Here is a 43,029-nt window from a genome sequence, read left to right as displayed (position 1 = left end):
CGTCCTCGATCCCCTTCAGCATGCCGATGAAGCGGCGCCGGTCATCCACCGGCTGCGACGTCTCCACCCGCACCTCGAAGCCCGCGAAGCGCTCGAAATCCTTGGGCCGGGTCAGCGGCCGGTCGATGCCCGGGCTGCTGACCTCCAGCGTGTAGGCGACATCGATGGGGTCCTCGACGTCCAGCAGGGCCGACACCGCGCGGCTGATCTCCGCGCAATCGTCCACCGTCATGGCGGCGCCGTCCACGCGCTCGGCCATGATCTGCAGCGTCGGACGGGCGTTGCCCGTCAGCGACACGCGCACCAGGTCATAGCCCATGGCCTCGACCGAGGGGGCGATGATACCGGCGATGCGTTCCTGTACGTCCATCGATCTCTATCCAGGGAACGGCCGACCGGGCCGCCCCCATCCTTCGTTTGGGGACGGATATGGGGCGAAAACCTGCCCGCCTGACATCGCCGACCCCAGATAATAAAAAAAGTGGGCCAATGGCCCACCCGCAAAGCGTTCCAGCCAGCCACCACATTGTCGATGGCCGGATCGTTATGAGGATTGCTGCGGCGGATCATAGTCGCCACGGCGTTTTGCGCAAAGGGTTTTAATGCGCCATCCGCCATGTGCCGGAGGGGATGCAGGCCAGCGTCGCCGCCGGTTGTCCCGTTCCCCACCAGCAATGGTGGCATCAACCCGCCATCAACCGCAAGATGGTGTGCAAAACAACCCAGGTCAAGAGGGGTGGGCGGCCCAGTCGAACCGCCCCACCCCTTTTTCCGCAGGCTCAGAACATGGATTCGATGACCCGGTCGGGGGGTTTGTGCCCGTCGACGAAGGTCTTGATGTTGACGATGACCTTCTCGCCCATGTCCTGCCGGCCCTCGATGGTGGCGGAGCCCATGTGGGGCAGCAGCACGACGTTGCTGAGCGCCAGCAGTTTGGGATTGATGGCTGGTTCCTGTTCGAACACGTCCAGGCCGGCGGCGCCGATCTCGCCCTTGGCCAGCTTGCGCGTCAGCTCGTTCTCGTCGATCACCTCGCCGCGGGCGGTGTTGACGATGATGCTGTTGGCGCGCAGCAGGTTCAGCCGGCGGGCGGACAACAGGTGGTACGTCGCCGGGGTGTGCGGGCAGTTGATGGAGATGATGTCCATCCGCGCCAGCATCTGGTCCAGGCTTTCCCAGTAGGTCGCCTCCAGCTCCTGCTCGATCTCGGGGTGGACGCGGTGCCGGTTGTGGTAGTGCACCGACAGGCCGAAGCCCCGGGCGCGGCGGGCCAGCGCCTGGCCGATGCGGCCCATGCCGACGATGCCCAGGCGCTTGCCCCAGATGCGGGTGCCCAGCATCAGGGTGGGGCCCCAGCCCGTCCACTGGCCGGCGCGGATCAGCCGCTCCCCCTCGCCCACGCGGCGCGCGGTGGCCAGGATCAGGGCCATGGTCATGTCCGCCGTGTCCTCGGTCAGGACGCCCGGCGTGTTGGTGACCATGATGCCGCGCTCCCGCGCCGCCTTCAGGTCGATATGGTCGACGCCGTTGCCGAAGTTGGCGATCAGCTTCAGCTGTGGCCCGGCATGGGCCAGGACGCTGGCGTCCAGGCGATCGGTCACGGTGGGGACGACGACGGTGGCGACCTTGACCGCCTCCGCCAGTTCGGCGGATGTCATGGCATGGTCGTCGGTGGAGAGCCGTGTATCGAACAGCTCCATCATCCGCGTCTCGATAACATCGGGCAGCTTGCGCGTCACGATGACGAGGGGCTTTTTCCGCTCGGACATGGTTCCTCCCGAGATAGCGTTCTTGCCATAGCAGCGGGGGCGCCCCCTGTCCAGCGGCCCCGCGACACTGTCCGGCTGGCAGCCGGTGATCGGGCGGCGGCGGGGGCAATGCTTGACCCCGGCGGACGACCGATTTCTATTGGGGACCGAAACATCGGGGCCGTCCCTGACAGGACCACCCCACCCGCCTTCCTCCCCTTAACGGGGACAGCCTTTGGAACGGTCGCCCATGGTCAGGTTTTTCCGGCAGGTGCTGCCGTTCGCCGCGATCCTCCTGGCTTTCGCCACCCTCGCGGCGCATGCGGGCACCGACGGCGCCGTCGACCCCCAGGACAAGCAGGACAGCGAAAGCCAAGGCGACCCCGCCCATCCCGACGCGGTGGTGCGCAGCGGCCTGCCGGTGCCCCGCTTCGTCACCCTGCGCTCCAACGAGGTCAACGTGCGGACCGGCCCCGGCGTGCGCTACCCTGTGGAATGGGTGTTCGTGAAGGCCGGCATGCCGGTGGAGATCACGGCGGAGTTCGACACCTGGCGCCGCATCCGCGACGTGCAGGGCACGCAGGGTTGGGTCCACCAGAGCACCCTGTCCGGCCGGCGCGGCATCGTCGTCACCGGCCAGCAGCTGCGCACCCTGCGGCGCGACGCCGCGTCCACCTCGGAAGCGGTGGCCCAGTTGGACCCCGGCGTCATCGCCAAGCTGCGCAAGTGCAAGGGCCCGTGGTGCCAGGTGGATGTGGGCGGCTTCCGCGGCTGGCTGCAGCGCGACGAGGTCTGGGGCGTCTACGCCAAGGAAGAGGTGGGTGAATGACGACGGCCGCCTTGCCCCCCCATGATGACGTGAACCTGCGCCAGGCGGTGATCGATACCGCAGCGGCCATGAACGCCCTGGGCATCAACCAGGGCAAGGCCGGCAACGTTAGCGCCCGCTGCGACGGCGGCTTCCTGGTCACTCCGTCGGGCGTGCCCTACGCCGACCTGGAGCCCGGCGACATTGTCTTCATGGATCTGGAAGGGCGCTATCGCGGTATCATGGTACCGTCAAGCGAATGGCGCATGCACCTGTCGATCTATCAGGGCCGGCCGGCCGCCGGCGCAGTGGTGCATACCCATTCGACCTTCTGCACCACGCTGGCCTGCCTGCGGGAGCCCATCCCGGCCTTCCACTACATGGTGGCCGTGGCCGGCGGCACCCGCATCGAGGTGGCGGATTACGCCACCTTCGGCACCCAGGCCCTGTCGGACGCCATGATGACGGCGCTGGGCCCGCGCCGCGCCTGTCTGCTGGCCAACCACGGCATGATCGCCTTCGGCGCCGACCTGCGCCGCGCCCTGGACCTGGCGGTGGAGGTGGAGACCCTGGCCCGCCAGTACTGGCACGCCCGCATGATGGGCACCCCCGTCATTCTGGGAGAGGAGGAGATGGCGGAGGTGCTGCGCCGCTTCGCCACCTATGGCCGCCAGCCCAAGGATTTGCCGCCAGGCACGCCGCAAGCGTTGGAATTCCCCACCAAGCTCGACTGATGCGCGGCTAGACGCCTACGGCCATCAGGCTCACAGTGGTCGTCAGCGCCGTCCGGTGAGGCGGCGACGAAACAGCTGGGAGTGCGCCACCCATGACCCTGGAGACGCCGCCGGGCTATGCCCCGTTGAGCGATACGACCCTGCCCGATTTCCTGGCCGCCGTGCCGGCCCTGGCCACCCGCCTGGGCGGGACCCCCGCCGACTGGCGGGTGACCGAGGTGGGCGACGGCAACCTGAACCTGGTCTTCCTGGTGGAAGGTCCCGGCCAGGACGGCAGGCCCGCCGGCCTATGCGTCAAGCAGTCCCTGCCCTATCTGCGCCTGGTGGGCGAAGGCTGGCCGCTGGACCTCAACCGTGCCTGGTTCGAGCAGCGGGCCATGGCCCTGCACGCCGCCGGCGCCGCCGGCCGGGCGCCCGCCCTGCTGCACTACGACCCCACGCTGTACGCCATCGTGATGGAGCGCTTAAGCCCCCACATCATCCTGCGCCGGGGCCTGGTGCAGGGCGTGCGCTATCCCAAGCTGGCGGAGCATGTCAGCGACTATCTGGCGGGCACCCTCTACGCCACCAGCGACCTGGCCCTGCCGGCCTCGAAGAAGCGTCCCCTGGTGGCGGCCTTCACCGCCAACGATGCCCTGTGCCGCCTGACGGAGGACGTGATCTTCACCCAGCCCTACATGACGCACCCGCACAACCGCTGGACCAGCCCGCAGCTGGACACCACGGCCCAGGCGGTGCGGGCGGACGCGGCGTGGAAGCTGGCGGCCAGCCGGCTGAAGCTGAAGTTCATGGCCAGCCCGGAGGCGCTGATCCACGGCGACCTGCACACCGGCTCCATCATGGTGACGGAGACGGACACCCGCGTCATTGATCCGGAGTTCGCCTTCTTCGGACCCATGGGCTTCGACGTCGGCGCCATCATCGGCAACCTGCTGCTGAACTACCTGTCCCAGGATGGGCACAGCACCGAGGACCACCCGCGCGACGCCTACCAGGACTGGGTGCTGCAGACGGTGGAGGAGCTGTGGACCCTGTTCCGCGCCAAGTTCCTGCACCTGTGGCGCACCAGTGGCGAGGGCGACGCCTATCCCGCCGCCCTGTTCTCCGGCCCCGAGGGCACCGCCTGCCTGGAAACGGAGCGCCGCGCCTACCTGGACCGGTTGTTCGTGGACGCCCTGGGCTATGCCGGCGCCAAGATCACCCGCCGCATCCTGGGCCTGGCCCACAACATCGACCTGGAGAAGATCGCCGACCCCGACCTGCGGGCGCTGTGCGAGACCCGATGCCTGGCGCTGGCCCGGTCGCTGATGGTGGAAACCAGCCGCTATCCCACCATCAAGGCGGTGACCGAAGCCGCCCGCCACGTGCGCCGGACCATCACGGCAGTGGGGCCGGTTGATAAGCGGGGGCTGAGTTAAGCAGGATCTAAAAATAAAAGCTGGCGTTGAATTGATTCGGCGCCAGCTTACAAATAGATGAGAAAATAAAGCGCCGTTTGAGGTTTATTTTATCTTTTTTGCAGATCTCTCGATAAAAGCGCCAGCTCCACCACTCAGCAATAGTTCCTGAATTTTGACAATTTGATCTTCTTTCAGAAAATGCCACGTTTCTGGCGTCAAGAAGTGAAAAAATAAAATAGCAAGACATAAAAGACCAAGACCGCCTACGGCGTACAGGTATACGACAGTAATAATATGGACGTGTCCATCTGATTTTTCTTCCCTTAGCACCTTTCTTACAGCACTCATTTCTCTGGCACTGGATAGATTCCTTCCAGTCGCCATAGCAAAGACTTCCATCATTGCGTCAGTACCCACCGACAGATCACCTATATCTGGTTCCTTAACGGCACCAGTGTGATCTGCCGGAGGGACATTATCTTGCAGCGAGTCGCCCGTAGTGCTGCTTGATGAGGTCATTCGAGATTTCGCTATTCTTACCGTTCTCGTTCCAGGTTACATCCCAAGGTGTACCTGACTTATGCGTAAGATTAGAGAGTTGGCCGCCTGAAAATTTTCCGTATACAGAATAAACTTCCCGAAGAAGGTCGTCATCTTCCTTAGATATTCGGCTGCTATCCCGATCACCTTCAATTTTCTCGGTAACTGGATCAGCACGATACTTTTTTATCGCATGATAAAGCTTAGGGATAACAGGTCCATACTGCCAAGCCTCAATTCTGTCATTGATAAGAGCCCGCCCGAGCACAGGGAAGCTCCATCCATGCGAAATATAAACCAACTTAATAAGCTTCAGAGGATCGATCTCGCCGTTCGACTCCTCGGCGATCTCCAGAAGTCTGTTCGCTATTTTGATGGCACTGTATGTCATTTGCTTTCTCCGAGTCGCTCATTAGGCAGTTTCCGATAACCCATTGAAACGGCTGGGAAGAAGTACCGATGTTCGACTTTCTCCATGCATCTATCAAGTAGGTCACCTACCGCTTACTGTCAACCACAGTTGACGGGCGAAGTCAGATTTGGTATGCGCGCAGCTGTGTTCCTTCTTTGTTCTTATAGTTGCTTATATCGCACTTTTCAAGATGCCTTTCACTCATCATTCACCGCCACCTGGCCCATGCGTTCCGGCGGCTGGTGGTCAGGGAACAGCTGGGCCAGGTCCTGGGGGCTGCATACGCCGCGCTCGGTGATGAGGCCGGTGACCAGGCGGGCGGGGGTGACGTCGAAGGCGTAGTTCACCACCGGGCTGTCCTGGGGCACCAGGCGCACGGTCTCCAGCCCGCCGTGCTCGGCCAGGCCGGTGATGCGCGCCACCTCATCGCCCGGCCGCTCCTCGATGGGGATGCCGGCCACGCCGTCCTCCAGCGTCCAGTCCACGGTGCTGGACGGCAGGGCGACGTAGAAGGGCACGTCGTTGTCCTTGGCGGCCAGCGCCTTCAGGTACGTCCCGATCTTGTTGGCGACGTCGCCCCGGGCCGTGGTGCGGTCGGTGCCGACGATGACCAGGTCGACCAGGCCGTGCTGCATCAGGTGGCCGCCGGTGTTGTCGGGGATGACGGCGTGGGGCACCCCGTGCTGGCCCAGTTCCCAGGCGGTGAGGAAGGCGCCCTGGTTACGGGGCCGCGTCTCATCCACCCAGACGTGCAGGGGAATGCCGGCCTCATGCGCCAGGTAGATGGGGGCGGTGGCCGTGCCCCAGTCCACCGTGGCCAGCCAACCGGCGTTGCAGTGGGTCAGGATGCGCACCGGCCGGTCGGGGTTGCGCTGATGGGCGGCGCGGATCAGGTGCAGGCCGTGGCGGCCGATGGCGCGGCAGATGTCCACATCCTCGTCCGCGATGGCGGCGGCCTCGGCATAGGCGCGATCCAGCCTGTCCGCCGGCGGGGTCAGCAGCAGCACCTCGCGCATGCGGTCCAGGGCCCAGCGCAGGTTGACCGCCGTTGGCCGCGTGGCCATCAGGCGCGCGTGGGCGCGCTCCACGTCGCCATCCTCCACGCCCGCGCCGATGGCCAGCGCCATGCCGTAGGCGGCGGCGGCACCGATCAGCGGGGCGCCCCGCACCTGCATGGTGGTGATGGCCGTGGCCATGGCCGCGACGTCGGACAGCATCACGGTTTCGAACCGGAAGGGCAGCCGCGTCTGGTCGATGATGCCCACGGTCCGGCCGTCGGGCTCCACCCAGATGGTCCGCATCGCCTCGCCCGCCACCTTCATGGGCCGTGTCTCCTTTCCCTCAAGCGCCGGGCGCCGCCATCCGGCGGCTTGGCTTATCCTCAGTTTCCAGTCCGCTTCGCTCCCCGGAAACTTCCGGCGGCCCCGGTCGGGGCCTACAGCGGCATGACCTTTGTTCACGCCGCTGGATATTGTCCAAAAACAATCCTGGTTCCAAAAACAATCCTGGTGGGACAAGTCGCAAACAACAAGGCCCCCGGAACTAGGGGTTCCGAGGGCCTTTGGCATTCGTTGCGGTCAACGCGGTCAGAAGACCGACCCCGCGTTCACTTCGGAGCCAGGATCATGATCATCTGCTTGCCTTCAAGCTTGGGCATCTGCTCGACCTTGGCCAAGTCTTCCAGGAGATCCTTGACGCGCACCAGCACGTTCATGCCCAGATCCTGGTGGGCCATTTCACGACCGCGAAAGCGCATGGTGACCTTCACCTTGTCGCCCTCTTCCAGGAAGCGGCGCGCGGCGCGCATCTTCACGTCGTAGTCGTTGTCGTCGATGTTGGGACGCAGCTTGATCTCTTTGACTTCGATGATCTTCTGCTTCTTGCGCGCCTCCGCGGCCTTCTTCTGCGCCTCGTACTTGAACTTGCCGTAGTCGAGGATTTTGCAGACGGGCGGCTCGGCGTTGGGCGAGACCTCGACCAGGTCGAGGCCGGCCTCTTCGGCGGCGATCAGTGCATCGCGCAGACTAACGACGCCAACCATCTCGCCAGCGGCGTCGATGAGGCGGACGGAACGAGCGTTGATCTCCCGGTTAACGCGCGGCCCCTCACGGGTGGGGGCCGACTCTTGGCTGGGCCTGGCTATGGAACCTTCTCCCTGGTTTACGGTGGCCGTCGGGTGGGTGGGGCCCCGGTATGGGGCGGACGGCGTCACCGGGTCGTAAAAAAAGTCGTAGATGTGTACTTGTAAGAAAAGCCAGCGCCGCGCAACTGCGGATTTCTCTCCGCAGCCCCGTCAGGCGCTGGTCAGACCATAATTATCCTCAGAACGCGGCGTCCGTCACTCCCTCCGAAGGGACAGGCGGCCGCGATTCACGCTGAAGGGCCGCAACCGCGTCGTCAAGCGACATCAGTTCCTGATCCTTGCCGCCCAGGCGGCGGAGCGCCACGGTGCGGTTCTCCGCCTCGCGCCCACCGACCACCACCAGGACCGGCACCTTGGCCAGCGAATGCTCGCGGACCTTGAAGTTGATCTTCTCGTTCCGCGTGTCGACCTCGACCCGCAAACCCGCCTTGGCCATGACCCTGGCCACCTCCTCGGCGTAGGCGTCGGCCTCCGACGTGATGGTGCAGACCGTGGCCTGGACCGGCGACAGCCACAGCGGGAACTTCCCGGCGTAGTGCTCGATCATCATGCCGATGAAGCGTTCGAACGAGCCCAGGATGGCCCGGTGCAGCATCACCGGCCGGTGGCGGGCGCCGTCGGCGCCGATATAGCTGGCGTCCAGGCGTTCCGGCAGCACGAAGTCCAGCTGCAGGGTCCCGCACTGCCAGGTGCGGCCGATGGCGTCGGTCAGGTGGAATTCCACCTTGGGGCCGTAGAAGGCGCCCTCGCCCGGCAGTTCCTCGAACTCCAGCCCGTTGGCGGTCAGCGCGTCGCGCAGGCCCTGCTCGGCCTTGTCCCACACCTCGTCGCTGCCGGCGCGCACGTCGGGACGCAGCGCCAGCTTCACGGCGATCTTGTCGAAGCCCAGGTCCTTGTACACGCCCAGCTGCAGCTTGAAGTAATCCGCCGCTTCCGACGGCACCTGGTCCTCGGTGCAGAAGATATGGGCGTCGTCCTGGGTGAAGGCGCGGACGCGCAGGATGCCGTGCAGCGCGCCCGAGGGCTCGTTGCGGTGGCAGGCGCCGAACTCCGCCAGGCGCATGGGCAGGTCGCGATAGCTCTTCAGACCCTGGCGGAAAATCTGGACGTGGGCGGGGCAATTCATGGGCTTCACACCCAGGAACTTCTCACGGCCCTGGTCGTCCACCGACTCCCGGATCTTGAACATGTTGTCGCCATACATGTCCCAGTGGCCCGAGGCCTTGAACAGGCTGCTGTCATAGAGCTGCGGCGTGCGCACCTCCAGATAGCCGGCGTCCTTCAGCTTGGCGCGGATGTAGCGTTCCAGCGCCTGCCACAGGGTCCAGCCCTTGGGGTGCCAGAAGACGCTGCCCGCCGCCTCTTCCTGCAGATGGAACAGGTCCATCTCACGGCCCAGCTTGCGGTGATCGCGCTTCTCCGCCTCCTCGATCTGGTGCAGGTGCTCCGCCAGCTCCTTCTCCGTGCGCCAGGCGGTGCCGTAGATGCGCTGGAGCATGGGGTTGCGGCTGTCGCCGCGCCAGTAGGCCCCGGCCACCTTCATCAGCTTGAAGGCATGCCCGATCTTGGACGTGGACGGAAGGTGCGGGCCGCGGCACAGGTCGTACCAGCCACCCTGGCGATAGATGCTGATCTTCTCGCCCGCCGGGATGTCGCCGATGATCTCGGCCTTGTAAAGCTCGCCGATGGACTTGAAGTGGGCGATGGCCTCGTCCCGGTCCCAGACCTCCCGCGTGAAGGGGCTGTCCGCATCCACGATCTCGTGCATGCGCTTCTCGATCTTCACCAGGTCGTCGGGCGTGAACGGCTCATCCCGGGCGAAGTCGTAGTAGAAGCCCGTCGCGATGGCGGGGCCGATGGTGACCTGCGTGCCGGGGTACAGCTGCTGCACCGCCTCGGCCAGGATGTGGGCGCAGTCGTGGCGGATCAGTTCCAGCGCGTAGGGCGCGTCGCGCGTCAGGATGGCGACCTTGGCGTCATGCTCGATGGGGCGCGTCAGGTCGCGCTCCTCCCCATCCACCGTCACGGCCAGCGCCGCCTTGGCCAGGCTTTTGGAGATCGACTGCGCAACGTCCAGGCCGGTGACGCCCGCCGCGTAGGTTCGCACGTTGCCGTCGGGCAACGTGATCGCGATCTGGGGCTGGTCAAGGTTTTCGGCGGTCGTCATGGCGTTCAGGGTTTGTCCAGAGTGAGGAAGGGCGACTTTGGGTAGCGGGGGCGGAACTGTCAAGGGTGCGGCCCGGGGTCAAGCCGGCTGGCGGGGCGGGAAGGCCGCATGGCTGTGTCCCCCTGGGCACAGGCGCGCGCAACAAGTGGAAAAACTACACCGCGATGGGTCCGCCGTCAGGCGCGACATCCGGCGGGGGCCGCAGGCGCAGCGCGCTTTCCACCGCGTCCACGCCAAGGTCGCCCAGATCCAGCGCCTTGATCCAGGCGGCATCCGGCCCCCAGGGGGCGGAGCGGGCGGGATCGGTGTGGTGCGACATGATCATCAGCGTCGGGCAGCCCAGGGCCGCCGTCAGGAAGATGGGTCCGGTGTCGTTGCCCACCGCCCCTTCCGCCCGGCGCGCCAGGCTGGCCAATTGGCCCAGGCCGGTGCGGCCCACCAGGTTCACGGCCCAGGGGCAGTCGCGCACGATGGCCGCCGCCGCGTCGCTGTCGGCCCCTGTGCCCACCACCACCGGCGTCAGGCCCCGGTCCGCCAGGCGCCGGCCCAAGTCGGCATAGCGGTCGGCCGGCCAGCGCTTGTGCGGCAAGTGGGGCGAACAGCCCGGCACCAGCAGGACGAAACGCCCGTCCGGCACCAGCTCCGACACGTCGCCGGCCAACCAGTCCAGGTCGGCGGGCCCGGTGTCGGGCACGCCGGCGGCCTCCAGTTGGACACGGTAGCGGTCGTGGTTGTGCAGGCCCGTCAGGTCCGGCAGGGGGAAAGCGGCACCCTTGGCGGCGCCCGACCACAGCGGCCGGCGTCCCGGGCCCATAAGCCAGAAATACCGGGCTGTGCGCGGCTTGTTCTGCAGGTCATAGATGGTGTCGAAGCGGCCGGCGCGCAAGCGGGACCGCAGGCGCAGGTAGGCCAGCGGGCTGGCGCCGCGCGGATCGGCCCAGACATCGTCGAACCACGGCATGGCCTGGCCGAAGGGAACGAAGGCCGATCCCGTCAACAGGGTGACCTGCGCACTCGGATGATGCCGCCGGATGGCCTGGAAGGCGTCGAAGCACTGCACCAGGTCGCCCAGCGCGCCCAGGCGGATGACCAGGACGCGCGCCGCCGGGGCGGGGCCAACGCTCACGAAGCGGCCTTGCGGTAGGCCGCCATGCCGGTGGTCGCGCGCAGGTGCAACAGCTCGGCATAAACGCCCAGGGTGGCCCCGCACATCCGCTCACGCGTGTAGTTCTCCATCACGAAGCGGCGGGCGTCGACGGCCAGCGCGCGGCGCTGCAGGCTGTCCAGGGCCAGGGCCTCGCCAATGGCGGCGGCCATGGTGGCGGGATCCTCCGGCGGCACCACCAGCCCGGTCTCGCCGTCCACCACCGTCTCCGCCACGGCGCCGTGGTTGGTGACGATGACGGGCTTGCCCATGGCCTGGGCCTCCACGATCACGCGGCCGAACGCTTCCGGCCGGGCGGAGGCGCTGACCACCACGTCGGATAGCAGGTAGGCTGCGGCCATGTCGTTGCAGTGGTCGGCGATGGTGACTTGGCTCTCCAGCCCCAAGGCCTTGATGCGGGCCACCAGTTCCGCCCGGTACTCCGTCCGGCCCTGGTCGGAACCCACCAGCACGGCGCGCACGTCGGCACGGTGCAGCCGGCCGATGGCCTCGATCAGGTCCAACTGGCCCTTCCACCGGGTCAGCCGGCCGGGCATCAGGACGATGCGCTGGTCTTCCGGCAGGCGCCAGTCGCGCGCCAGCTTGATCAGCCGTTCCTGGCTGACCCGTTCGGGATCCAGGGTGAAGGTGTCGACGCCGCGCGGAATGGTGCGCAGCCGGTCCGGCCCCACGCCGTACTGCCCAGCCACATGGTCCGCCACGAAGCGGGAGACGGCGATGACCCGGTCACCCTTGGCCATGACGCTGTTGTAGCGGCGTTTCAGCTCACCCTTGAAATTGTAGGGGGCGTGGAAGGTGGTGACGAAGGGGATGCCTGTGCGGCGGGCGGCGATCCAGGCGCTCCACGCCGGGGCGCGGGACCGGGCGTGGATGATGTCCACCCCGCGCTCGCGGATCAGGGCTTCCAGCCTGGAGGCGTTGCGCCAGATGGTGAAGGGATTCTTGGAGGCCAGCGGCAGGGTGATGTGCTCGGCCTTGTAGCGTTCCAGTTCGCGGGCCATGGGTCCGCCGGCCGACGCCACCAAGGCGGTGCCACCAGCACGCATCAGGGCCGCCGCCATGTCGATGCAGCCGCGCTCCGCCCCGCCGGTGACCAGGTTGGGGATGACCTGCAGCACCACGGGGCGCCCGCCGCCGAACCAGCCGCTATCGGTGGCACCTTCGGAAATGGCCCCTTGCGGCGCGCCGCTGGCATTGCCGGGGTCGCTGTGGGCCGTTACGGTGCCGGGGGTTTGGGTCAGGGTCATCTGGGGCAGGCAAGCATGGGCGGGACGTCGATACATAGCGTACAGCGGGGGGCGGCCACCATAGCCTATCGACGGAGCCCCGGCCGCCAGCCCGGAATTGTCTTCCTGGGCGGCCTGAAATCCGACATGACCGGGTCCAAGGCCACCGCGCTGGAAGCCTACGCCCAGTCACGCGGCCACGCCTTCGTCCGTTTCGACTACCAGGGCCATGGCGCGTCCAGCGGCGCCTTTCGCGACGGCACCATCGGCACCTGGGCGGACGACGCGGTGGCCATCCTGGACCAGGTGACAGAAGGCCCGCAGATCCTGGTGGGATCCAGCATGGGCGGCTGGATCATGCTGCTGGCGGCGCTGGCCCGGCCCGACCGGGTGCGCGCCCTGGTGGGCATCGCCCCGGCACCGGACTTCACCGAACGGCTGATGTGGGCCGGCATGAACGGGGATGCCCGGGCCACCCTGATGCGCGACGGGGAATGGCGGCGCCCCTCCCTGTATGACGATGCCGGCTATCCCATCACCCGCGCGCTGATCGAGGACGGCCGGCGCCACCTGCTGCTCAACGGCCCCATCGCCCTGCCGCCCGTACCCGTCCGCCTGATCCACGGCCAACGCGACCCGGACGTGCCGTGGCGAACCAGCCTGGACCTGGCTGCGGCAGTGGCCCATGAAGACGTGCGCGTGACCCTGGTGAAGGACGGCGACCACCGCCTGTCCACACCGCAAAACCTGGACCTGATCACCCACACGGTGGGTGAGTTTCTGGACTGATGGGGACGAGAATGCTGAACCGCCGCATGCTGCTTCAGACGGGGGCCGCCCTGCCCTTGCTCACTTCCTTGCCTGCCCGCGGCGCGGAAAGCCCGGACACCGTGGTCGACGCCTTCGTCCGCGACGCGGGCTTCCAGGGCGTGGTCATGCTGGGCCGGATGGGAAAGCCGGATTACATCCGCACCGTGGGCTATGCCGACATCGAGACCAAGGTGCCGACCAAGGCCGACACCCCCTACGCCATCGCCTCCATCAGCAAGTGGTTGACCACGGTGACGGTACTGAAGCTGGTGGAGCGCGGCCTGCTGGACCTGGATGCGCCCATTACCCGGTTCCTGCCCGACTACCGCGCCGACACCGGCGCGAAGTTGAGCTTGCGCCGCTTGCTGTGCAACGCCAGCGGCCTGCCCAACCTGTTCATCATCGAGGCCAAGGCCGATCCCACCCTGCTTCAGACCGATCTGACCACGGCGGAGGCTTTGAGGCGCTTCGGCCAGGGCGACCTGGCGTTCGAGCCGGGGGCCAAGTTCGACTACCACCCGGTGAACTGGATCGTGGTGATCGCCATTGTGGAGCGGGTGACCGGCCTGCCCTTCCAGGCGGCGGTGCGGTCCATCACCCTGGACCCGCTGGGCCTGGCCCACACCGGCGCCACGGACGCCATGCTGGAGGCGGCCGCGCCTTCCTACCGGACGGTCGCCCCGCCGGAGCGCTGGCGCAGCGACCGCCGGCCTTACCTGGCGGCCTCCGGCGGCTATGCCAGCACGGCACCCGACCTGATGCGCGCCGCCCACCGGGTGTTCGACACGGGTTTCCTGTCGGCGGAGTCCCGCCGCCAGCTGACGCATGTGGAGGTGCCGGCGGAGGACTACGCCCTGGGCGGGCGGGTGCGCCGCCTGACCATCGACGGCAAGACCGTGCTGGCGGGGTGGGAAACCGGCCGGACGGCGGGCTATCGCCTGGTGCTGGGCCACCGGCTGGACGGGCGGCGAACGGTGGTGCTGATGAACAACACCGCCCTGTCGCAGAAGACCATGGACCAGTTCGCCGACGCGTTGTTGGGCGCGGAGCCGAGGCCCTGACCATTCCCACGACCAGCGGCGTGAAACTATTCACGCCGTAGGACGCGACCGCGTCCGCCGCAGGTTTTCGGGGAGCAAAGCGGACTGAAAACCGAGGATGAGCCAAGATTTGGAAGACACAAGTGGCGGATGGCCACGCCGGCGTTTGAGGAACGCGATCAACGACTCTTCCGGCGAAACCGCAAATAAACAGGCACCCGGCCAGCCTCCAGCGCCTTTTGCTCGTAGCGGGTCTGGACCCAGTCGGCCGGGGGCACGCGCCAGTCGGCGGCCTTGTCCGCCAGCCATTCGAAGTCAGGATGGCGCCAAGCGTGTTCCAGCATCCAGCGGCACAGTTGCGGATCATCGGTCGCCAGGCGCAGTTCCGCCCCGTCCTTCAGCACGCGGGCCAGGCGCGGCAGGTTGGCCGGGCCGATGAAGCGGCGCTCGGCATGGCGCAGCTTGGGCCAGGGGTCCGCGAACAGCACGAATACACGGCCCACGCTGGCCTCGGGCAGGGCGTCCAGGATGGGGCGGGCGTCATCCGGGCAGACACGGATGTTGCCGGAGAGATCCTGCGCCTCGATGTGCTGCAACAGGTTGGCGACGCCGTTGATGAAGGGCTCGCACCCGATGAAGCCGATATCCGGGTTGGCCGCCGCCTGCTGTGCCAGGTGCTCGCCGCCGCCGAAGCCGACCTCGAACCACAGGTCGCGCTTAGGCTGGGGGAATAGGGCTGCGGGGTCAATGGTGCCGCCTGTAGCCGGCGGATCCAGTTGCAGGTGGGGCAGCAGGCCCTCGATCAGGCTGGTGCGGTGCTGGCGCAACGGCCGGCCGCGACGACGCCCGTAAAGCAGGGGGCGGTGCTGGGCGGGGCTATCGTCGGTCATGGGCGGGATCGAAACGGCAAGGGTCAGAAAAGCCAAGGGCCCTGGCTGATCGGTCTGATCGGCCAAGGCCCCGGCGTCAGGACGTTGAGACTTTAGAACGCGCGCTTCAGCTCGTCCACCAGGTCCAGCTTCTCCCAGGAGAAGCCGCCGTCGGCGTCGGGCGTGCGGCCGAAGTGGCCATAAGCCGCCGTGCGGGCGTAGATGGGACGGTTCAGCTTCAGGTGCTCACGGATGCCGCGGGGGCTGAGGTTCATCAGCTGGCGCAGCACGTCGGACAGCTTCTCCTCATCCACCCGGCCGGTGCCGGCGGTGTCGATGTAGACCGACAGCGGGTGGGAGACGCCGATGGCGTAGCTGAGCTGGATGGTGCAGCGGTCGGCCAGGCCGGCGCCCACCACGTTCTTGGCCAGGTAGCGCGCGGCGTAGGCGGCCGACCGGTCCACCTTGGTCGGGTCCTTGCCGGAGAAGGCGCCGCCGCCGTGCGGGGCGGCACCGCCGTAGGTGTCGACGATGATCTTGCGGCCGGTCAGGCCGGCGTCGCCGTCCGGGCCGCCGATGACGAAGCGGCCGGTCGGGTTTACGTAGAAGTGGGCCTCGTCGCACATCCAGCCCTCGGGCAGGACCTTCAGCACGTGCGGACGCACGATCTCGCGCACGGCTTCCTGGTCCAGGCCGTCGGCATGCTGGGTGGAGACCACCACGGAGGTGGCGCGCACCGGCTTGCCGTCGACGTATTGCAGGCTGACCTGGCTCTTGGCGTCGGGGGCCAACTCCTTCACGCCGCCGTGGCGGGCGTCGGCCAGCGACTTCAGGATGCGGTGGGAATAGTGGATGGGCGCCGGCATCAAATCGTCGGTCTCGCGGCAGGCGTAACCGAACATGATGCCCTGGTCGCCAGCCCCCTCGTCCTTGTTGCCGGCGGCGTCGACGCCGACCGCGATGTCGGCGGACTGGGCATGCAGGTAGCACTGCACCTCGGCCGTCTTCCAGTGGAAGCCGTCTTGCTCGTACCCGATGGCCTTCACCGTGTCGCGGGCGACGCCCTCGATCTCCTTCAGCAGGCCCTCGGGGCCCCGCACCTCACCGGCGATGACGATACGGTTGGTCGTGGCCAGGGTCTCACACGCCACGCGGGCATATGGGTCTTGCGCCAGGAACAGATCGACCACGCCGTCGGAGATTTGATCGCAAACCTTGTCCGGATGACCCTCGGAAACGGATTCGCTGGTGAAGACGTAATTGGATAGTGCCACGGGGCGCCTCGGCTAATTAACGATGGCTATTTACGGCAGGGTATATGTGATATCGACAAAAAACGCCGCCCGGCCTATCACGGCCAAACGGCGTCTTTTCGCAGGCTTCTACAGATTGGTCAAGGGGCTGGCCCCATCAGGCCAGATCTGCCGCGGCGTCGGTACCGGAATTGGCGACGGCCTTGGTCAGCTCGAACAGGCGCTTGCGCACCGCCGGATCGGAAATGCGGTAGTAGGCGCGCACCAGTTCCAGCGTCTCGCGCTTGGCCATCGGGTCGGCGTCGAAGCCCATGTCCGGCGACAGCGCCTCATCCACCACATCGCCGGGCGTGTCGCCGGCCATGTCGTCGAAGAAGAAGGACACCGGGACATCCAGCACACGCGACAGGTCGAACAGACGCGACGCGCCGATGCGGTTGGCGCCGCGTTCGTACTTCTGCACCTGCTGGAAGGTCAGGCCGATGGCTTCACCCAGCTTTTCCTGGCTCATGCCCAGCAAAGTGCGGCGCAGGCGCACGCGGCTGCCGACATGAACGTCGATCGGGTTGGGCTTTCCGATCCGAGGCCGCCCACCGGTGGAACGGCGGGCCCCAATTGCACTCTCCATGATCCAAATCCTTACGTTACGGATCGATGACGACCCTAAGACAAGCGTTCCGGGGTGGTCAAGGGCGCGCCCGCATCCCACCGTCCCGCTCCCCGGCCCTTGTTCGGTCCGCCGCCCTGCTGGAGGAGGTTCCTCCCCCGCCTGGGCGCGTGATCCCAGATGACCACAATCCCGGGCCGGGGCCCGGTGACAATCATGGGATCATCGACCGCGGCGCCATCGCCCCCGGAATGGGGCATCCGATCATGGACATCTCAAGGGCACTGCCTACCCTGATACATCCGAAGCGTGAAAAAATAGATAACGCCCAATACAGCCAAGAGTAAAGCGGCCAAGGGGCCATCACCCCATCGGGCATAAGGCGTAGGCTGGGATGTGGACCGTGGTAACGGAAGGTCGAGGACTCCCCGCGAGCCCAGCGCCAAATGGCCCAGTTCCCGTCCATAGGGATCGACCACCGCCGAAATACCGGTATTGGCGGCCCGCACCAGGGGCAGCCCTTCCTCGATGGCGCGCATGATGGCGATGGCCAGATGCTGGTGCGGCCCCGCCGTGTGGCCGAACCAGGCGTCGTTGGTGACGTTCAGCAGCCACCGGGGGCGTTCCTGGGGGGGGCGACCCTTCGCCGCATCCGCCGTGCCCGCCTCCGCCGCCGTCACCATGCCGGGGAAGATGACCTCATAGCAGATCAGCGGGCTGGCCGGCGGCAGGCCGGGCAGGGTCAGCGTGCTGGGGCCCGGGCCGGCCCCCATGATGGAGCTGGAGGGCGACACCACCGCCACCGCCCGCAACGGCAGCCAACGGCGCAAGGGCGTGTATTCGCCGAAAGGCACCAGGTGGGCCTTGTCATAATGGGCCAGCGCCTGGCCCTGGTCGTTCACCGCCACCAGGCTGTTCCAGTAGGTGTCCGTACCATCCTGCGCGCCGGGGGTGCCGGCGGGCGTCAGGCGCAGGGTGCCGGTCAGGGTCAGGCCGCCCGGCGGCGTCACCTGGCCGATGGCCTTCAGCAGCTCCGGCTCATCCTCCAGCAGGTAGGGCACCGCCGTCTCCGGCCACACCAGGGTGGTGAGGGGGGCGGCACCCGGCGGCTGGGGCTGGCGCGACAGGGCCAGCATGAGGAGGACATGGTCCAGTCGGTCTCGGCGTTCCATTTGTCGGCCTGGTCGATGTTGGGCTGCACCAGGCGCAGCATGACACCCGCACCAGCGCAACTTGCCCGCCGGCACGCGCGNGACGCCATAGGCCGCCATGACCGCCACCAGGCCCAGTCCCGCCACCCCCGGCGCCCAGGGACGGCGGCCGCCATTCGCCAGCGCCGCCGCCAGGCTGGCCGGCAGCACGGTCAGCAGCGACAGGCCATAGACACCCACCAGCGAGGCGACCTGCGCCGGGCCGGGCAGGCCCACCCAGGCGTAGCCGATCAGGTTCCAGGGAAAGCCGGTGAAGGCGTGGCCGCGCGCATATTCCACCACCGTCCACACCACGGCGAACAGCAGGCACCGCGCGACGCCGCCCATGCGGAAACGCCGCACCAGGCCCCACCAGACCAAGGTGCCCGTACCGACGAACAAGCCCAGCAGCAGGGGCAGGCCCGCCACGGCGAAGGGCAGCAGGGGCCAGAAGCGCGGGAAGACCAGCAGGGCCGCCCCCACCCAGTACAGCCCCAGCACGAAATGGCCGAAGGCGAAGGCCAAGCCGGTCCAGAAGGCGGCGGCCGGGCGTTCCACCCCGTCCAGCAGCCAGATCAGCCCGGGGAAGGCCAGCCAAAGCACGGGCACGGCGTTGACGGGGGGCATGGCCAGGGTGGCCAGCCCACCCAGCAGGGCGGCCAGCCCCAGGCGGCGCCAGCGGCCGCCCCCCCGCATGCGGTTGGCGAGGCGGGCCAGACGATCAGGCAGGCTCACGATGGGGATGGTCTCCGGTCAGGGGCGGCGGCCGGTCAGGACCCGGCCACCAGCGGCGCGTCCTGGCCGGCGTCGTTCGGCAGGCTGCGCACGCGCAGGCGCTTGATGTGGCGGGGGTCGGCGTCGATCACCTCGAACTCGATGCCCGATGGATGGACCAGCACCTCGCCCCGGCGGGGGATGCGACCGGCCAGGGAGAAGACCAGACCGCCCAATGTGTCGACCTCCTCCCTCTCCTCCTCGTCCAGGACGGGGCCGACGCGGGCCTCGAAATCCTCCAGCGGCAGGCGGGCGTCGGCGATCAGCGTGCCGTCCGGACGCTCGATCAGGCGCGGCTGCACCGCGTCGTCATGCTCGTCCTCGATCTCGCCGACGATCTCCTCCACCAGATCCTCGATGGTGACCAGGCCGTCGATGCCGCCGAACTCGTCCACCACCAGGGCCATGTGCTGGTGCGCCTGGCGCATGTGCACCAGCAGGTCCAGCACCGGCATGCTGGGCGCCACGATCTGCACCTCGCGCACGATGGAGGGCAGGTCGAAGGGACGCTGGTCGGCCACCACCGCCAGCACGTCCTTGATGTGGACCATGCCCAGCACGTCGTCCAGGGTCTCGCGGTAGACCGGCATACGCGAATGCGCATCCTCGGAAAAGCGGCGGATCAGGTCGGGCAGGCTGATGGAAACCTCGATCCCCAGGATGTCAGCCCGGGGGACCATGATGTCCACCACCGTGCGGCCGCGCAGCTTCAGGATGTTGGCCAGCAGCGCCTTCTCGTTGCCACCGACCGAGCTCTCATCCCCGCCGCTGTCCTCGATCAATTCCTCGATCGTGTCACGCAACGTGGGATCCACGCGTCCGCCAAGGGCGGCGCGCAGCCAGCCCCGGAATTGCTGGGTCAGCGACCCATGATCTTCGGCCCCGTCGTCACGGGGCGTTCGACTGTCGGAAAGATCGGCCATCGTTTAGTGCGTGGTCTCTTCGCTCTGGAGGTCTTCACGGGTGGGGCCGGCACCGTCCCGATAGGGATCGGCTATGCCCATGTCCGCCAGGATCACCGTCTCCAGCCGTTCCATGGTCTCGGCCTCGGCGTCCTCAATATGATCATAGCCCAACAAGTGAAGCACGCCATGGATCACAAGGTGGGTCAAGTGGTTGGCGACGGGTTTGTTCTGTTCCGCCGCCTCGGTCATCAAGGTTTCATATGCCAGGATGATGTCGCCCAGCAGGTAGGGCGGGCGTTCCATGCCCTCCGGGAATTCGACATCGTCGTCCCCATCCTCCTCGCCATCCCCCTCTGGCAGCATGGGGAAGGACAGGACGTTGGTGGGCTTGTCCTTGCCGCGATACTGGTGGTTCAGCACCCGCACGGCGGCGTTGTCGGACAGCAGGATGGAGACCTCGCCGTCCCCCACCGGCAAAGCCTCCGCATCCACGGCCAGCGCCTGGCGCAGGGCGCGGCGCGCGGCGGCGGTCACCAGATCCTCCACACCGGGGATGGCGGCCTGCCAGTCGCCGGCCTCGACCTCGACGATGATCTCCAGGGCGTCGGCCCGGGCGGTGTCCACGGTCATTCCTCGATATCCGGCGAGGCGTCGGCCGATGACCGGCCCGTGCGGCCCATCGTCGCCACCTGCCGGCGGCGGGCGTCGGCGCGGTCGTAGGCCTCGACGATGCGGCCCACCAGGGGATGCCGAACCACGTCGGCGGCGGAGAAGTGGACGAAGGCCGCCCCGTGCACGCCCTCCAGCACCTCCACCGCCTCGCGCAGGCCGGACTTCACGCCGCCCGGCAGGTCCACCTGGCTGAGATCGCCGGTGATGGCCATGCGGCTACCCTCGCCCAGGCGGGTCAGGAACATCTTCATCTGCATGGGCGTGGTGTTCTGCGCCTCGTCCAGCACGACGAAGGCGTTCGCCAGGGTGCGGCCGCGCATGAACGCCAGGGGCGCCACCTCGATCTCGCCGGAGCCCAGGCGCTTGGCCACCTGCTCCGCCGGCAGCATGTCATAGAGGGCGTCGTACAGCGGGCGCAGGTAGGGGTCCACCTTCTCGCGCATGTCGCCAGGCAGGTAGCCCAGCTTCTCCCCCGCCTCCACCGCCGGGCGGGACAGGACGATGCGGTCCACCCGGCCGGTGATCAGCAGCGACACCGCCTGGGCCATGGCCAGATAGGTCTTGCCCGTGCCGGCGGGGCCCAGGCCGAACACCAGCTCGTTCTCCGCCAGCGCCTTCAGATAGGCGGCCTGGGTGGGCGACCGGGGGGTGATGTCGCGGCGGCGGGTCTTCAGCACCGCCTCGGGCCGGGTGATGGAGGCCAGGGCCCGGGTGCGGCTGTCGGCGTCCACGCCGGTGGCGATGCGCATGGCGGCGTCGACCTCCGCCGGGCCCACGGGCATGCCGCGCTTCAGCCGTTCCCACAGGGCGTCCAGGGCGGCGCGGGCGGCACCCGAGGCATCCTCGGGGCCGGATATGGTCAGGCAGTTGCCGCGGCTGATGAGGCTGACGCCCAACTGCCGCTCGATGCGGCTCAGATACTGTTCATGTTCTCCGAACAGCAGGGGCAGCAGGCGGTTGTCGTCGAACTGCAGGTCGATACGCTGGTCCGTTCCGGACGCTGTGGTCACGCCGTCATCTCCTGATGATTGGCCTTGATGTCGGGGGCGATGACGGCCAGGGCGCTCTCGCCGCCGTACACCGTCTCGGTGGTGACGACCTCCCCACCCAGGCTGCTGGCCGACGCGGCGGTGATGCGCACCGGCACCACCTGGCCCAACAGGCGGTCGGGGGCGGTGGCATGAACCGCCTGCATATGGGGGCTGCGGCCCAACAGCTGGCCCGGCAGCTTGCCCCGGCGGTCGAACAGCACGGGCTGCACCGTGCCCATGAGGCCGGCGTTGAAGGCGCGCTGCTGTTCAGCCAGCAAGGCCTGCACCGTTTCCAGCCGCGCCGATTTGTCCTCTTCGGTCAGGCGGCCCTCCGCCATGGTGGCGGCGGGCGTGCCGGGGCGGGCGCTGTACTTGAAGGAATAGGCGCTGGCGTAGCCGACATCGGTGATCAGCCGCAGGGTGGCGGCGAAGTCCTCCGCCGTTTCACCGGGGAAGCCCACGATGAAGTCGCTGCTGAGCGCCAGGCCAGGCCGGGCGGCGCGCAGCTTGTCGACGATGCGGCGGTAGTCGTCGGCCGTGTGCTTGCGGTTCATCGCCGCCAGGATGCGGTCCGACCCGCTCTGCACCGGCAGGTGGACGAAGGGCATCAGTTGCGGCACCTCCGCATGGGCGCCGATCAGGTCGTCGTCCATGTCGCGGGGGTGCGAGGTCGTGTAGCGGATGCGGCTCAACCCGTCGATTTCCGCCAGTTCGCGGATCAGCCGGCCCAACCCCCAGGTGCGGCCGTCCGGCCCTTCCCCATGGTAGGCGTTGACGTTCTGGCCCAGCAGGGTGATCTCCACCGTGCCGTTGGCCGCCATGCGCCGCGCCTGCTCCAGGATCTGGGCGGCGGCGCGGGAATATTCAGCGCCCCGGGTATAGGGCACGACGCAGAAGGTGCAAAACTTGTCACAGCCTTCCTGAACGGAGACGAAGGCCGACGGGCCCTGCGGCGTGGCGCCCTCGCCCGGCAGCAGGTCGAATTTGCTCTCGACCGGGAAGTCGGTGTTGATGACGCCACCGGCGCCGCGCACGGCCCGGGTCACCATCTCCGGCAGCTGGTGATATGTCTGCGGGCCGAACACCATGTCCACGTGCGGGGCGCGGGCCATGATCTCCGCGCCCTCGGCCTGGGCGACGCAGCCGGCCACGGCGATGATCATGCGCTCGCCCGCCGACGCCTTCTCCTGCTGCTGCAGGCGCAGGCGGCCCAGCTCCGAATAGACCTTTTCCGACGCCTTTTCGCGGATATGGCAGGTGTTGAGGATGACCATGTCGGCCCCCTCCGCCTCCTCCGCCGGTTCATAGCCCAGGGGCGCCAGGACGTCGGCCATGCGGCCGCTGTCATAGACGTTCATCTGGCAGCCGTAGGTCTTGATGAACAGCTTCTTACGCGACGTCGCCACACCGTACTCCTCGCCGCGGCCGTTCCGGGGCCCGCGGACCTAACACAAAAGGCGCGCCGGCCCTGGGCTGGCGCGCTGGCCGTAACATTAGGCGGCCACGGGGCGTAGTCAAGGAGGTGATCGTCAAGACGGGCCTGGACTCACACCGCCCCCGCCGCCGCTTCCGGCCCGCCGCCGACCACCGGGGCCACCACTGGGGCGGCCGGCATGGCCGGGCGGGCGGCGGGCAAAGGCCGCGACCAGCTGCCGGACACGGCGCGGTCCACGCCGGCGGCCACCACCTGCCAGCAATGATCGGCCAGGGCCTTGCGGGAGCTGAAATCCTCCAGCGAGACCACGGGGTGGAACTCCACCCGGATGCGCAGGCGGCCGGCACCGATCATCTGCCACAGGTGGGGTGGCAGTTCCATGTCGCCATACCAGGCGTACAGGGGACGCAGATCGTGGCCCAGCGGCAGGTCGTCCAGGTGGGTGCACGTCACGCTGACCGGCTGCACCGCCACCGGGTGGCCGTCCACCTGGGTGTTGGCCACGGCGAACAGGGCGGTCTTGAAGGGCAGGACGCGGTTGCCGTCGCTGCTGGTGCCCTCCGGGAACAGGACCAGGCTGTCACCGCCAACCAGGCGGCCGGCCATGTCGTCACGCTGCTTCCCGGCCTCGCGCTTGTTGGCGCGGTTGACGAAGACGGTGCGCTGCAGCTTGGCCAGCAGGCCGAACAGCGGCCACAGGCCCACCTCGGACTTGGCCACGAAGGAGCAATCGATGATGGAGCCCAGGACCGGGATGTCGAGGTACGAGGAATGGTTGGAGACGAACAGGGTGGGCCGGCCCACCGACGGCTCGCCCACTACGTCCACATCCAGGGCCAGCATCAGCCGGCAGCAAACCCGGTGATAGAAGCGGGGAAAGCGCGCCTGGCCAGGCAGTTTCATCGACACCAGGGCCGCCTGCACCGGGATGCACAGGAAGGTCCACGCCAGGTAAAGGGCCAAGCGCACGGAACCGGCACGGGTGGAGCCGATCGCCATGGTATGCCCTCCTACGGATACGGATGAACGGGACGCGGCCAGGATCAGGTCACGGTCACTAGATCATGGCCGATCCGCGCCGTTCGTAATGGCGCAGGTACTTGTCGGTGATCATGTCGGTCTTCACCACGATGGAGACGTCGGTGGTGTTGAACTGATGATCGACCACGGCGCCATCACCCACGAAGCCACCCAGGCGCAGATAGCCCTTGATCAGGGGTGGCACCATGGCCAGGCCGCGGCGCGGATCGACGTCATGCTCTTCCATCAGGCGCATGTCGACATAGCGGTGCGGCAGGGCCACCGGGCGCAGGGCCGGCGGGGCCAGGTGGTGGTAGTGCAGGTAGGACAGCGGCAGGGCCAGCGCCTTGGGGTCGGTCCCCGGCAAGCTGGCGCAGCCGAACAGCAGGTGGATGTCGTGCATCGCGACATAGGCGGCGATGCCACGCCACAGCAGCTGCATGGCGTGGCGGCTGCGGTAGGCGGCGTCCACGCAGGAGCGGCCCAGCTCCAGGATTTCGCCCCGGTATTCCTCCAGCCGCGCGATGTCATATTCGTCGCTGGAGTAGAATGAGCCGGCGCGGGCGGCGCAGGCGCGGCGGATCAGGCGGTAGGTGCCGACCACGCCGGCGGCACCGGCGCCCCGGGCATGGTCGATGACCAGTAGGTGATCGCACAGCGCGTCGAAATCGTCGAAGTCGCGGCGCAGGCGCAGCATCTCCGGCGTCGGGTGCGCTTCCATCTCTTCATAGAAGACCCGGTAGCGGATGGCCTGGGCGGCCTCAACCTCGGCCTTGGTTTCGGCCAAGCGGACCTCCAGGCTCCCCATGCGAAGATCGCCAGAGGTCAGAGCGTCGATCGTGATGTCAGCCATGCTCTCGTTCGCGGTCCTTGAGCGGCGCCAGAGGCGGTCGCGATTTGAGTGACGGTTTCCAACCGAAGCCAAGGCCTTCCAAAGCCAAGGCCGCGGCCCCCGGGAAAACGCTTGCGTCATTGGCATACCACAAAGCGCCGCGGGGCGGTCAACCGACTCATGCGGGCCACCCCCGCCGGGTCATCAAAGATTCACGCGTCTGTTAAGGCGAAGAAACAATTGGCCCGGTTTCGCCAAGGCTGTGGCGACTATTGTCCGGAATCGGAAACGCCACCGATGAGAACGGTAGGAAACCAGGCGTAAATCCCGGCGATGACTTGGAAAAGACGAACAGGCGGCAACCGGACCGGGCGGCCGCCGCCTGCCTCGTTTTTCGCCCCCGCCCCATGCGGGACGGCACCGTCATGGCCGTGAGGGGCCAGCCCGGCAAAAGCCGCGCAGGCCTACCATGCGTGCCACCCAATCGGACCTATGGCCGATCAGGCGTCGCTGCGCGCGCGGGTGCCCAGGCCGATTTCCTTGGCCAGACGGGACCGTTGCTTGGCGTAGTTGGGGGCCACCATGGGATAGTCGGACGGCAGGGACCACTTCTCGCGGTATTCCTCCGGCGTCATGTTGTAGGCCGTTTTCAGATGGCGCTTCAGCATTTTCAGCTTTTTTCCATCCTCAAGGCACACAATGTACTCCGGGGTGACCGACCGCTTGATGGGAACGGCGGGCTGCGGCTTTTCCACCGTGGCCGGCTGCTCCTGCCCGATGTTGGTCAGGGTTTTGTAGACCTGCTCGATCAGCGCCGTCAGGTCGGCAGGCGGCACTGTATTATTGGAAACGTGGGCGGAAACAATTTCCGTGGTCAGGGACAACAACTCACTCGCCGCGGACGGACCGGTCATTTTCCTTACTCCAAGGATGCAGTACCTGACTTGTATAAGTCTAAAACATAAACATGGCAATAACGTTCAAGTTCATCGCGTGAGGACAGATTGACAACAGAAGCACCCACACTCAGTCTTTTGGATATAACTGCCCAGGTTTGTCCTATTACCTTTGTGCGAGCCAAGCTTGCGGTTGAAAAGCTGAAGGCCGGGGAAATGCTTGAAATCCGCCTTAACAGCGGGGAGCCGCTGAACAACGTTCCAAGGTCCTTGCGGGAGCATGGCTATACAGTGGAGATGCGGGGACCGGAAGATCAAGATCGACCAGAAGGCATACACCGCATACGTGTAACTAAATAATCTCTACCCGCTTTTTTTGTTTCCGCCCTTGATACCAGGGCGCCTAGACTGCGGGCGTGGCGTCCAGCGTGCGTCGCAGCAGCATCGCCGCCACCGCCTGGCCAGCCAGGTGGTAGTAATTCGCGCGGCGGCCGATGGGTTCGAAGCCGGTGGCGGCGTAAAGACAGCGGGCCGCCGTGTTGGTTTCCGCCACCTCCAAATAAAGCGCGGCGGCACCGGCGGCGGCGGCGGCCTGGGCGCAAGCCGACACCAGGGCGCCGCCCACGCCGCGCCCTCTGGCTACCAGGGTAACCCCCACGGTCAGTATCTCCGCCTCATCCACCACCGTGCGGATCAGCGCCATGCCCAGGGGCTGGTCGTCCTCCTGCGCGATGAGGGCCGCCACGCCGGGCAGGGTCAACAGGCTGGATATGGCCTCCGCCGACCAGGGGGGGCCAGCCACGTCGGCATCGGCGAAACACAGCGCGTGCACCGCCGCCAGCACCTGCACCTCCGCAGCCAACGCCGGCCGGACGATGACCGCCATCAGGGGGCCACTCCCGTGCCGGCGGGGACGGTGACGTCTGGCGGACGGATGTAGAGGGGGTTGGCCGGATGGGCCGCCAGGACCGCCGGCGTGGCCAGCGCCGTCATGCGCGCCACCGCCAGGGCCGGGCCCTCGGCCCCCAGCGCGGCCACGGAATGATCACAGCCGGCTGCGGCCAGCACGACCGCCACCGCCGGCGCGGCATCGCCCAGCAGCAGCGGCCAGACGGGCAACGCGGCGGCATAGGCGGGAACATCGGCCGGCAGCACCGCCTGCGGTTCCGTCAGCGCCAAGCCCATGGGGTCGAATGCCTGCAGGTAGAAATCCTCCCGCCGGCTGTCGATGGCTACCAGCAGGGGGCGGGTCGGATCACCCGGCGCCTGAGTGTCCTGTCCTTGTGCGCCCAGTCCCGGCGTGCGCGCCTGCACGCCCAGTCCATGCACGGCGGCGTGGGCGTAGGCCTGCAGGCCGGTGACGCCCATCAGCGGCCGGCTGGCGGCCAGCGCCAGGCCGCGGGCCGCGGCCAAGCCCACGCGCAGGCCGGTGAAGGCGCCGGGGCCGATGGTGACGCCGAAACGATCGATGGCGGCATAATCCAGACCGGCCTGGGCCAGCACCTCGTCCACCAGGGGCAGCAGCCGTTCCGCCTGGCCCCGGGCCAGGGCTTCAGCCTTCGCGGCCAGCATCACCGATCGGCCGGCAGGGATGTCCGCCACTCCTTCGACCGACCACAGGGCCACGGCGCAGACGCTGGTGGCGGTATCGATGCCCAGGGCGATGATGCGCCCCGTCCCGTCGGCCGGCATGCTAGACAGGCCCATGCGATGATTCCCTTTGAACAAACCCGCGAACAGACCAGCGAGCGATCATGGCGCCCACCGGCCAGCCGCACTTCGTGACCATCGCCCCGGAAACGGGGTTCGACGTCGATCTCGATCTCCGCTATGCCACGGCCGACAACCTGACGGGAAGCCCCCTATACGGCAGGCCGCTATGCCTGTTGCACCCCGTGGCGGCGGCGTGCCTGGCCCGGGCCATCGCGCGGGCGGCGGCGCTGGATCTGCGCCTGCGCATCTTCGACGCCTACCGCCCGCCCCAGACGCAGTGGGCCCTGTGGCGGGCCCTGCCCGATCCCGTGTTCATCGCCGATCCGCGCACCGGTTCCAACCACACACGCGGCGTGGCGGTGGATCTGACGCTGGCGCGGGCCGACGGCACGGTCCTGGACATGGGAACGGGTTTCGACGACATGAGCCCACGGGCCCATCACACCGACGACACCGTGCCTGCGGCGGTGCAGCGCAACCGCGCCCTGTTGCTGGGCGTGATGGCCGTGGCGGGATGGGCGCATTACGCGTCGGAATGGTGGCACTACCAGTTGCCCGACGCCCATCTCTATCCGCTGGTGGACGATGGCGCATTGGGACCGCGCCTGACGGCCTGATACGGTGCCGCCAGTAAGAGCTTGGCGGCCCGGACCCGAAGGCCCAGGCGCGCCTTTCGCTCCAGCGCGGATGTCTCCATGACGTGTCCGCGCCCGCTCTTAACCTGCACATGATAGAGCGGATTTACACGATCAGGTGAGTCCACCTGATCGCGTTCCGCTCTAAACGATGCTGCACGCCTCTTCGAATTCCAGGCGCGGCAGGCGGGGAAACACCTTGGACGGGTCGCCATAGCCCAGGTTGCACAGGAAGTTGGACTTCACCGTGCCGCCAGGGAAGAACTCGGCATCCACCTTGGCGTTATCGAAGCCCGACATGGGGCCGCAGTCCAGGCCCAGGGAGCGGGCGGCCAGCATCAGGTAGGCGCCCTGCAGGGTGCCGTTGCGGAAGGCCGTGGTGCGGGCCAGCTCCTCGCTGCTGGTGAACCAGGACCGGGCGTCGGCATGGGGGAACAGGCGGGGCAACTGGTCGTAGAAGGCCAGGTCATGGCCGATGATGGCGGTGACCGGCGCCGTCATCGTCTTCTCCGTGTTGTTGCCCGACAGCGCCGGCTTCAGGCGTTCCTTGCCCTCCGCCGACGTCACGAAGACGATGCGGGCCGGGCTGCAGTTGGCGCTGGTGGGGCCGAACTTGAACAGATCATAGAGTTCGCGCAGTAGCGCCTCGGGCACCGGCTTGTCGATCCAGCCGTTCTGGGTGCGGGCGGTGCGGAACAGCAGGTCCTTGCCTGCCTCGGTCAAGGGTTCGCTCATGGGGTCCGGTTTCCTGCTTCTGATTGTCGCCTGTGACGTCCGGGGCGGGCGTCCAGGGTCCCTGTGATCCCGCCCGCCGTCCAGCCGGTGACAGCTGGACGGTCGGGTTCGGCGCCCGAGCATGGCGGGGGCCGGTTGACACCGCAAGAGTGCCCGGCAGGCGGGCCTATGAAAATCAAGAAACCGTCAAGCGTGCGTGCGCGAAAAGAGGATTATACCAGCGGCGCGAGAGGTGCCTCGTGCGCTGTAGCCCGCGACTGCGGGCGCCGCAGATTTGCGGGGAACGAAGTGGACTGCAAATCGAGGATCAGCCAAGGCGGACGGATGTCCGCCGCCCGGCGTCTGAGGGCGCATTTGACATTAACCCGCGTGCTTGACCTGCACCACGATCTGCTGCGGCTCGTTATGAAGCACCGCCTGGTCGAAGTCCCGCAGGCCATTTGTGCGGATCAGCGAGCGCAACGATTTAACGTAGACCGGCCCCAGCTCGGAATATTTGTCCAGGGTGTTCAGCAGCAGCAGGGTATCCAGCGGCTTGCCCTGCCGACGCAGGCTGGCGCGGGTGGCGCGGAACTGGGCGTAGGCGTCGTGGGTGTTCAGGTTCTGCATGTAGACGCGCACGCAGTCCAGCAGATCCTCGAACTTGCGGAAGCGCGAGGTATCGCCCGGGCGGCGGTTACGGGGCGTGATGCCCTCCTTCTCCTCTTCCGACCAGGTCAGCTGGCCGAACAGGGCGTTGCCGTGCTGGGCGAAGCGGGAGGTGCCCCACCCGCTTTCCTCCGCCGCCTGGGCCAGCGCCATGGAAACCGGCACCACGTCCACCCGGCGCAGCAGCGCGTCCAGGTCGATCTTGCGGCTGGGGTCCATGCCGTAGCGGGCGGCCAGACGGGCCACCCACACCTGGTCCAGCGGCGATAGGGCGGGAGCGGCCGCGGCCGGCACCCCGGCACCGCTTCCCATGCCCACGCCCGGCTGCGCCGCCGCCTTGGGCGCCGCCGGGGCGGGCACGCGCAGGGCGGCTTCCACCACATTGCCCCCAACCGGACCCCCAACCGGACCACCTGCGGGAGCGTCCGCCGGAACCCCGTCCTTGGGCGCCGCCGCCGTGGGCGCGGACGTGGGCGCAGACGTGGGCGCAGCACCCTTCAGGCTGTCACGCAGCGCCATCAGGCGGGCACGGTCCCGCTCGATCTCCTCGTTCACCAGTAGCACCAGGGGCAGCATGGTGTTCACGAAGACCTGCTTGCGGTCGTCGACGCTGTCCATCTTGCCCAGGTCGCGGGGCAGGCCGGCCAGCACGATGCGGGGCACCGGGCGTTCGCCCGTGCGCACCTCATCCAATGTGAAATTCTTTTCCTTGAACAGGGCCAACAGGTTCTGGGCGTCCAGCTTCGGCAGCGGCGCCACGGGCTGTTGCACCTGGGCCACGGCCTGGGGGGCCGGGCGCTTCACGGGAATAATGAAACCGGTCGGGGCCAGAAGCGGACCGCTTCCGGACGCCAGCTCAGCGAGGGTCAACGGGAAGACCGCGAAAACCATCACGAGCACGGTACCAATAGCCAGCCAGCGCTGCGCGGGAATCCCCGCAGTGTCGACCTTCGCCATTAATGAATGCTCCGAACAGTTACCGAGGAACGTCCAGACGCCCGCCCCATTCGATCGCGTCCACTGGTCAGGGACATAGGGCGATCGGGGTACGCGTCCATCGGACGTTTTTGCTGCCGGAAATCAAATCCGGGATAATCCGTTCAGCCATGCCCAATGGGCCCGCCACTATGTGGGCCATTCTCCAGGCCGGCATGGCTGCACGGGTAACACTTACACCGTCGGGGGGACGCGTCTCTGTCGGTCCATCTTCCCCATCAGGCGCCACCCACCAACCATCCTTCCCCCATCCTTCGCGGGGGGGTGGGCGGCCGGCATACTAGCGGGCCGCGCGAACTTCGACAACCTCAGGAATGTAGTAGCGCAGCATGTTTTCGATGCCGGCCTTCAATGTCGCGGTCGAGCTGGGGCAGCCGGCGCACGAACCTTTCATGGTCAGGTAGACAATGCCCTTGTCGAAACCGTGAAAAGTGATGTCACCACCATCCTGCGCCACGGCAGGACGCACGCGGGTGTCCAGCAATTCCTTGATCTGGGCCACGATCTCGGAATCCTCTTCTTCACCGTCGCTATGGCCGTCTTCCGCCTCATCCAGCAGCACGGCGCGGTTGGCCGCGAAATGCTCCATGATGCGGCCCAGGATCTGGGGCTTCAGCGTGAACCAGTCCTGGTTCCCGCCCTTGGTCACGGTGACGAAGTCCCCGCCCAGGAAGACCCGTTCCACGCCGTCAACGTCGAACAGCGCCTGCGCCAGGGGAGAGCGGTCGGCGGACGCCTTGTCGGCGAAATCGGCCGTCCCCCGCGCCAACACCTCCCGGCCCGGAATGAACTTCAGCGTGGCCGGATTGGGGGTGTCCTCGGTCTGGATGAACATTTGCAACGCCTTGAAAGACAATACGAAAATGTGGACCCAAAATACGGCAGCGCGCCGTGTGTGCACCAGCATTTTAGCCAAAATGGGGCGACTGTCCGCCAATATCAAGGCGTCAAGCGGCAGACCCGGTCTGCGCGACCCCGCGCCGCGACTGGCACGGCCGCAAAACAAGTGGCTAAGACCGCTGGAATCCCACGGAATTAGTGGCCTTCATGACCCATCATCGATCCCGTGATTTCAACCACCGGCGGCATTTTGAAAATTTGAAGGCCCACGGCTTTTTTCAAAAGCGGAACGATCCGCCACAGCCTTTTAAAAGGCCACACGGCGCTCTTTTAAAACTAGGGCCTGCCGGCGCCTGAGGACCATGCATCACGTTATCGCGTCCAGCTGCAGGTCGTTGAGGGAGCCGGGGACGATGGTGATGGGGATGCGCAGCGTGCCCGACATCTTGCCCACGATATAGGTGATCAGGGGGCCGGGGCCGGCGGTGTCGGTGCCGGCGGCCAGCACCAGGATGGAGATCGACGGCTCCTCCGCGATCAGGGCCAGCAGTTCATCCCGGGTGTCGCCCTCGCGCAGGTAGATCGCGGGGGGCGAGCCGCAGATGTCCACCACGTCGCGGGCCAGGCGTTGCAGCAACTGCTCCGCCTCCTCCCGCCGCTCCTGGCGCATCAGATCCTCCACCGCCGCCCAGTGCTGGAAGTCGCCCGGTTCGATGCAGTGCATCAGGGCCACACGGCCACCGGTGCTGCGGGCGCGGCGGGCGGCGTAGTGCAGGGCGACGGTCATTTCCTCCGTCTCGTCCACCACCACCAGGAAGATGCGCTGAGGGCCGGCGGCCGGCGGGATGGGATCATCGATGGACATGGGACGCTGCACCCCTCTGCCAGTATGGTGACGAGAACGCATGGTGACAGGAACGCTGGACTGGTGTCAGCCCTTACGGAACACGGTGCCGGCCAGCCAGCCGGCGCCAACCGCCAACAACACGCCCATCAGGCCGTAGATCAGGCCGTCATGCTGGGCGAAGTCGAAAATGTCAGCGGAAAAGCCGATCTTGCTGACGGCCAGCGGTGTCGTCTGCGCCCCCACCACATCCTGGTCGCGGATGAGGTAGACGCTGACGGTGTAGAGCCCGATCGGCACGTTGGCCGGGAAGCTGATCGACGTCCGGAACAGGCGCTGGCCCAGGAAGACCACCTCCCCCACTTCGGTGCCGTACAGCCCCTCGCGCTGCTTGTTGCGGATGAGGGCCGAGCGGAACTCCGCCACCGTGGTGGCATCGGCATCCGCGCGCGGCAACATGCGCACATGATCAAGCCCGATTTCATGGCGTTGTGCAACTGCTGGTGGCAACAGCGCGTCCAGCGGCTTGTTGCTGGCGACGCCATAAAAGCCCGGGACGTGGGAGAACTTCAGGGTTTCATTGTTGATCCAGATGCCGGCGATGCGGTCCTTGCGCCGCACGGTCTGGGAGGTTTCCGGCCCTTCGATCACCACGGCGACGTCGCCCGGCTGGTCGATGGCGCCGAACAGCACAACGTCGGTGCCGGTGAAGCCGGTGGTGATGGCGATCAAATGGCTGGACAGGTCGGCCACCAGGGTCTGGGCCCGCACCGGCGTCCAAATTGCCAGCAACGCCAGCACAGCCATCGCCCCGCCCCAGCGCCGCGCCCTCATTTCGGGCCCGCTGTGGTGGTGATGGAATAGAGGTCGTCCGGCGTCAGCACCAGGTCCACCGCCAGCTTGACGGCCACCCCCAGCACGGTCAGGGCCAGCAGGGCGCGGGCCTGCTCCCCCTTCAGATAGCCGCTGGCGCGCGAGCCCATCTGGGCACCCAGCACGCCACCGACCAGCAGCATGAGGGCCAGCAGGATGTCCACCGTGTGGTTGGTGGCGGCCTGCAGCACGGCCGCCACGCCGGTGGTCAGGATGATCTGCAGCAGCGAGGTGCCGGCCACCAGGGTGGTGGGCATGCCCAGGATGTAGATCATGGCCGGCACCAGCAGGAAGCCGCCGCCGATGCCCATGATGGCCACCAGCACGCCGCCGATGAAGCCGATGCCCACCGGCAGCAGCACGCTGATGTACAGGCGCGAGCGGGGGAACCGCATCTTGAACGGCAGGCCGTGCAGCCAGGTGTGGTGGTGCAGCTTGCCCCGCGTCGCCCCCTTGCGCCGGCCGCGGAACAGGGCGCGCACGCTTTCCATCAGCATCAGGCCGCTGATGCCGCCCAGGAAGATGACGTAGGACAGCGAGATGACCAGGTCGATATGGCCCAGCCGCTGCAACATGCCGAACAGCATGACGCCCAGCACGGTGCCGACGATGCCGCCGGCCTGCATCACCAGGCCCAGCTTCACGTCCACGTTGCGCTTGCGCCAATGGTACATGACGCCGGAGACGCCGGCCCCCACCAGCTGGTTGGCCTGGGTTCCCACCGCCACCGCCGGCGGCACGCCGATGAAGATCAGCAGCGGCGTCATCAGGAAGCCGCCCCCCACCCCGAACAGGCCGGACAGGAAACCGACCATGGCCCCCAGGCCCAGGACCCAGAAGACGTTGACCGACATCTCGGCGATCGGCAGGTAGATTTGCATGGGATCCCTAGGCGTGCCGGCCACAGGCCAACTCTACCTGAGCGGCCGGGCGGCGGCCATGGGCCTTGCCGTTTACGCGCAAAAGAAAAGCGGCGTGGGGATCGGCCCCGCGCCGCTGATCCTTGCGCCTGGGGCCGCCAGTAGCTTACGGACGCAGCAGGCCGACGATGTCCTTCACCTCCGCCATGGTGCGCGACGCGATCTCGTTCGCCTTGTCGGCACCGTTGCGCAGAATCCGGTCCAGTTCCGCCGGCTCGGCCAGCAACTGGTTCATCTTGTCGGTGATGGGCGACAGCTTGGCCACCGACAGGTCGCACAGGTCGGCCTTGAAGGCGGAGAAGTTGGCGCCGGCGTGGCGGGACAGGGCATCCTGCTTGGAGATGTTCTCCAGCGCCGCGTAGATGGTGATCAGGTTGTCGGCCTCGGGCCGCTTCGCCAGTTCCTCGGTGGTGTCCGGCAGGGGTTCCGGATCGGTCTTGGCCTTGCGGATCTTCAGCGCGATGGTGTCGGCGTCGTCCGTCAGATTGATGCGGCTGTAGTCGGACTCGTCCGACTTGCTCATCTTCTTGGTGCCGTCGCGCAGGCTCATCACCCGCGTCGCCTCGCCCATGATCATGGGCTCGGGCGCCGGGAAGACCTCCGTCTCATAATAGCGGTTGAAGGCGCCTGCGATGTCGCGGGCCAACTCCAGGTGCTGCTTCTGGTCCTCGCCCACCGGCACGTGGGTGGCCTTGTACAGCAGGATGTCGGCCGCCATCAGCACGGGATAGGCGTAGAGGCCCAGCACGGCGTTGTCGCGGTGCTTGCCCGCCTTCTCCTTGAACTGGGTCATGCGGTTCAGCCAGCCCATGGGGGTGTGGCAGGAGAAGATCCACGACAGCTCGGCATGGCCGGACACGGCCGACTGGTTGTAGATCAGGTTGCGCTCGGGATCGACGCCGGCGGCGATGTAGGCCGCCGCCACGGCGCGGATGTTTTTGGTCAGCGTCGGCGCATCCTGCGGCAGCGTCAGGGCGTGCAGATCCACCACGCAGAAGATGCACTCGTACTGTTCCTGCAAGGCCACCCAATTCCGCAGCGCGCCCAGGTAATTGCCGAGGTGGAGCAGGCGGGTCGGCTGCATGCCGGAAAAGATGCGGTTCATCGGGTGTGGCCTTGGGTGGGGAAGTAAAAACCGGGATGCGAAGGTAGGGCCCCACCCCCGTGCCGGTCAAGCCGGCCTGGGCGCGCGCCCTATTTCCTTTTCCGGCGCCCTATTTCCTTTTCCGGCGGATGCGGGCCAGGAAGTCGGTCACCACCACGCCGCGCAGCGCCACCACCGCGATACCGTAGGCCACCAGGCCGGCCGCCACCAGGATGGCCAGCGCCGGCACCCGCACCCAGACGCCCCCGACGAAATAGGGGTCCAGCACATGGGCCAGGGGCAGCAGGCAGGCCGCCATCACCAGGCTGGCCGCCAGGATGCGCGGCGCCCGGGTCAGCAGCTGCCGGTCCAGGCGCAGCCAGCCGCGCCGGACCAGGGAGAGCGACAGCAGGCTGATGTTGCCCCAGGCGGTGACGGTGCTGGCCAGCGCGATGCCCAGGTGACCCAGCGGCGTGAACAGCGCCAGGCCGGTGGCCAGGCCCATGTTCACCACCAGGGTGGCGATGGCGATGCGCATGGGGGTGCGCGTGTCCTGGTGGGCGAAGTAGATGGCGGTCAGCACCTTGGAGGCGACGTAGGCCGGGATGCCGGGCGCGTACATGGCCAGCGCCAGCGCCGTCTGATGCGCCTCGCCCAAGCCGAAACGGCCGCCATGGAACAGCGCCTTGTAGATGGGCTCCGGCACCAGGCCCAGGGCGAAGGCCGCCGGCAGGGCCAGCAGCAGGCCGAATTCGATGCCCCGGCTGACATGGTGGTCGATGGCGTCCCGCTCCCCCCCCTGGACATGGCGGGACAGGGTGGGCAGCAACGCCGTGCCGATGGCGATGCCGATGACGCCCAGCGGCAGCTGATTCAGCCGGTCGGCATAATAGAGGTAGGAGATGGACCCCGACGGCAGCAGCGACGCCACATGGGTGCCGATGATCAGGTTGATCTGGATGACGCTGGCGCTGATGGCGCCCGGCACCATCTGGCGGAACAGGCGCCGCAGATCCGGCGTCAGGCGCGGCCAGGTGATGCGCAGGCTGACCCCCGCCCGGTGGCAGGAAACGGCCAGCCAGATCATCTGCACCATGCCGGAGATGGTCAGGCCCCAGGCCTGGCCCAGGTTGGCCTCCAGGTGCAGCCACACGGTGAGGCCCAGCGCCGCGATCATGCAGATGTTGAAAGCGATGGGCGCCGCCGCCCCCGGCGCGAAACGGCCCAGCGCGTTCAGCACGCCGGTCTGCAAGGCGGTGATGGAAATGAAGATCAGGTAGGGGAAGGTGATGCGCCCCAGATCCACCAGCCGGGCGAAATGCTGCGGCTGGTCGGCGTAGCCGCTGGCCAGTCCCAGCATCACCCAGGGCATGGCGATCATCACCAGGGCGGTGACGGGCAGCAGCACCATGACCATGAAGGACAGCGCCTGGTCGGCGAACTGGTCGGCCGGCCCCCGCCCCCGCGCCTTCAGGTCGGCGGAGTACATGGGCACGAAGCTGACGGTGAAGGCCCCTTCCGCGAACATGGAGCGGAAGTAGTTGGGCAGGCGCTGCGCCACGATGAAGATGTCGGCGGACACGCCCGCGCCCAGAACCCAGGCGGTCAGCAGGTCGCGGATGAACCCGCCGACGCGGGAGATGAGGGTGAGGCCGCCAACGGTGGCGGTGGCGCGTGCGAAGCTCATGATGGCGGATTATATGAAAACCGGCAGGGGTGCCAGTTTTCATAGGCCCTCAAGCGCCGGGCGCGGCCATCCGGCCGCTTGGCTATCCTCGCTTTCCAGTCCACTGCGTTCCCCGGAAAGCTCCGGCGGACCCAGTCGGGTCCTAGGAAAAAGCGCGTGTGGATCAATGTGACGTCACTCGGCCGCCGCTGCCGTCCGGCGGCGCACCGGCTTGGCCTTGGGCTGTTCCGCCGCCGGATCGGGATCGTCCAGCACGGCCAGCAGTTCCTTGCGGATCTGGGTCAGCTTGGTCTCATGCGCCACCTTCAGGCCGAAGATGTCCTTCACGTAGAAGACGTCAACGGCGGCGTTGCCATAGGTGGAGATCTTGGCAGAGGCGATCTGCAGGTTCAGGGCCGTCAGCGCGCGCGTCAGGTCGTAGAGCAGGCCCGGCCGGTCGCGGCCGTTGACCTCGATGACCGTGTAGCCGGCGCTGGCCTTGTTGTCGATCAGCACGCGCGGCGGCACGCGGAACACCCGGGTGCGCGGCGGCAGGGGCGAGACGCGCTTGGCCAGTTCCGGCGCCAGTTTTATGTCGCCGGCCAGCGCCTTCTCCACCGACGCCTTCAGCCGCGCCAGCTTCTCACCGCTGTCGAAGCGGATGCCGCCGGGGCCGGTGCCTTGCAGGGAAAAGACGTCCAGCGCCATGCCGTTGGTCATGGTGGTGATGCGGGCGTCGACGATGTCGCCGCCGGCCAGCGCCATGGCCCCCGCCAGGCGGGAGAACAGGCCGGCATGGTCGGCCGTGTAGATCGTCACCTCGGTCACCGACCGGCCGGGATCGAAGCGGGTGTCGATGGTCAGCGGCGCCCGACGCGTCTCCGCGTCATGGATCAGGCGGGCGTGCTGGGCCAGGGTCGGCGGATCGAAGGCCAGCCAGTAGTTGGGATAGCCCAGCGCCAGGTGGTGGTCGATATCGGCCGGGGCCCAGTCCGGCAGCTGGGCGCGCAACGCCCGTTGCGCGTTGGCGATGCGCGCCTCACGCCCATCGGCCCCCACCACGCCGCCGGACATCATTTCCTCGGACCGCCAGTACAGCTGGCGCAGCAGCGTCGCCTTCCAGTTGTTCCAGCGGCCGGGACCCACGGCACGGATGTCGGCCACCGTCAGGACCAGCAGCAGCTTCAGGCGTTCGGGCGACTTCACGATGTCGATGAAGTCCCGATTGTCTTTTCATCATCCAGTCGCGCTTGAAGGCGACGATGGACATGGTCAGGTGCTGGCGGACCAGCCAAGCCACCGTTTCCGTCTCTTCCTCCGTCATGCCCAGACGGGGGCACAGCTTCTCCGCCACCTTGGCGCCCAGGATGGAGTGGTCGCCGCCCCGGCCCTTCGCCACGTCGTGCAGCAGCAGGGCCACCGACAGGGCGCGCTTGGAGCTGAGGGTGTGGATGACCTCGCAGGCCAGCGGCACCTCGTCCTTCAGGTTGCCCTTTTCGATGTCAGCGGGCCGGGATGGTGGCGTGCGCCTCGGTGGCGCCACCGCGCAGCAGGTCCAGCCGGCGGAAGACGATACCGGTGTTCGCGGGTGCCGGGCGCATCGTCATGGCAACGGGCAGGCCGGAATGCAGGCCGACACCGGTGCAGTTGATGGGGGCCTTCAGCGTCTGCTGGCGGGCGGCGGTGGTGATTTCACGATCGGCGTACACGGGTCCAACTTCCTTGATGCTGCCGTGATACGGGGCGGGCCGGGCCTTTCCTGCATCACATGCGCCCCAGGGTTATGTCCCCAGGGACTTGGGTTCGGACGAGGGCGGTGGGGTGGTCCGGATCGACCTGGGGCCCTGCCATTCACGTCCGGCGACCGGTTCGGCATGCGGTCCAAAATTCGGACCCTGCCGCCTTATCGCCTCGGCTCTGACGTCCGATCTTGCTGTGAACCGCATGTTGCGGTGCATCGAAGGCCAAACGTCATGCTGCCTAAGTAACGCCGTGACGCCCAGGCTTCAAATCACTCTTTGTTACCGAATGTTACGTGACGCTATGCGTATCTACTTGAGCACAAATGCAATTTTGCCTTCTTGTCGCCACAAATGAAAAGGGCCGCTTTCCTGCGGGAAGCGGCCCTTCGCATGATGCGATGCAGTGACGTCAGTCACACGGGATGCATCCATACCTCATTTCAGTTCGCCTGGCGGCGGAGAAAGGCCGGAATATCCAGCGAGCTGTCCTCACCCGGGGCGCGGCCCAAGCCGGGCTCCGGATGCACGGACGGCGCCGGCTGGCGCGGGGCCGGGTGCTGGGCCTGGGGCGCGGCGGCATGCTGGTGCACCGGCTGCTGCTGGACATGAGGCGCCGGCTGGGGTGCATAGTGCGCGGCCGGCGCCGGCTGGCGCGGTGCCATCTGCGGCTGGGGGGCCGCTTGCGGCGCCGGCTCGTCACCGCCAAAGCCGAACATGCGCTGGAAGATGCCCTTCTTACGTGGCTCGGCTTGTGGTGGCGTGTAGCGGTCCGGGTTGGGCGCGCCCAAGCGCGGACCGGCATCGGCCGGGCGCGGCGGGATGAAACCGGTACCGCCGCGTTCGCCCCGCAGGGTGCCGGGGGCGGGGGCGCGCATGGGCACCTCCGCCCGGGGGGCCTGCTCGGCCGCCGGTTCCGACGCCATCTCGACGGCGGGCGCCGTCGGTGCGGCTTCGGTCGCCGGCGTGGCGAAGGCGGCCGGGGCCGGCACCGCCATCTGTGGGGCGGTGATGGGGGCCGGTGCCGGCGTGGTCACGGTGGCCACGGACGGTGCCGGGGCCGTGGCGGTGGACGCCGCCGTCATGGGGGCCGGGGCCATGGGCGCGGGCGTCAGCGCCGCGTGGTAGCTGGCGCCGGCCGCCGGCCGCACCGGGGTGCTGACCGAAGGCGTGGCCGGAATGGCGGGCGCGCGGCGCGCGGCGGTGCCGCTGACGACCGACAGCTGCGGGGCCGCCGGCTGGTGGCGCGGCTGCTGGCCGGCCAGGGTCTCAATGCCGGTCGCCACCACCGACACCCGCATCTTGCCGTCCAGCTGGGCGTCGAAGGTGGAGCCGAAGATGATGTTGGCGTCGGGGTCGACCTCGTCACGGATGCGGTTGGCCGCCTCGTCCACCTCGAACAGGGTCATGTCGTAGCCGCCGGTGATGTTGATCAGGACGCCGCGGGCACCCTTCATCGACACATCGTCCAGCAGGGGGTTGCTGATCGCGGCTTCTGCAGCCTCCACGGCGCGGCGGTCGCCGGTGGCTTCGCCCGTACCCATCATGGCCTTGCCCATCTCCGTCATCACGGTGCGGATGTCGGCGAAGTCCAGGTTGATCAGGCCCGGCATGACCATCAGGTCGGTGACGCCGCGGACGCCGGAGTGCAGCACATCGTCGGCCATCTTGAAGGCGTCGGCGAACGTGGTCTTCTCATTCGCCACCCGGAACAGGTTCTGGTTGGGGATGATGATCAGCGTGTCGACGTAGCTGGCCAGCTCATTGATGCCCTGCTCCGCGATGCGCATGCGATGCGCGCCTTCGAAGTGGAAGGGCTTGGTCACCACGCCCACGGTCAGGATGCCCTGTTCCCGCGCGGCGCGCGCGATTACCGGGGCGGCACCCGTGCCCGTGCCACCGCCCATGCCGGCGGTGATGAAGCACATGTTGGTGCCTTCCAGGTAGGAGAGGATCTCCTCCAGCTGCTCCTCGGCGGCGGCGCGGCCCACGTCGGGGCGCGAGCCCGCGCCCAGGCCGCGGGTGATGGTGCTGCCCAGCTGCAGGCGCTTGGTGGCCTCGCTGCCGGTCAACGCCTGCGCGTCGGTGTTGGCGACCACGAACTCCACCCCTTCCAGGTTGGAGCGGATCATGTTGTTGACGGCGTTGCCGCCGGCGCCGCCGACACCGAAGACGGTGATGCGCGGGCGGGTCAGCACTTCCACCGGCGGAATGGTGACTTTGATGGTCATGGCGTGGTCCCCTCTGCGGAACGTCCTGAATTGCGTGCGTTTAGGTCTTGGGTCGATTTCGGTGTTCGGCCGGTACATCGGCCCCTGGCGGGGGTGCCCGATGGGGGCGGCCTGAATTTCTGAAGGGCCCACCTGGGCATGAGGATGGCCGTCATAGGTTGTCCCTCAGCCAGTTGCCCATGCGGCCCCACCAGCCGGAACCGGCGGGTTCGATCAGGGGAGCCAGGGCCGGGGCCTCGGCATGTTGTTGGACGGCGTAGGCCAGCAGGCCGGCGGCGGCTGAGAAGGCGGGGCCGCCCACGGATTCCGCCAGGCCGCCAATGCGCAGGGGGCGGCCCAGGCGCACCTGCTTGTCCAGCACCTGCTGCGCCAGTTCCCGCATGCCGGGCAGCTGGCTGGCGCCGCCGGTCAACACCACGCGGCGGCCGGCCAGCTTGGCGAAGCCGGAGGCGTCCAGGCGGCCGCGCACGAACTCGAACACCTCCTCCAGCCGGGGCTGGATGATGCCGACCAGCAGGGACTTCGGAACATGGTGGGCCTGGGCCCGGTCCTCCTCCCCGATCTGCGGCACGTCGATGATCTCACGCTCGTCCGAAGGCGCGGGCAGGGCGCTGCCGTACAGGGTCTTCAGGCGCTCGGCGTGGGCCAGGGGTGTCGTCAGGCCGCGGGCGATGTCGCTGGTCACGTGGCTGCCGCCGATGGGCACGCTGTCGGTCCATACCATCTTGCCGTCGAAGAAGACGGAGATGCTGGTGGTGCCGCCCCCCATGTCGATGAGCGTGACGCCCAGGTCCATCTCATCCTCCACCAGGCAGGACAGGCCCGCGGCGAAGGGGGACATGACGAAGCCTTCCACGCCCAGATGGCAGCGGCCGACGCAGGAGTTCAGGTTGCGCACCGGGCCGGCGGCGGCGGTCACCACGTGCAGGCGCACGCCCAGCCGCTCTCCCACCATGCCGCGCGGGTCGCGGATGCCGCTGGACCCATCCACGGTGTAACCCACGGGGATGGAATGGATCAGCTCGGCGTCGGCGGAGACGTTCAGGTTGCGGGCATGGGCCAGGGCCCGGCGCAGGTCGGCGTCGGTGATCTCCGAGCCCGAGATGCCGGTTTCCACCGTCAGGGTCTGGCTTTCGGGTTGGCCGCCGGACAGGCCCACCAGCACCTCGCGGATCTGTTCGCCCGCCATGGTCTCGGCGGCGTGCACGGCGGTGCCGATGGCTGTCTCCGCCGCCTCCATATCCACGATGGCGCCGGCGCGCACGCCGCGCGACACCTGGTGGCCGATGCCGACCACGCGTATGGAGCCGGGCTCCTCCACCCGGGCGATGAAGCAGACGACCTTGCTGCTGCCCACATCCAGGGCGGCGATGGTGCCGCCGCGCGCGACGCGCTTGGGCTTGGACCGGCCGGTTACGGTGAATGCCATGGTCTGGTCCGCCTCAGTTCTTCTTCGCCGGCTGGCGCTTCTTGTCGCCAGGCCGGACCGCCCCGCCCTTGACGGGCGCCGGGGCGGGGGAGGTCTGGACGACAAGGCGGTCCGGCACGCGCAGGTCGATGGCGACCGCGTCGCGGTCCAAAATCTTGTCCGACGCCTGAAGGGCGGCCAGCTGCTGGATGGCCGCCTCGAAATTCAGTTCCGGCAGGCGCACTTCCGTGCCGCTCTTCAGGTGCAGGTCCCAACGGCGGGCGCCCACCAGCACGGCGGCATCCACGCGCGCCTGGATCGTGGGGGCCGCCGCCAGGGCGGCCAGCAGGGCGCGGCCCCGCCTGGGCGCCCCTTCGCCTACCAGGATGGGCAGGTTGGGGAAGTGGTCCAGGTTGTGGTCGGTCAGCACCGTGCCCTCGGCATCCACCAGGGCCAGCTTCTGCTCATGCTGCCACAGGGCCATGGGCTGGCGTTCCGTCAGCACCACGTACAGCGTGTCCGGCAGGCGCCGTTCGATGCGGGCGCTGGCGATCCAGGGGATCTGCTCCAGCTGCTTGCGGGCGGCGTGCGGGTCGAAGCCCAGGATGGGCGCGCCGCGCTCAACGCCCAGCGCCGCCAGCACCTGGGCACCGTCCGTCTCCTTGCGGCCCTTGACCAGCACTTCCTGCACCTGCAGGCCGCCGCGCGCCGTGACATCCAGGAAGGCCTCCGTCACGGCGTTGCTGGCGGCCGTCAGCTTGCCGCTGGCCCAGCCCCACAGCACAAGGCCGCCGACCAGGGTCAGCGGCACGATGATGGTGGCACGGCGGCCCAGGAACTGCACCCACCGCGGCGTGGCGCGGCGGCGGTTAGCGGCCTGGGCGGCGCGCTGCGTCGTCCGCCGCGTTTCATACGCAATGCGGCTGCGCGGGGTGTCGCCCTCGGGGAACAGGCCGGGGCTGGACGGATGGGTCACCCGTGGCATGCCGCGTGCTCCACAATCCAGCCGCACAGGTCGGC

Annotated in this window: 42 protein-coding genes; 7 read left to right on the top strand and 35 right to left on the bottom strand. The window is 67.6% G+C overall.

Annotated elements, in window-relative coordinates:
• Together rimP and I55_RS29320 are read right to left on the bottom strand one after the other, a co-directional pair.
• A partial coding sequence (gene rimP, locus I55_RS29325; protein ID WP_044564255.1) for a ribosome maturation factor RimP occupies positions 1–370 on the bottom strand: 370 nt, incomplete at its 3' end.
• A gap of 409 nt (positions 371–779) precedes the next feature.
• Complete coding sequence (locus I55_RS29320) at positions 780–1,769, bottom strand: D-glycerate dehydrogenase (protein WP_044564254.1); 990 nt, start codon at positions 1,767–1,769, stop codon at positions 780–782.
• Positions 1,770–1,998: 229 nt separating this feature from the next.
• On the opposite strand from I55_RS29320, the gene I55_RS29315 reads away from it, so the two are divergent.
• The 3 genes from I55_RS29315 to mtnK all read left to right on the top strand — a co-directional run bounded on the left by I55_RS29315 (position 1,999) and on the right by mtnK (position 4,708).
• Complete coding sequence (locus I55_RS29315; protein ID WP_083901514.1) at positions 1,999–2,577, top strand: SH3 domain-containing protein; 579 nt, start codon at positions 1,999–2,001, stop codon at positions 2,575–2,577.
• On the top strand, positions 2,574–3,290 hold the full coding sequence (locus I55_RS29310) for a class II aldolase/adducin family protein (RefSeq protein ID WP_044564253.1): 717 nt from the start codon (positions 2,574–2,576) through the stop codon (positions 3,288–3,290). The genes I55_RS29315 and I55_RS29310 overlap by 4 nt, the downstream gene beginning before the upstream one ends.
• A 92-nt stretch (positions 3,291–3,382) precedes the next feature.
• Positions 3,383–4,708 (top strand): S-methyl-5-thioribose kinase, encoded by a 1,326-nt coding sequence (gene mtnK, locus I55_RS29305; RefSeq protein WP_044564252.1) that lies wholly within the window; start codon positions 3,383–3,385, stop codon positions 4,706–4,708.
• Between the two features lie 84 nt (positions 4,709–4,792).
• On the opposite strand, the gene I55_RS36495 is transcribed toward mtnK, so the two are convergent.
• The 7 genes from I55_RS36495 to I55_RS29280 form a co-directional block, all read right to left on the bottom strand.
• On the bottom strand, positions 4,793–5,107 hold the full coding sequence (locus tag I55_RS36495; protein WP_148294040.1) for a hypothetical protein: 315 nt from the start codon (positions 5,105–5,107) through the stop codon (positions 4,793–4,795).
• 58 nt (positions 5,108–5,165) lie between these two features.
• Entirely contained in the window at positions 5,166–5,621 is a 456-nt protein-coding gene (locus I55_RS35135) for a Panacea domain-containing protein (protein ID WP_083901513.1), read from the bottom strand.
• A gap of 218 nt (positions 5,622–5,839) precedes the next feature.
• Positions 5,840–6,964: an S-methyl-5-thioribose-1-phosphate isomerase gene (gene mtnA / locus I55_RS29300; protein WP_044564251.1), complete on the bottom strand. Its 1,125-nt coding sequence runs from the start codon at positions 6,962–6,964 to the stop codon at positions 5,840–5,842.
• A 284-nt stretch (positions 6,965–7,248) separates the two neighbouring features.
• The gene (gene infC, locus I55_RS29295; RefSeq protein WP_044564262.1) at positions 7,249–7,785 is read right to left on the bottom strand and encodes a translation initiation factor IF-3; all 537 of its coding nucleotides are present in this window, start codon (positions 7,783–7,785) and stop codon (positions 7,249–7,251) included.
• A 178-nt stretch (positions 7,786–7,963) separates the two neighbouring features.
• Positions 7,964–9,952 carry a threonine--tRNA ligase gene (gene thrS, locus I55_RS29290; protein ID WP_044564250.1) on the bottom strand — a complete coding sequence of 663 codons (1,989 nt, stop codon included), beginning with the start codon at positions 9,950–9,952 and terminating at the stop codon, positions 7,964–7,966.
• Positions 9,953–10,106: 154 nt separating this feature from the next.
• Positions 10,107–11,078 carry a glycosyltransferase family 9 protein gene (locus I55_RS29285; protein ID WP_044564249.1) on the bottom strand — a complete coding sequence of 324 codons (972 nt, stop codon included), beginning with the start codon at positions 11,076–11,078 and terminating at the stop codon, positions 10,107–10,109.
• Positions 11,075–12,364, bottom strand: coding sequence for a glycosyltransferase family 4 protein (locus tag I55_RS29280; protein WP_083901512.1), 1,290 nt, complete (start codon positions 12,362–12,364; stop codon positions 11,075–11,077). The genes I55_RS29285 and I55_RS29280 overlap by 4 nt, the downstream gene beginning before the upstream one ends.
• Positions 12,365–12,490: 126 nt before the next feature.
• Between I55_RS29280 and I55_RS29275 the strand changes: the two genes are divergently transcribed.
• Both I55_RS29275 and I55_RS29270 read left to right on the top strand, forming a co-directional pair.
• Positions 12,491–13,132: a carboxylesterase gene (locus I55_RS29275; protein WP_252181363.1), complete on the top strand. Its 642-nt coding sequence runs from the start codon at positions 12,491–12,493 to the stop codon at positions 13,130–13,132.
• Positions 13,133–13,143: 11 nt separating this feature from the next.
• A complete protein-coding gene (locus tag I55_RS29270) occupies positions 13,144–14,214 on the top strand; it encodes a serine hydrolase (protein WP_044564247.1) in 1,071 nt (356 codons plus the stop codon).
• Positions 14,215–14,372: 158 nt separating this feature from the next.
• Here the strand turns inward: I55_RS29270 and I55_RS29265 are convergent, their stop codons facing one another.
• The 11 genes from I55_RS29265 to I55_RS29215 all read right to left on the bottom strand — a co-directional run bounded on the left by I55_RS29265 (position 14,373) and on the right by I55_RS29215 (position 25,695).
• Positions 14,373–15,083 (bottom strand): tRNA (guanosine(46)-N(7))-methyltransferase TrmB, encoded by a 711-nt coding sequence (locus tag I55_RS29265; protein ID WP_044564260.1) that lies wholly within the window; start codon positions 15,081–15,083, stop codon positions 14,373–14,375.
• A 92-nt stretch (positions 15,084–15,175) separates the two neighbouring features.
• On the bottom strand, positions 15,176–16,336 hold the full coding sequence (gene metK, locus I55_RS29260; RefSeq protein WP_044564246.1) for a methionine adenosyltransferase: 1,161 nt from the start codon (positions 16,334–16,336) through the stop codon (positions 15,176–15,178).
• Positions 16,337–16,472: 136 nt separating this feature from the next.
• Entirely contained in the window at positions 16,473–16,943 is a 471-nt protein-coding gene (locus I55_RS29255; protein WP_044564245.1) for a helix-turn-helix domain-containing protein, read from the bottom strand.
• Between the two features lie 254 nt (positions 16,944–17,197).
• Positions 17,198–18,847, bottom strand: coding sequence for an apolipoprotein N-acyltransferase (gene lnt / locus I55_RS29250; RefSeq protein ID WP_049974625.1), 1,650 nt, complete (start codon positions 18,845–18,847; stop codon positions 17,198–17,200).
• A 35-nt stretch (positions 18,848–18,882) separates the two neighbouring features.
• Positions 18,883–19,809: a hemolysin family protein gene (locus tag I55_RS29245; protein WP_044564244.1), complete on the bottom strand. Its 927-nt coding sequence runs from the start codon at positions 19,807–19,809 to the stop codon at positions 18,883–18,885.
• Positions 19,810–19,812: 3 nt separating this feature from the next.
• Positions 19,813–20,421 carry an rRNA maturation RNase YbeY gene (ybeY, locus tag I55_RS29240; RefSeq protein WP_044564243.1) on the bottom strand — a complete coding sequence of 203 codons (609 nt, stop codon included), beginning with the start codon at positions 20,419–20,421 and terminating at the stop codon, positions 19,813–19,815.
• Complete coding sequence (locus I55_RS29235; protein WP_044564242.1) at positions 20,418–21,473, bottom strand: PhoH family protein; 1,056 nt, start codon at positions 21,471–21,473, stop codon at positions 20,418–20,420. The genes ybeY and I55_RS29235 overlap by 4 nt, the downstream gene beginning before the upstream one ends.
• Entirely contained in the window at positions 21,470–22,852 is a 1,383-nt protein-coding gene (gene miaB / locus I55_RS29230; protein WP_044564259.1) for a tRNA (N6-isopentenyl adenosine(37)-C2)-methylthiotransferase MiaB, read from the bottom strand. The genes I55_RS29235 and miaB overlap by 4 nt, the downstream gene beginning before the upstream one ends.
• Positions 22,853–23,040: 188 nt before the next feature.
• On the bottom strand, positions 23,041–23,928 hold the full coding sequence (locus I55_RS29225; RefSeq protein ID WP_044564241.1) for a 1-acyl-sn-glycerol-3-phosphate acyltransferase: 888 nt from the start codon (positions 23,926–23,928) through the stop codon (positions 23,041–23,043).
• Between the two features lie 58 nt (positions 23,929–23,986).
• Positions 23,987–24,802, bottom strand: a complete 816-nt coding sequence (locus I55_RS29220; RefSeq protein ID WP_044564240.1) for a GNAT family N-acetyltransferase — start codon at positions 24,800–24,802, stop codon at positions 23,987–23,989.
• Positions 24,803–25,281: 479 nt separating this feature from the next.
• Positions 25,282–25,695 carry a MucR family transcriptional regulator gene (locus I55_RS29215; RefSeq protein WP_044564239.1) on the bottom strand — a complete coding sequence of 138 codons (414 nt, stop codon included), beginning with the start codon at positions 25,693–25,695 and terminating at the stop codon, positions 25,282–25,284.
• A 90-nt stretch (positions 25,696–25,785) separates the two neighbouring features.
• Between I55_RS29215 and I55_RS35130 the strand changes: the two genes are divergently transcribed.
• Entirely contained in the window at positions 25,786–26,037 is a 252-nt protein-coding gene (locus I55_RS35130; protein WP_083901511.1) for a sulfurtransferase TusA family protein, read from the top strand.
• 43 nt (positions 26,038–26,080) lie between these two features.
• Here the strand turns inward: I55_RS35130 and I55_RS29210 are convergent, their stop codons facing one another.
• Both I55_RS29210 and tsaB read right to left on the bottom strand, forming a co-directional pair.
• The gene (locus I55_RS29210; RefSeq protein ID WP_044564238.1) at positions 26,081–26,563 is read right to left on the bottom strand and encodes a GNAT family N-acetyltransferase; all 483 of its coding nucleotides are present in this window, start codon (positions 26,561–26,563) and stop codon (positions 26,081–26,083) included.
• Complete coding sequence (gene tsaB / locus I55_RS29205; RefSeq protein ID WP_049974624.1) at positions 26,563–27,384, bottom strand: tRNA (adenosine(37)-N6)-threonylcarbamoyltransferase complex dimerization subunit type 1 TsaB; 822 nt, start codon at positions 27,382–27,384, stop codon at positions 26,563–26,565. Before tsaB ends, I55_RS29210 begins: the two co-directional genes overlap by 1 nt.
• A gap of 47 nt (positions 27,385–27,431) precedes the next feature.
• On the opposite strand from tsaB, the gene ddpX reads away from it, so the two are divergent.
• Positions 27,432–28,007 (top strand): D-alanyl-D-alanine dipeptidase, encoded by a 576-nt coding sequence (ddpX, locus tag I55_RS29200; protein WP_044564237.1) that lies wholly within the window; start codon positions 27,432–27,434, stop codon positions 28,005–28,007.
• Between the two features lie 162 nt (positions 28,008–28,169).
• On the opposite strand, the gene I55_RS29195 is transcribed toward ddpX, so the two are convergent.
• The 13 genes from I55_RS29195 to I55_RS29135 all read right to left on the bottom strand — a co-directional run.
• Entirely contained in the window at positions 28,170–28,760 is a 591-nt protein-coding gene (locus tag I55_RS29195) for a malonic semialdehyde reductase (protein WP_044564236.1), read from the bottom strand.
• A 360-nt stretch (positions 28,761–29,120) separates the two neighbouring features.
• The gene (locus I55_RS33670; RefSeq protein ID WP_159107301.1) at positions 29,121–30,212 is read right to left on the bottom strand and encodes a glucosaminidase domain-containing protein; all 1,092 of its coding nucleotides are present in this window, start codon (positions 30,210–30,212) and stop codon (positions 29,121–29,123) included.
• Between the two features lie 472 nt (positions 30,213–30,684).
• Positions 30,685–31,239 (bottom strand): NifU family protein, encoded by a 555-nt coding sequence (locus tag I55_RS29185; protein WP_044564235.1) that lies wholly within the window; start codon positions 31,237–31,239, stop codon positions 30,685–30,687.
• A 372-nt stretch (positions 31,240–31,611) separates the two neighbouring features.
• Positions 31,612–32,109 carry a universal stress protein gene (locus I55_RS29180; protein ID WP_044564234.1) on the bottom strand — a complete coding sequence of 166 codons (498 nt, stop codon included), beginning with the start codon at positions 32,107–32,109 and terminating at the stop codon, positions 31,612–31,614.
• Between the two features lie 66 nt (positions 32,110–32,175).
• Positions 32,176–32,895 (bottom strand): TIGR02186 family protein, encoded by a 720-nt coding sequence (locus I55_RS29175; protein ID WP_044564233.1) that lies wholly within the window; start codon positions 32,893–32,895, stop codon positions 32,176–32,178.
• Between the two features lie 23 nt (positions 32,896–32,918).
• Entirely contained in the window at positions 32,919–33,842 is a 924-nt protein-coding gene (locus I55_RS29170) for a sulfite exporter TauE/SafE family protein (RefSeq protein ID WP_044564232.1), read from the bottom strand.
• A 145-nt stretch (positions 33,843–33,987) separates the two neighbouring features.
• Entirely contained in the window at positions 33,988–34,986 is a 999-nt protein-coding gene (trpS, locus tag I55_RS29165) for a tryptophan--tRNA ligase (RefSeq protein ID WP_044564231.1), read from the bottom strand.
• A gap of 109 nt (positions 34,987–35,095) precedes the next feature.
• Positions 35,096–36,652, bottom strand: coding sequence for a murein biosynthesis integral membrane protein MurJ (gene murJ, locus I55_RS29160; protein ID WP_044564230.1), 1,557 nt, complete (start codon positions 36,650–36,652; stop codon positions 35,096–35,098).
• Positions 36,653–37,670: 1,018 nt separating this feature from the next.
• Positions 37,671–38,174, bottom strand: a complete 504-nt coding sequence (locus I55_RS38765; RefSeq protein WP_252181361.1) for an HD domain-containing protein — start codon at positions 38,172–38,174, stop codon at positions 37,671–37,673.
• Entirely contained in the window at positions 38,134–38,340 is a 207-nt protein-coding gene (locus I55_RS29150) for a UDP-3-O-acyl-N-acetylglucosamine deacetylase (RefSeq protein WP_044564229.1), read from the bottom strand. The genes I55_RS38765 and I55_RS29150 overlap by 41 nt, the downstream gene beginning before the upstream one ends.
• A gap of 473 nt (positions 38,341–38,813) precedes the next feature.
• On the bottom strand, positions 38,814–40,601 hold the full coding sequence (gene ftsZ / locus I55_RS29145) for a cell division protein FtsZ (RefSeq protein ID WP_044564228.1): 1,788 nt from the start codon (positions 40,599–40,601) through the stop codon (positions 38,814–38,816).
• A 151-nt stretch (positions 40,602–40,752) separates the two neighbouring features.
• On the bottom strand, positions 40,753–42,030 hold the full coding sequence (ftsA, locus tag I55_RS29140) for a cell division protein FtsA (protein WP_044564227.1): 1,278 nt from the start codon (positions 42,028–42,030) through the stop codon (positions 40,753–40,755).
• 13 nt (positions 42,031–42,043) lie between these two features.
• Positions 42,044–43,029: cell division protein FtsQ/DivIB (locus I55_RS29135; protein WP_211100325.1), on the bottom strand; the 986-nt coding region annotated here is incomplete at its 5' end.

Source organism: Azospirillum sp. B4 (genome assembly GCF_000333275.1).
Taxonomy (GTDB): domain Bacteria; phylum Pseudomonadota; class Alphaproteobacteria; order Azospirillales; family Azospirillaceae; genus Nitrospirillum.
Note: the sequence above shows the minus strand (reverse complement) of the source record. Positions and strands in the feature narration are given on the sequence as shown.

Coding starts and splice junctions, on each gene's coding strand:
- I55_RS29180 (WP_044564234.1), bottom strand. CDS start 32,109: ATGTCCATCGATGATCCCATCCCGCCGGCCGCCGGCCCTCAGCGCATC.
- tsaB (WP_049974624.1), bottom strand. CDS start 27,384: ATGGGCCTGTCTAGCATGCCGGCCGACGGGACGGGGCGCATCATCGCC.
- I55_RS29255 (WP_044564245.1), bottom strand. CDS start 16,943: ATGGAGAGTGCAATTGGGGCCCGCCGTTCCACCGGTGGGCGGCCTCGG.
- I55_RS29310 (WP_044564253.1), top strand. CDS start 2,574: ATGACGACGGCCGCCTTGCCCCCCCATGATGACGTGAACCTGCGCCAG.
- I55_RS35135 (WP_083901513.1), bottom strand. CDS start 5,621: ATGACATACAGTGCCATCAAAATAGCGAACAGACTTCTGGAGATCGCC.
- ftsZ (WP_044564228.1), bottom strand. CDS start 40,601: ATGACCATCAAAGTCACCATTCCGCCGGTGGAAGTGCTGACCCGCCCG.
- I55_RS29265 (WP_044564260.1), bottom strand. CDS start 15,083: ATGACCGACGATAGCCCCGCCCAGCACCGCCCCCTGCTTTACGGGCGT.
- I55_RS29275 (WP_252181363.1), top strand. CDS start 12,491: ATGACCGGGTCCAAGGCCACCGCGCTGGAAGCCTACGCCCAGTCACGC.
- I55_RS29185 (WP_044564235.1), bottom strand. CDS start 31,239: ATGTTCATCCAGACCGAGGACACCCCCAATCCGGCCACGCTGAAGTTC.
- I55_RS29280 (WP_083901512.1), bottom strand. CDS start 12,364: ATGACCCTGACCCAAACCCCCGGCACCGTAACGGCCCACAGCGACCCC.
- I55_RS29225 (WP_044564241.1), bottom strand. CDS start 23,928: ATGGCGATCGGCTCCACCCGTGCCGGTTCCGTGCGCTTGGCCCTTTAC.
- mtnA (WP_044564251.1), bottom strand. CDS start 6,964: ATGAAGGTGGCGGGCGAGGCGATGCGGACCATCTGGGTGGAGCCCGAC.
- I55_RS29245 (WP_044564244.1), bottom strand. CDS start 19,809: ATGGCCGATCTTTCCGACAGTCGAACGCCCCGTGACGACGGGGCCGAA.
- ddpX (WP_044564237.1), top strand. CDS start 27,432: ATGGCGCCCACCGGCCAGCCGCACTTCGTGACCATCGCCCCGGAAACG.
- I55_RS29210 (WP_044564238.1), bottom strand. CDS start 26,563: ATGGCGGTCATCGTCCGGCCGGCGTTGGCTGCGGAGGTGCAGGTGCTG.
- I55_RS29170 (WP_044564232.1), bottom strand. CDS start 33,842: ATGCAAATCTACCTGCCGATCGCCGAGATGTCGGTCAACGTCTTCTGG.
- mtnK (WP_044564252.1), top strand. CDS start 3,383: ATGACCCTGGAGACGCCGCCGGGCTATGCCCCGTTGAGCGATACGACC.
- I55_RS29195 (WP_044564236.1), bottom strand. CDS start 28,760: ATGAGCGAACCCTTGACCGAGGCAGGCAAGGACCTGCTGTTCCGCACC.
- I55_RS29270 (WP_044564247.1), top strand. CDS start 13,144: ATGCTGAACCGCCGCATGCTGCTTCAGACGGGGGCCGCCCTGCCCTTG.
- I55_RS29175 (WP_044564233.1), bottom strand. CDS start 32,895: ATGGCTGTGCTGGCGTTGCTGGCAATTTGGACGCCGGTGCGGGCCCAG.
- I55_RS29320 (WP_044564254.1), bottom strand. CDS start 1,769: ATGTCCGAGCGGAAAAAGCCCCTCGTCATCGTGACGCGCAAGCTGCCC.
- thrS (WP_044564250.1), bottom strand. CDS start 9,952: ATGACGACCGCCGAAAACCTTGACCAGCCCCAGATCGCGATCACGTTG.
- I55_RS29215 (WP_044564239.1), bottom strand. CDS start 25,695: ATGACCGGTCCGTCCGCGGCGAGTGAGTTGTTGTCCCTGACCACGGAA.
- I55_RS29220 (WP_044564240.1), bottom strand. CDS start 24,802: ATGGCTGACATCACGATCGACGCTCTGACCTCTGGCGATCTTCGCATG.
- ftsA (WP_044564227.1), bottom strand. CDS start 42,030: ATGGCATTCACCGTAACCGGCCGGTCCAAGCCCAAGCGCGTCGCGCGC.
- I55_RS29315 (WP_083901514.1), top strand. CDS start 1,999: ATGGTCAGGTTTTTCCGGCAGGTGCTGCCGTTCGCCGCGATCCTCCTG.
- miaB (WP_044564259.1), bottom strand. CDS start 22,852: ATGAACGTCTATGACAGCGGCCGCATGGCCGACGTCCTGGCGCCCCTG.
- ybeY (WP_044564243.1), bottom strand. CDS start 20,421: ATGACCGTGGACACCGCCCGGGCCGACGCCCTGGAGATCATCGTCGAG.
- trpS (WP_044564231.1), bottom strand. CDS start 34,986: ATGAACCGCATCTTTTCCGGCATGCAGCCGACCCGCCTGCTCCACCTC.
- murJ (WP_044564230.1), bottom strand. CDS start 36,652: ATGAGCTTCGCACGCGCCACCGCCACCGTTGGCGGCCTCACCCTCATC.